This window comes from Acinetobacter sp. ABJ_C1_1, from assembly GCF_044684115.1.
Taxonomy (GTDB): domain Bacteria; phylum Pseudomonadota; class Gammaproteobacteria; order Pseudomonadales; family Moraxellaceae; genus Acinetobacter; species Acinetobacter nosocomialis_A.
Map to the genome: position 1 here is coordinate 230,687 of NZ_JBITPU010000003.1, position 54,490 is coordinate 285,176.

Genomic DNA, 54,490 nt, shown 5'->3' on the forward strand with positions numbered 1-54,490 from the left:
GATTCTTTATTAATTTTTTGCAAATCAAGTAGAAATAACTCTCTTGCCTGCATTGCCTTCTTTTGGTCTATACCACCTATATTCAAGACAACAAGTGAGGTCATAATTGTCATAATCACAATGACCACCATCACTTCTATAAGAGTAAAGCCTTTTTGTGATTGAAATGATTTCGATTTCATATCGACCTATTAAGCATATTGCTCAACTGCTTGTTTCGGTAAGGCCAATGCCTGATCAATATAAGCTACTCTTAAAGTATCTCTTGAACCCAAATAACGTTGGTAAAAACTTGAATTCAGAATTGCAGCAGCCCCATGAGTGAGCGACCAGATTGAAGCTAAGTAATCTCGTGTAGTCATATGACTCTGGATTGACTCTAAATAATGATCAGTCATACGAATAATAATACGTAGGCGCTGCTTTCTCACTTGATAGAGTTCATTAAAAAGATGGTGTACACCTTGAGCAGTAATCGAAAGCTTTTCTTCAATTTGATGAAACAATACTGTTCGTTCCGGATGGTGCAAATGGTGCAACATAAAGAAAGCCAAATGTTCTGGAAAAGCCTTTTCAGTGTCTTGGACCATTTCAAGTAACATGCGCTCATTACGAATAATTAACAGCATGTACAATTCATCTTTGCTTTGAAAATGTTTGTACAAGGTGCCTTTTGCCAAATCAAGCTCAGCAGCCAGCACATCAAGTGTCATTCCGGCTTCGCCATTTTCTAACAACAACTGTTCCGCAACTTGAAATATTAATGCTTCTCTTGCTCGGAACTGAGCTTGACGGTCCATCTTCACGCAATTACTCTCTTTATATAGTTTCTATAAGTTAAATCGCTTTGAGTAAATTTTCGAAATTTTGCGAGGTGATTCTTGCAATTTCCTCAATCGATTTATCATATACATCACTAAGTGCTTTCGCTACATAGGGTACGTATTTTGGTTCATTTGTTTTACCACGATATGGCACTGGAGCCAAATAAGGACTATCTGTTTCAATTAAGAGTCGATCTAAAGGTACTTGCTTGGCAACATCACGTAAATCTTGAGCATTTTTAAATGAAACAATCCCTGAAAAGGAAATATAGTAACCACAGTCCAATACGGCTTTTGCTGTTTCCCAGTCTTCAGTAAAACAATGCAAAATACCATGCGAAGATTGTTCAGCTCGAATAATATCCACCGTATCATGTTTTGCTGAACGTGTATGAACAACTACTGGCTTTTTGACATTTTTAGAGGCTTGAATATGCCGAGCAAAACAAGCCTTTTGCTCATTAATAAAGTCAGTACTGTGGTAATAATCTAAACCTGTTTCGCCTAAAGCCCACACTTTTTCTGATTGAGCTAACTCAGTCAAATACTCAGTCGTTGCTCGAGCCATAGTATCTACATCCTCACAAGGATGCACACCCACCGTATACCCAACATCTTCATGACGCTTTGCGATTTCAGCTAAAGCAACATGATCATCAAGGTCAACTGAAATTGCCATAAACTTAGAGACACCTTCTGCTCGTGCAGCAGCAAGTGCAAGATCTAAATCACCGTTATAAGGCGTTAAATCTAACATTGTTAAATGGCAATGGGTATCAACAAACACTGTACTTTCCTATCTGCTTACATGGTATAACTTGGACGATCTAAAGACATACTACCAGCTAAAATCCGCTCAGCTTCAGCTTTATAGTAAATTCCTTTATCACCACTCAATTGAATTGCGAAACCTTGCGGTTTAAATCCACTTTGCTTATGTGAAATCCACACTACTTTACCAGTTAAAGGAATTTTTTGTGATTGTTCTGGTAACGTAGCTAAAATAAAAATTTCTTGGCCCATCTTCACTTTTTGCTTCGATGGCACAAATAAGCCCCCACCTTGCACATACCCCATATAGCTTGCTTGTAAGGTTGCTCTATCAGGAATATTGACCTGAATAATTCCACCCATTTGTGGTTGCATTATAGTTTCCCCTTAAACGTTCATTAATTTTATAAAAAGTTGATCTGTGATGAGTTGTGTTTGTACATTTTGTTCAACCAATCTTTTAGATTGCTGTAATTCCTCATAAAGACTGAATAAGCTTTCTAAATTATAGTTTTGTGCCAATTGATCAAATTGTAAATCAATATTTTTCTGTGGTTGGTTCAGCTTGACACAAATTAAATCCCCTAACAAGTATTCAAGAAGCATCATAAAATCGCTAAAGTTGAGCTCTTTCTGCCACTTAGCTGAATAAAATAAAGGCATATTTTTTTGGTTAACTACCTTAGTCCAGTCTTCTAAAAATGTTTGTCTTTTCGCAAACCAATCACTAGTAGCAATTTCGACTGCTTGCAAAGGCATATCATTAGAAAGACCTAACAATAATTCAGGTGGTACTGCCGCGTTTTCAGCCAAATGCTCATTTAGATAAGATGTTGCCTGCTCATAAGAAATACGGTCTAAAGCAAAATGCTGTAAGCGACTTCGAATGGTAGCTGGTAATTTCAAATAGTGATCAGCCAACAAAATTAAAACAACGCGCTCACCGGGTTCTTCTAAAGTTTTTAACAGTGCATTTGATGATGCAAGATTTAAAGCTTCAGCTGGTTCAATGACAATAACACGCCATCCTTCACCAGTTTGCTGTACAAATGGCAATAAATCTCGAATTTTTTCTATTTTAATTTTTGCATTCTGTTTTTTATTTTCTTCATCAGTCGTGATATGAACATAGTTCGGGTGCGTGTCTGATTTTAACCATTGACAGCTACTACATTCTCCACAAGCCCCCTGAGGCTGCTTATTTAAACAAAGTACCCATGCTAAAAAATGCTTGGCAAAAGCATGCTTACCACAACCTTGTTTACCATAAAATAATAAGCCATGCCCAATATTAGGAAAACGTGTTGTTAACGTTTCCCACATTGTCTGTTGCCACGGATAAACCTTAGAAGTCACATTCTGATTCATTAAATTAACACTTACTCAAAAGACTCAACAGGCATATTATTTAGACGGTCAAGATCTGCTTGGGTGTCAACACCTGGCGGTAAATTCGCTTCTGCTACAGCAATAGCAATACGATGCCCGTTTTCTAAAACACGTAATTGCTCAAGACTCTCTAGCTTTTCAAGTTTACCCATATCCCATGTAACATATTCTTGTAACAAGTTCACACGATAAGCATATAAACCTAAATGACGAAATGCTTGGGTATGTAAAGTTGGTTCAGCTTGTTTAGCACCATCTCGATCATAAGGAATAGTTGCACGACTAAAGTACAAAGCTTCATTTTGATTAGACATAACCACTTTCACAATGCTATCACGCTGAAACTCATCTAAAGCATGAATAGGCTCACATAATGTAGACATTGAGCAATTTGGTTTTTCAACTAGAAGCTTCGCAACCTGCTGAACAAGTTGAGCTGGCAGTAAAGGCTCATCACCTTGTACATTTACAATAATGTCATCCGCATCCCACCCCTTAATACAAGCAACTTCACTCAAACGGTCAGTTCCCGATGGATGGTCAGCACTTGTTAAAACAACATCAACACCCTCTGCACGGCATATTTCAGCAATACGTTCATCATCGGTTGCTACACACAGATCATCGAAACCTTCAACTTTCTTTGCCTGATCTACTACGCGTAAAATCATAGGTCGGTCATGAATAAGTAACAATGGCTTACCTGGCAAACGCGAACTTGAGAAGCGTGCTGGAATAACGATGTGTTTCATTTTTTCTTCCTAAGATATTTGAATATCAAGCTTTTGCAATTGCTGATTTAAAACCTGATAGCACTCTTCAGACAAAACAGCTTTAACAGGTACGACCCAAATAGGCCGTTTAAATTCTGGACGCTTTTCAAGTAAAGGCAACAACTTAACAGCATCTTTTTCAGTCGTAATGATAGGTTGGTCATCATTAAATAAAAGGTCATCAATAACATAATCATGATGATCACGAAAAGCATGCTCTTGAAATTGGTTTACACCTAAACCTTTAAGTGTTTGGTAAAAGCGCTGAGGAAAACCAATACCAACTACTGCATGGTAATTATTTTGAGTATTGAATGATAATTCAGTTGCTGAAGAAGGATTCAATAAGTAAGGTTGTCCAGCATCCAGATGCATATGCATTGCTGTTGATGGGGCAAATGCATGTTCGATTACTGTACCCGTTTTTAAACGTTCAGCAGGTTCACGCAAATAGCCTTCTGGTAATAACTTTCTATTTCCAAGGCCACGATTTTGATCAAGCACGATCCATTCTATTTGACGACCTAATGCCCAATGTTGCAATCCATCATCACTAATAATTAAATCTAGTTTCATCGATGCTAATAATAATTCGATTGCCGCTTGTCTATTGGGTCCTACTGCCATAGGTACGCCAGTTGACTGTACAATCAAAGCAGGTTCATCTCCTGCTTCAGCTGCCTGACTGGCTGATGTTACCAACATAGGAAAAGGACCAACTCCACCATAGCCCCGACTAATTACACCTACTTTTACGTTATGTTGTTTTAAGTAATTAACCAGCTCTATTAATAATGGGGTTTTGCCACTACCACCCACTGTAATATTTCCAATCACCATAACCGGTACAGGCGCGTCATAGACCTTTTTAAAACCTGAATTATAAAAATGACGATTCAATAAAAACCCAGCACGATACAAACATGATAATGGACGCAAAACAACCAACCAATTTGATTGCTTATTCCATGCATTTTGTATCAGCTGGGCTAAAGACATGCTTAGTTGTCCTCAAAATTACGCTGATGTAATTGATAATAAGCACCATGCTTAGCAAGTAATTCTTGATGAGTACCTTGTTCAACAATTTGTCCACGATCTAATACGACAATACGGTCTGCATTTTCAATTGTAGATAAACGATGAGCAATCACAATCGTTGTACGGTCTTGCATCGCCTCATCAAATGCTTGCTGAATAAAATGTTCAGATTCGTTATCAAGCGCACTTGTAGCTTCATCTAAAACGAGAATAGGCGCATTTTTCAAAATTGCACGAGCGATTGCTATACGTTGACGTTGGCCACCCGACAGATTTAGCCCTTGAGCACCTAGGACAGTATCATAACCATTTGGTAAATTCATAATAAAGTCATGGGCATAAGCAGCCTTTGCCGCTGCGATAACTTCTTCATCGCTCGCATCGTGTAGCTGACCATAAGCAATATTTTCACGTACAGTTCGGTTAAACAAAACAACTTGCTGATTTACCATCGCAATTTGTGTACGTAAACTTGAAAGCTCAATATCACGTATTGGCAAGTCATCTAAATAAATTTGACCACTTGAGACTTCTTGGAAACGTACCAACATGTTCACTAAAGAGGTTTTACCAGCACCAGAGCGCCCTACCAATGCAACAGTTTCACCTGGACGAATATCTAAAGAAAAATCTTTAATCGCCTGAGTGCCATCAGCATAGTTAAGTACAACATGGTCAAAACGAATTGCACCTTGCAACTGAGGTTTAAGCTGACCACTATTTTCTTCTTCAGGTAAATCTAATAATTCAAAAACTGAATGTGCTGCCGCTAAACCACGCTGCAACTTCTCATTAATATCAGTTAAGTTTTTAACAGGTTTAGAAAGAAGACCAGCTGCCGTAATATATGCAACAAACTCACCCGCACTTGTATTACCTAAAATTTGTGGTCTTAAGGCTAACCATACAATAAGAGCCATTGCACAAGCCATGACCACTTGAACCACTGGGCTATTTAGGTTTTGCACAATCACCATTTTTAAACCGCGTTTTAAGTTCTCTTCAGATGACTTATAAAAACGCTCTTGTTCTGACTCTTCACCAGCGAAACTTTTAACAACTGCACTACCACTAATACTTTCTTGAACTACATGGTTAACATCCCCCATAGTGTCCTGAACTTGTAGTGAAAGTTTACGCATTCTTTTTGAAGCTCTACGCACCAAAACACCAATAATAGGTAAGAACACCATAATACAAAGAGTCAGACGCCAATTTGTATAAAACAAATAACCTAACAATCCCAGCGTAATCATGCCATCTCGAACGATGGTTTTTAATGACTCCGATGAAGCAGCTGTCAGTTGCTCGACGTTATACATAATTTTGGCTGTGATATGTCCCGAAGAGTTATCGAGATAATATTGAGCTGGTAGTCTTAAAAGTTTTGCATAAACTTCTTGGCGAATGCTAAAAACTAAACTACGTGAGATAACAGCAGTATAGTAGCCACCCATAAATAGGCCTAGGCCACGGAAAAATACCAATAAAATGATTAATAAAGGGAACCAATCCAGATCCGCTCTACTCGCATTTTGAATTGCATCAATAATAAATTTAATGAGCTTAGCAACAGAAACCTCTGTTGCCGAGTTCATACCGAATCCGATAAGAACTAATAAGGCCACGCCCCAATAAGGTTTTAAATAAGATATGAGACGCAAATAAACCTTAAAATCTTGATTCACTCAGAAAAACCTCTAGAAGGAACTTTGGTACTAATATTGATGTTAACAAAACCGAGTTGTCCTGCTACATCCATAACGCGAATAACATCCTGATGAGACGCTTTTGCATCAGCAGCGATGATAAACATAAAATCACGGCGCTCTTGAGCAATTTGCTTAATTGCAGTGCTCAAATCAGCCACATCTTTGCTAGATAATGCCTGACCGTTGACAGCGTAATGACCGCTAGAGTCTACCACGACTTCAATTTTATGATCGTACTGTTTTGGTGGGACACCTTGGGCATCTGGTAAAGTTAAATTGATGCGACTTGGCTGATTAAAAGTGGTAGATAACAATAAAAACACCAGAATGAACAGCAAACAATCAATCATAGGCGTCAAATTGATATGAATGTCTTCAACTTGAGAACGTTTAAACTTCATATTTGTTCCCTACCCATCAACCAACACGGCGATGTTCTTGCGCAACTGAAGAACGCTTGTAAAACAACGATGCATGGAAGAGTGTAGATTGCTGCTCTAACTCCGCAATGTAATTTTGCACCACTCTTTGAAAATAGCGATATGAAATAAGAGCAGGAATTGCAATGAGCATACCAACCGCTGTCGTGATCAATGCTTTTGAAATACCAGGAATCATTAAGCTTGGGCTACCTGCCGAACCAAAATCAATCACAAGAAAAGACTCAATAATCCCTACAACCGTTCCAAGTAACCCAAGTAAAGGTGCAATAGCACTTAAAGTTCCCAAGAAGTTAATATTTTTTTCTAAATAAGAAATTTCTTGAGAAGCCATTGCTTCCATTTGAGCCCGAGCAAATTGCTCTCCATGCTCCTGATGCTCAAAACCAGCTTTTAGAATATTTCCTAATGCTGTGCTTGGGGCATCAGTATCTTGCTCTAAATTCGTGATGATATGAGAAATATCTGCACTACCATCACTCATCAGTGCTTTAGGCAAAACTTGTGAACGTCTTAAACGTATAAAACGCTCAATACTAATAGCGACTGTTAAAATTGAACACAAAATTAAAGGCAGCATTAACCAGCCGCCCGCTTTCACAAGTTCCCACATATTTTCTTCCCCAAGAATATAAATTAGAAATATATGACCTAACTTAGAATTAATCTGGTAAACAAATATTCAAAATACCATCTAACTCATCGAGTGAATGATAATGAATAACAAGTTTACCTTTACCTTTCTGGTTATGATCAATTTTAACATTGGCACCAAATCGTTCAGAGAGTTTCTGTGTCAATTGCTCGATATCTGGTGCAACAGGAGTTTTTTCCTTTTCCTGTTTAGGTTCGTTCCAATCACGAACCAACTGCTCAGTCTGACGAACAGATAATCCTTTTTCGATAACAATGTTGGCAACTTCAAGTTGCTCTTTACCTTTTAAGGTCAGGATCGCACGAGCATGGCCCATATCAAGCTGACCTTTTTGCATAAATTCTTTAATATCATCAGCCAAACTCAATAGACGCAACAAGTTACTGACTGTTGTTCTCGCCTTACCTACAGTATCGGCAATTTCCTGATGACTTAAACCAAACTCATCATGAAAACGTTGCAATGCCAAGGCTTGATCAATTGGGTTTAAATCTTGACGTTGAATATTCTCAATAAGTGCTAAAGCAATCGCAACTTGGTCATTTAAATCACGAACAATTGCTGGAATTTCAGTTAAACCAGCAATTTGTGCTGCACGCCAACGGCGCTCACCTGCAATGATTTCATAAGGATGAGCTTCATCATCTACAGGACGAATAACGATTGGTTGCATTACCCCATGTTTTTCAATAGAGGATGCCAACTCTTGCAAATCATGCTCATGAATAAAACGACGTGGCTGATATTCACCTCGTTTCAACAAATTCACATCAATTTGCTTTAACTGCCCGTGATCCAGTGCTTGAGCTTCTAGCTGTAATTTTTCTTTTTGAATTGAACCAAGTAATGCATCTAAACCACGCCCTTTCGCCAATCCGCGTTTTTTGATGCTCATACTTTACTTCCTTTCTTTACTTTACTTTTCTTTAACATCTCAGCTGCAAGATTTAAGTATGCAACTGCACCCTTTGAACTCTTTTCAAAATAAATAACTGGCAAACCGTGTGCAGGCGCTTCAGCCAATCGAACGTTACGAGGAATCACGGTGTCATAAAGCTTTTTACCAAAATACTGTTCTAACTCAGCTGATACATCACGAGTTAAAGCATTACGCGCATCATACATTGTGCGTAAAACACCAATAATTTCTAAATCAGGATTTAATGCTTTTTGAATACGATCGATAGTTTGGGTTAAATCAGCCAAACCTTCTAATGCATAGTACTCACATTGCATAGGAATGATTACACTATCTACGGCAGCTAAGGCATTTACCGTAATTAAACTTAAGCTAGGTGCACAGTCAACAATAATGTAGTCAAAAGAATTTCTAACTTCGTTCAGAGCATTCTTTAAAATGAATTCACGGCCTTCTTGTTCGGCAATTGCCAGCTCAACACCAGAAAGCTCACGGTTTGAACCCAAAACTTTATATCCAACCTCTGCCTTTTGAATTGCAGTTTCAATTGGCACTTCACCCAATAAAACATCAGTGATTGAGTAAAGTAGATCATTCTTTTGAATACCAGACCCCATCGTGGCATTACCTTGTGAATCTATATCAACAAGTAACACACGTTTTTTCAATACAGCAAGTGATGCTGCAAGATTTACTGCAGTCGTTGTTTTACCAACACCACCCTTTTGGTTTGCAATCGCAATAATTTGAGCCATGGTAACCCTAATACTTTTTATTTAAATTCGTTGAAGTAAAAGTAAATGACGTTGTTCATCAAGTCTTGGTACATGCAGTTCAATCACTTTACATGAAAATTCCTGCTTAAGCTCTTCCATTTCTTCAACTGGAATCAGTCCTTTCATCGCAGCAATTATACTCTGCTCATGCAAATATGGACGCGCAGCATCAACAAAATCAGTTAACGATGCAAATGCACGACTTGTAATCACATCAAATTGGCCAAGCTCATCAATTGTATCTTGATTTTCAACACGTGTTTGCACAGCTACTACGTTTTTAAGCTTAAGGTCAGCAATAAACTGTTTCAAAAAACGAATTTTCTTACCATTTGAATCAAGCAATACACATGAGCGTTCCGGCTGACATAATGCAATGATCATGCCTGGCATACCGCCACCTGTACCTACGTCGAGTAACCGGCCTGCTGGCAAATCTTTCAAAATACTTAGGCTATCTAACAAATGCTTCACTAACATTTCTTTCGGATCACGAATCGCTGTTAGATTATAAGCTTTATTCCAAAGTACCAAAGCATCTTGATACTTCAACAATAATGTCAAAGCTTCATCGCTAAGCGACAAACCTAATTTTTGACTACCCTGTTGTAACTCTTGAAAAAATGGATGCATAAACAGATAACATCTAAGTAAAATTTAAAACAAAGTATACCCATTTATGCATCGTGGAACACTATTTAACGATTAGCGATTACGCAGTTAATCGTAGAAGCCTTCACGAATTTGCAAATCTAGCTCCATTAAGCGTTCTGGCGTCCCCACATCTACCCATGCACCCTTAAGCTTTTCAGCAGATACCTTTTGATTTTGCATCGCTTGCTTTAATAGTGGAGCTAAAGGACGTTTACCAGGTTCCAATCCATCAAAAAGCTTAGGATGGATAACAGATACACCACTAAAAGTGAGGTTCTCACCCTTCACATCTTGATCGAATGCAAAAGCGCGCCCATCCAATAATGTAAAGTCGCCGTCAGGATGTTGTTTAGGATTATCAACTAACACAAGATGAGCCAAATCATCATTTAGCTTAATATCGCGTAGAGCTTCAAAATCCATTGTGGTCCATACATCTCCATTCACTAGAATAAAAGGGTCTGTTCCAAGCAAAGGCAAAGCATTAATAATTCCGCCAGCTGTTTCTAGCCCTTCTTCTTCTCGTGTCCAACGAATGTCCACACCAAATTGAGAGCCATCTCCCAAGCTACTGATGAGTTTGTCTGCTAACCACGCAGAATTGATGACTATTTCGGTCACACCCATATTCTTAAGTTTTTCAATATGCCACACAATAAGTGGTTTACCGCCGACCTCAAGCAGAGGCTTTGGTGTATATAACGTGAGTGGACGCATACGATTGCCCAAGCCAGCAGCAAGAATCATTGCTTTCATTATGCGGCTACCTCATAGGGACCATATTTCTCGATAAATTTAGGCATTACTATGTTATTTATAAATACCATAAACTCGTCAAGTTCAGCGTAACCACGGCTCTCTTCAAGTAAATACCACATGACTCGCGGCAAGTCTTTTAAATATCCAGACTTACCATCTCGCTCAAACAAACGGACAAAAATACCCAAAATTTTGATATGGCGTTGAATTGCCATTAAATCGGCATCACGCTTAAATTGCTCAAAAGTTCGGTTTTGTTTAGCAGATGCTGGTAAAAGCTCATAGAAAACTTTAAACCATTGATAAACACGCTCAGCGTTCCACTGCACATATGCATCACGTGTAATCGAGATTAAATCATAAGTATCGGCACCAATAACCGCGTCTTGGAAATCGATTACTCCCAATTCCTCTTCATTGGTAATTTTCATTAAATTACGACTATGAAAATCACGATGCACAATAACTTGAGGCTGAGCCAATGCAGCATGAGCTAAGAAATCAAATGCATCATCAATAGTTTTCTTTTGCTCAGCCGTTGGATGAATCCCAAGTGATGGCAACATCCAATCCGTTAATAGCTGCATTTCAGACACAAGCTTTTCATAAGAATAAGCTGGGAAATGATCAGTACCATTAATTGATTGCAAATGAGTGAGCTGCTTAAAGCTTTGCTCGTAGTATTGATCAACTGTTGCATCATTCAATAATGTCGACAACAGTACATCACCAAAGTCTTCTAACAACAGAAAACCTTGAGTTAAATCTTTTGCAACAATCTGAGGTACTCGAACCCCATGACCCGCAAAAAACTCGTCAATCGTTACAAACGGAACACAGTCTTCTTTTTCAGGAGGCGCATCCATAAGCATATACGTTTTATTTTGTAACTGGATGCGAGCATAACGACGAAAGCTGGCATCCCCTGCTAAATAAGCGATCTGAAATTGATCATTTTCAAGAACAGATGTAAGCCATGTATGTATCAATTGTTCACGTTGTGTATTCATTTGCAATAAAATCTAAAACAAGCTGAGATTTTTGAAGGGTTAAGTGTAGCCACTTATAAACTTTTTCTCTATGATGCGACAATAATTAATTGTGAATTAGCATACTTGGTTAATGAGACAATGAAGCATCAGTTTAAATTTAATCCTTTAGCGACCGCTATTTTTACGCTCTTATGTGGCTCCATACAATCAAGTTATGCTGAGTCAGCTGGTGTTGTCTCCAACATAGACAATAATCAACTTAAGGCGAGTATTAAGGAAGCCTATCCAGGGCAGGAATTCTTTCAACAATATTATGTTGATAAATCTGCACCTGAGGCGCAGTTGCGCAATAATAAATATTTGAGTTCGGCATTTTGCCAAGGAACTTGGATTACACCAATCAATCCTGAAACTAAAGCATTAGATGCAGATAAGGCTACATCGGTTGTAACTGCCGATTACGGTCATTACAACCCTGCTGGCGACTCTGAGCTAGAAGGAAACGTAGTAATAGACCAAGAAGGTCGTACTGTTCGTGCCGATAAAGTTACCATCGATAAAACTCAAACATTTGCTCATGCACAAGGTCGAGTTCAGTTAGCCCAAGGCGGCTTACTCTCTCAAAGTGATGAAATTAATTACAATTTAAAGACTCAAACTGGCGATTTAAATAATAGTTTTTATATTTCTGAACAGCAGCATGCACATGGTCACGCTGGAAAAATCGAAAGAACATCTCCAAATGTAATGGTTCTTAATGATGCAAGCTATACCACTTGTCCACCAGGTCAAAAACCTGCTTGGAAAATTCAGGCTAATAAAATTGAGCTGAATCAGGAAACTGGTCGAGGCGTCACTCGCAATGCAAAGATCTATGTTAAAGATGTTCCAGTTATAGCAGTCCCATACTTTAACTTCCCAATTGATGACCGTCGAACTACAGGTATTCTTAACCCTCAGTTTGGTTTCTCGGGTTTCTCAAATAGTGGTGGTGGCGGTGAACTTTCTGTTCCAATTTATTTAAATCTTGCACCTAATTATGATGCAACGATTACTCCACGATATCTATCAGAACGTGGAGCTATGCTCAAAGGTGAATTTCGCTATTTAACGGATGGATTTGGTGCAGGGGTAATATCAGGCGGTATTCTTCCATCTGATAAAGAATATAACGATAAAGACCGTAAAGATTTTAATTTCCTCCACAATTGGAATATTAATGATCAATGGTCTACCAACCTTGAATATCACTATGCATCTGATAAAGATTATTTTGCAGACTTAGACAGCAGTCCGAACTCTAAAACTGATGTAAATCTTCGTAGAGCTTGGGAGCTGAACTACCAGCATGGCATTCCAGGTTTAAAAGCTCAGCTTAAAGTTGAGGACTTCCAGACACTAGACCCTTCAGTTCTGGATGCAAACAAACCTTATGCCCGTTTACCACAGTTCTTATTAAACTATGTCACAGGTAACCCACAAGGTTTACAATACGAATTTAATAACGATACGGCATACTTCAAAAAATCAATTAATGATGGTTCTGCTCAGGAAAGTAGTGGTACGCGTATTTATAACCAGTTCGCAACACGTTATAACTATCGTACACCAGCGGCTTTCGTTATCCCTGAAGTGTCTGTACGTTCTATTCAGACTTTCTATGACAAAGACAGTATTGCCTCACAAGACTTAGATGCTAGTTCAGAATCCAAATCAGTTGTTGTACCCCAGTTTACTTTAGATACAGGTCTGACATTTGAGCGCGATGGTAAATATCTCCAAACCATTACACCTCGTGCTTTTTACGCTTATGCTCCTTATAAAAATCAGAACAGTTATCCAAACTTTGACTCAACTTCAGCATCGGTTAATTACGATCAATTATTTAACCCTTACCGCTTCTATGGACATGACCGCCTTGAAGACAACAATTTCTTATCATTGGGTGTAAGTTATAGTTTATTTGATACGGTGGGCTTAGAACGTTTACGTGCAAGTGTAGGCCAAAGCTATTATTTTGAAGATCGACGTGTAACTCTACAAAATCAACCCGATGCATTTGATACTGAGCGCAATACAGGACCAGTTGTAAGCTTAACAAGCCAACTCAACCAGAACTTTACTATTGGAGCAAATTCAGCATGGATGTCAAACGGTGATAACGCTCAGCGAGACTTCCAAGTTTACTATACAGGTGACAAAGGCAACCTATACAACTTAGGTTACTTCTATCGCAAAAATATTCCTGGTCGTCAAGAAACTTATGATCAAGTTGTTGCATCCTTTATACAACCAATTAAAGACAACTGGCGTATTATGGGTCTTGTTCAATATGACATGGACAATGATGTGGCTCGTGAGCTGTTATTAGGTGTTAACTATGAATCATGTTGCTGGGGTATCTCAGTCTATGGCCGTTCTTACTATAACGACCTTGATGATCCAAAATCTCCTAATGTTAACGAGAAACGCGCGATTATGGCTGAAATTACGCTTAAAGGTTTAGGTGGTTTAAACAATAAACTCGCGTCTATACTTGAAAATCGCGTTTTAGGTTTTAACAAAATTAATCAATCTTGGACACAACGTTAATGAAGGCAAAGCATCTTAAACAGTTTTTTAAAGCAACAACCCTTGCTGTATTAATATCTTCATCAATGCATAGTTTTGCCCAACCCACTGATGAAGTTGTGGCAATTGTGGACAATAGCGTAATTTTAAAAAGTGACCTTGAACAAGGAATGGCTGAAGCTGCTCACGAATTGCAAGCACAAAAAAAAGAAGTACCCCCTCAACAATACCTACAATTTCAGGTTTTAGATCAACTCATCTTACGTCAAGCTCAACTTGAACAAGTAAAACGTTATGGCATTAAACCTGATGAGAAAAGTCTAAACGAGGCAGTACTAAAAGTAGCAAGTCAATCTGGCAGTAAAAGTCTAGAAGCCTTTCAACAAAAGTTAGATGCAATTGCTCCAGGAACATATGAAAACTTACGAGGCCGTATTGCTGAAGATTTAGCAATTAATCGCCTACGTCAGCAACAAGTGATGTCTCGTATTAAAATTAGTGACCAAGATGTCGACAATTTTTTAAAGTCTCCACAAGGACAAGCTGCTCTAGGTAATCAGGCTCACGTGATTCATATGCGAATTGCTGGAGACAACCCTCAAGAAGTTCAGAATGTAGCTAAGGAAGTCCGTTCAAAGCTTGCTCAAAGCAATGACATAAATGCTCTCAAAAAGCTTTCCACTGCGACTGTAAAAGTTGAAGGTGCAGATATGGGATTCCGCCCTCTTTCTGATATTCCAGCAGAGCTTGCTGCTCGTATTACTCCACTGCAAGATGGTCAAACAACTGATTTAATCTCTGTACGTGATGGTGTACATGTTCTAAAACTCTTAGAACGCAAGCAAAATGAACAAAAAGCATTAGTACCGCAATATCAAACTCGCCATATTCTTATTCAGCCATCTGAAGTGGTAAGTCCTGAAAATGCGAAACAAATTATTGACAGCATTTACAAGCGATTAAAGGCGGGACAAGATTTCGCTACGCTTGCTGCAACCTATTCAAATGATACAGGTTCAGCACGTGATGGCGGTAGTTTAGGTTGGGTTACACCAGGTATGATGGTTCCTGAGTTTGACAAAAAAATGCAGGAAATTCCTGTAGGTCAAATTAGTGAGCCTTTCCAAACTCAATTTGGCTGGCATATTCTACAAGTGACAGATAAACGCGAAAAAGATATGACTCATGAATATCAAGAGCGTATGGCACGTCAAATTTTAGGTGAGCGTCAATTCAATACCGAAGTTGATAGCTGGTTACGAGAAGTACGTGCTAATGCATATGTAGAAATTAAAGACCCTAGCCTCGACAAAAAGAACTTACAAAAGTAAGTCTTTTGCTGCTATTAAAACCTGTGTTATCACAGGTTTTTTTATGAATAAAATCTGGCGAATAAAAAACCGGTTATTTACATAACCGGTTTATATAAATCAAACCCTAACGGGAATTATTTATAACGATCAACCATTTTCTCTAAAGAAATTGGACGGATCTTGTCAGCATTTCCAGCTGTACCAAATGCTTCATAACGATCAATACAAATTTGCTTCATTGAATCTACAGTTTTAGCAAAGTATTTACGTGGATCAAATTCAGCTGGGTTTTCAGCCATAAACTGACGAATTGCGCCAGTAGATGCTAAACGTAAGTCTGTATCGATATTGATCTTACGTACACCATGTTTAATTGCCTCTACAAGCTGTTCAACAGGTACACCATAAGTCTCTTTAATATCACCACCGAACTCATTGATTACTTTCAACCATTCTTGTGGTACAGAGCTTGAACCATGCATAACAAGGTGAGTATTTGGTAATGCCGCATGAATTTCTTTAATACGGTCAATTGCCAGGATATCGCCTGTAGGTGGACGAGTGAATTTGTAAGCACCATGTGAAGTACCCACAGCAATCGCTAATGCATCTACATTAGTATCAGCAACAAATTGAGTCGCTTCTTCGACAGAAGTAAGAAGTTGTGAGTGATCAAGTACACCTTCCGCACCAACACCATCTTCTTCGCCAGCCATACCAGTTTCAAGGCTACCTAAACAGCCAATCTCACCTTCAACAGAAACACCACATGCATGTGCCAAAGCAACAACATTACGAGTTACATCAACGTTGTATTCGTAAGATGTAGGTGTTTTACCATCTGTACCTAATGAACCGTCCATCATTACAGAGCTAAAGCCAAGCTGAATTGAACGTTGACAGATATCAGGGCTTGTACCATGGTCTTGGTGCATTACCACTGGAATGTGCGGCCATTCTTCAATTGCAGCCAAAATAAGATGGCGCAAGAATGGAGCGCCTGCATATTTGCGAGCTCCAGCTGATGCCTGAACAATTACAGGTGAATTGGTTGCATCCGCGGCAAGCATAATTGCACGCATTTGTTCTAAGTTATTTACGTTAAATGCTGGTACGCCGTAGTTATGTTCTGCAGCGTGATCCAAGAGCTGGCGCATTGAAATGAGTGCCATAATATCCTCCCAGGTAGTGCGGCTTATTCTACCTTGTCATTTATTTCAATTCAGCAACAAATCACAGTATTTCAAAAAAAATCCCTGCATTTGCAGGGACTTTTTAACAAAATACAACAAATTAATGAGTTTCTGAAGCAGCCGGCTCGCTAGACGCGCCACCTTCAACCACATCGATATTCTTTTCATCTAAAACTGGCTTATCAAGCGAATCAATTGTAGCTTGCTGTTCAGGAGTTACTTTATCAGCAACTGCTGTAGAAGCAGCATCTTGCCCTGCTTTAGAAGACTCTTCTTTTTTAGCACAAGCAGTCAACATCACTGGAACAATTAACAAAGCAGCTAAGGTAAGTTTTAAATTCATCACTATTTTCCACAATTGGTGATTTAGTGCTCATTATTTTATTTCAGAAATATGACAATTTAATGACTTATCCATGAAAAAGGGGTTGAACCCAACCCCTTCTTATTTTTACATATATGTATTATGCACGTTCTAATAAAACTGCAACTGCCGGCAAAGTTTTACCTTCAACAAACTCAAGGAATGCACCACCACCAGTTGAAATATAGCCAATTTGGTCAGCAACATTATATTTATCAATCGCAGCTAGAGTATCGCCACCGCCAGCAATTGAGAATGCGTCAGATTGAGCAACTGCAAGAGAAAGTGCTTTAGTACCTTCACCAAATTGATCAACTTCAAATACGCCAACAGGACCATTCCAAAGAATCGTTTTTGATGTTGTTAAAATATTTGCAAATGCTTTAGCTGTTTCAGGACCCACATCTAAAATCATGTCATTTGCTGTTACATCTTCAACTTTTTTAACAACTGCTTGTGCTGCTGCTAAAGAACCTAAGAAATCTTCAAAATTAATTTGAGATGCATCAGCAACAACAACATCTGTAGGAAGTGGAACACTTACTTTAGCAGCGATTTGTTTTGCCGTTTCAATCAAGTCAGCTTCGTATAAAGATTTACCAACGTTGTAACCTGCAGCTGCGAGGAAAGTATTTGCAATACCACCACCAACAATAAGTTGATCGCAAATAGTAGACAATGAGTTTAAGACATCAAGTTTTGTTGAAACTTTAGAGCCAGCAACAATAGCCACCATTGGTTTTTCAGGTGTTTGCATTGCACGGCCAAGTGCGTCTAATTCAGCAGCTAATAATGGACCAGCAGCTGCAATAGGAGCAAAACGTGCCACGCCTTCTGTAGAAGCTTCTGCACGGTGAGCAGTACCGAATGCATCCATCACAAATACATCACATAAAGCAGCATACTTTTGTGCAAGCTCCGGATTATTTTTCTTTTCACCCGCGTTAAAACGAACATTTTCAAGCAAAACTACTTGGCCAGCTTGAACTTCTACGCCATCCAGATAGTCAGTAAATAATTTAACTTCTTGGCCTAGTGCTTCAGTTAAATATGCTGCAACTGGTGCAAGCGATTGCTCAGGCTTTGGTTCACCTTCAACAGGACGACCTAAATGCGAAAATACCATTACAGCCGCGCCTTTTTCTAAAGCAGCTTTTATTGTTGGAAGTGCTGCACGTAAACGAGCATCGCTGGTAATCACACCATTTTTAACAGGAACGTTTAAATCTTCACGAATAAGTACACGTTTACCTGCTAAGTTAAGGTCAGTCATACGCTGAAAATTCATGTAAAGCTCTCTTTATGATTTTAAAAACGCGCCAATTTTAAATGATTACATCAAAAAAGGTTAGTTTTTTTGCATAAAAGCTGTAGAAAGCCAAAGTTTTGATTATGATAGACGTAGTAATTTAATATTTCATCCATTATGTCTATTCATCCAGATCCACAAATCAATCGTTTAAATGTTTTAGGTGAACCTTTAGCAAGCTGCTGTTTTGACCCTATTACGGGTTATTTTCGAAATGGTTTTTGCCATACAGCTGTAACAGATCTTGGGCAACATACCGTATGTGCTCAAATGACGTCTGAGTTTTTAAATTTTTCGCAAAAAGTTGGCAACGATCTCATTACGCCTCTACCTGAAGCTGGTTTTCCAGGTCTACAACCAGGTGACTTCTGGTGCATTTGCGTAACTCGCTGGGTAGAAGCATATCAAGCTGGTCAAGCACCACCTGTCAAACTTCATGCCTGCCATCAAGCAGTATTAAGCTATGTCCCATTAGATGTATTGATGGAATATGCAGTGTAATGAAATACCCCCAAATTATTTTGGCATCGAGTAGTCAAACACGTAAGGATTTGATGAAACGTTTGGGAATCGAATATATCTGTATTATTCCAGATATTGATGAGAGTCCTCGTGGCGAGACTCATGCTGATGATTTAGCGAAAAGACTAGCATTCACTAAAGCTCAGGTGATTGCTCAGAAAAATCCCCAAGCGATTGTAATTGGATCAGATCAAGTCGCATGGCGAGAACATGCACCTCATGATTTTATTGGCAAACCATTAACGATTGAAAATGCTAAAGCCCAGTTAGCAGCAAACTCAGCCAGAACAGTTTTTTTTAGTACAGCCTTAAGCGTCCAATGTCTTGAAAAAAACTTTGAACATACTCTAGTTGAACATTATCAAGTTAAATTTCGCAATTTAACTCGTCTTGAAATCGAGAGATATGTCGATTTAGACCAACCCCTTCATTGTGCTGGAAGTTTTAAGTGTGAAAGTCTTGGCATTAGTCTATTTGAGAAAATGATAGGCCAAGATCAAACCACCCTAATGGGTTTACCCATGATTCAACTTTGTCAGATTCTAAGACAGCTTGAACTTCAAATTCCTTAATATTTTTTAGCTTACTTATAGGTTATCTCCATGACAGAACCTTTAACCGTTCTAGGCAGCATTACTGCTGAACAGTTTTTAACAGAATATTGGCAGAAAAAACCATTACTTGTGCGTAATGCCATGCCTGAAATCATTGGCATGTTAGAGCCAAATGATGTGAGAGAATTCGCTTTAGAAGATCATGTTAGTGCGCGTCTTATCCGTCAGAAAGACAAAAATCCAAATGAATGGCATGTAAAGTCCTCTCCTCTAACCAAAGGTGACTTTCAAAAATTACCAAAGTTATGGACACTCTTGGTACAAGCGGTTGATCATTACTCATTTGATTTAGCTGGTTTATGGAAAAAATTTCCTTTCATTCCTCAATGGCGTCGTGATGACATCATGGTTTCTTATGCCCCTAAAGGCGGTTCAGTTGGAAAACATTTTGACTTTTATGATGTATTTCTTGTTCAAGGACATGGTCACCGTCGTTGGCAATTAGGCCAAATGTGTGATGCAAGCACTGAACTTGTTCCTAATCAGCCATTAAAGCTATTACCAGAGATCGATGTTCATTTTGATGAAGTTTTAGCACCTGGTGACTTATTATATGTCCCACCAGGATTATCACATTATGGTGTTGCCGAAGATGATTGTTTAACTTTCTCATTTGGTTTCCGTATGCCTAATGTGTCAGGCATGATCGATAGAATTAGCGATCAATTTGCGACTGATGAATTACTACAGAACCCAGTTGTGGACATTGCTCGAAAGAACATTCCTCAAGTTGGTGAAATTAATAAAGAAGAATTGGCTTATTTAAGAGAGTTAGTTTTAGCTCAGTTGCAAAACTCATCAGTACTTGATGCTGCCATCATGGCATATATGACTGAGCCTAAATATCCAGATAACATTCCTGAACCAGACGAAATCGAAATTGAAGATCTCAATGCTATTTTGTCAGAAGGTTATGAACTATTGCTTGAACCAGCTTCTCGTCTACTTTATACAGAACAAAATGGCACTTTAAAGTTTTGGGGTAATGGAGAAGATTTACCAATTGTGGAATCTTTTGCCACTCAACTCAAAGCAATTGCAGATGGAGAAAGCATCCCTTTCAACGACCAGCTGAGCAGTTTAGATATTTTAGAGAATATTGTTCAATTATTGAATGATTCAATTCTTATGTTACTGCCACCTGCAGAATAATATCGCCTAAATACATTAAAAGGAGGAATTTATAAAATTTCTCCTTTTTTCTTTTATAAATACATGCTTAAATATACCATTCTTTAAATCTATTTTATGGCTGTATGTCTATGGTATAAGTTTATTTTTCTACATCAAAAAATTATCTAGTTAATACGTCTGATTAAGACATAGAAATTTTTTCAATAAATATAAAATTCACATCTAGAGCATTATGCTTTGAACTTCTATTGCTTTTAAAAAACCCATTTTTTCCTATCAATAACAATCAATACAATGTAAAATTGTGCATTCGTGCTTTTTATTTATACACTCGACCATTTAGGCTAAGAGCAATTTTTTTTGTGTGAGGCTACTAAAATATGTCAAAAAAAGATGACATCATTACCACTGCTTTAAGACTTTTTAACTCATATAGTTATAACTCTATAGGGGTTGATCGTATCATCAGTGAGTCTGGTGTAGCAAAAATGACATTTTATAAATACTTCCCTTCAAAAGAGAAACTTATTGAAGAGTGTTTATTATTAAGAAACTCACTTTTACAGAATTCTCTGACTGCTGCTATATCTAAAGAAGATGAAAACGACCCGTTGAGTCGTATCAAAGCAATTTTCTTATGGTATTCAGATTGGTTTAATAGCGAAGACTTTAATGGCTGTATGTTTCAAAAAGCTTTAGAAGAAGTATTAAAACAATACCCTTCAACACATCAACCAGCGACTTTATATAAAATATGGTTAACGCAACTCATGCAAGACCTTCTCGTCCAGCATGAAATTGAAGAGTCTCGTCCTCTGGCATTGTTATTAGTCAATATATTAGAAGGCATGACCATTCAAGCTCAGGTCGAACATGGCTCAGTAAAAATTTATGACTATTGGAAGCGTGTAGAGAAACTTATTGAATTTGAAAAAGTTGCACACTAAAAAATAAAGCGTGATATTATTCTTCTTATATTGTTGAATCTTCTTCTTATTCATCACGCTGCGTCTGAAAGTCATTCTAGTCTAGAGTTAGACGTTTTTTTTGGACTATACATCCCAAACTAGAATATACAGACCTGTCTGTACAGGATCGATTATATCCTTAAAAAGTAAAAACTCAATCTTTTTTTATTCCCCTTTTAAACATAAATCAGAATTAACTATTGATGGAGCAAAAAAGAGGATTTATTTTCTTTGACATTGTTTCATTTATACTTAACAATTACGCTTCTCACACAATGCAACACTTTTGACACAAAACAACTACAAATTATTGTTATACCTTAATAATGTTATATATTTATCAATTACACTTATAAACCTTTTCAACAAAAACAATTGGATTGATTAGTTTTGCTACATTCATTTTCATAAGATCAATCTATACTATGCCGGCCATATTGATATAGGTATAAAGTATGAAAGATGGACTCCAAATTGAAGAAATGAAAAATGCGGCTGATTCAGTCGTAGGAACATTAAAGTCTTTAGCTAACACTGACCGTTTATTAATTTTATGTCACTTAGCTCATGAGGAGTTGAATGTCTCTCAAATCGAAGAGAAAACCCAAATCACCCAACCCACCCTTTCACAACAATTGATGATGCTACGTAAAAGTGATGTCGTTTCAACACGTCGTGATGGCAAACAAATTTTCTACTCCATAAAGGATGATAAGATGCACTCCATTTTAAATACGCTTTATCAGTTATACTGTATAGAATAACTGCGCTGAACTTATAAAATTATAATAATATTAATGTATTCCTGAAATATGCGATTTTTCAACTTGGTAGCTGGTAATGATCCAAGCAAAGAGGACTGAAAATTCGCGTAGTTTTTCTAGCATTCAAATCTATTGAAAACAAAAATAATCTCCCTATTTCTTTTTATATCTCCCTTAACTCGACTTAAACCTCAATAATTAAGTCTGTTTATTTCCATTATTGTCTGTAATATAAGCAAAACATCATTTTAATTACTTTGATATTCCTATTTTACTATTTTAAAAACAAATACTTAATATTACCATTTTTTATAAAACTGATTAGTTGGTATAAAAAAGCTTAAGATTCACATCACTTAAGTATAAAATACTCCGCTTGTTCAACCTTTAGCCACGAATAGGTTAATAAGGCCTTTATATGCTTGAATTCTTTTCTCGATTAAGCTTAGTCACCAAAATTATTATTGCCATTATTTTAGGGATAGGCGTTGCACTCTTATTTCCAAACGTTACGCCCTACCTAAGCTTGTTTGGTGAACTGTTCATTAAAGCATTGAAATCGGTTGCTCCTATTTTAGTTTTTGTACTGGTTCTTTCTTCAATTGCTAATTTCCAGATGGGTCATAATGCAAACCTTCGCCCAGTCTTGTTGTTATATGTTGTAGGTATGCTATTGGCGGCTTTTACAGCTGTGGTAGCGAGCTTATCTTTTCCAAGCACTTTATATCTCAACACTGTTTCCCATAACAACTTACAAGCACCAGGTAGCCTCGCTGATATATTAAAAAATTTGCTTTTAAGCTTTATTGCCAATCCAGTACAAGCGATTAGCGAAGCAAACTTTATTGGTATTCTTGCATGGGCGATTGGTCTCGGTTTAGCAATGCGTCACAGTTCGGATACCACTAAACAGGTTATGCATGATGTTTCACATGCAGTGAGCGCGATTATTCATAAAGTGATTGCATTTGCTCCTGTCGGTATTTTTGGTTTGGTTGCAGTGACATTTGCTAGCGCAGGTCTCGCGACACTTGAAAGCTATATACAATTATTAGCTGTACTACTAGGTACAATGTTCTTTGTTGCCCTAGTGATTAACCCAATTCTGGTGGGTTTAACAATTCGTGGTAACCCATACCCACTCGTTTTAAAATGCCTAAAAGAAAGTGGTATTACAGCATTCTTTACTCGCAGCTCGGCAGCTAATATTCCTGTTAACCTTGATTTAGCTGAACGCTTAGGTGTTAATCCATCTACTGCAAGTGTGTCTATTCCTTTAGGCGCAACGATTAATATGGCAGGTGCAGCAGTTACGATTACTGTGCTTACTTTGGCAACTGTGCACACTTTAGGAATTCATGTTGATTTAGCAACTATGATTATTTTATCAGTAGTCGCTACAGTTTCAGCATGTGGAGCATCGGGAGTTGCTGGCGGTTCATTACTTTTAATTCCTGTCGCTTGTAGTTTATTTGGTATTTCATCAGAAATTGCGATGCAAGTTGTTGCAGTTGGTATGATTATTAGTGTATTACAAGATTCAACGGAAACGGCTCTTAACTCATCTACTGATGTTTTATTTACAGCCGCAGTTGATATTCGCTCAAAACAAAACTCTTAGAGAACATGCCATTTCAACGTTTACCAAACTGGTTCCAAGTTGGTGCCTTTTTACTGGCTATAAATGCCGGAATGATTAATGTATTAGGGCTAATCACCCTTTTACATCAGTCAGTTTCGCATATGACAGGTAATGTCAGTATGCTAGCGATGAGTTTGGTAAACTGGCAATTTGAACACATCATATATTTAGTCCTTGTTATACTGTGTTATGTATGTGGATCATTTTATAGTGGCTTTATTTTAGGTAACAGCCATTTTAAATTAGGCCGTCGATATGGCCTTCCTTTAAGCCTAGTTGCCCTCTTTATTTTTCTTTGCTGGTTATTACTGCCTTATTTCCCCAAATATGGATTATTATGGGCCTGCGTCGCTATGGGGTTACAAAATGCGATGGTGAGCCATTATAAAGGAACCATTATCAGAACCACTCATTTATCGGGTGTCTTAACAGACCTTGGTCTTGCGCTTGGTTATATGGCAAGGGGTTTAAAAGTAGAAAACCGTCGTATTATTTTACATCTACTTATTTTTTCAGGTTTTCTTATTGGTGGTATAATTGCTGCTTCAGTTCACCCCTACTTAAAATTGCAATCATTTTTGCTTCCAGCAATTTTAAGCTTAACTCTCAGTATTTCGTATTGGGCTGTTTATTTTCATAGTTCCTCCTCTTCAGATTCGGATTAAGTCATGGTTAAAAATGCCTTACAAGCTCAGTTACTCAAAGCCGGTTTAGTTGACAATAAAAAAGCAAAAAAACTCACCAAGCAAGCTCAGCATGAACAGCGCACTGGTCAAAGTAATGAAACAGAAATCAAAGCAAATATTGAAAAAGCTCAAAAAGAGAAGCAAGCAAAAGACCAAGCTTTGAATCTAGAAAAGCAGCAGCAACTCGAAGAAAAAGCATTAAAGGCTTCAATCATTCAAATGATTAAGCAACATAAAATTGCAGATTTTGCTGGAGATGTTGCATATCAATTTATTGATGAAAATAAAATTAAAAAAGTATACCTATCTCAGCAAGTCTACAACGCACTTGTAACAGGTAGTTTAGTCATTGCAAAAGATCAAGATCAATACGCGTATCTACCAAAGGCTTTGGCTGAAAAAATTGATCAAAAAATGCAAGGCTTTATTTTAATTAATAATGCAGAGAAAAATGAACAAACTACCGACGAAGAAGATCCATATGCAGCATATGTAATTCCAGATGACTTAATGTGGTAATTATTATGAGAGCCTTTATCAATATTGAGATAAAGGCTCATGCTGCTTAGCAGTAAATATCAATATTTTATCATTTATTAAAAAATCTTATAAAAATTACATTCTGGCCAAATTCATTCACCACTTCATCTATTATTATCGATATAATGAATGGAACATTTTTTGTCTTTACCATGCCTTTTAGACTTTTCCCGATTCCAAATTTATGTCTTGTCTAAATCATGTCAGTTTTAGCCAAAGATATACAACATAGACTTTAACGTGTATCCACACACCCAACAGATCAACATCTTTATCGAGTTTGATCTAAATGACTTTATTGCAAATTAAATTGCGAAATTTTAATAAAGTAGCTGATGTATAAAGGTAGTCATTCATGCTGAAGTGGTTTGAAAAACTTGTAGATCCTTATCCAACCAGAGGTCTGGATGAGCCCTTACCAACTCGCTTTTTCCCATTTGTTTGGCAAGCTACTGAGGGTGTACGCCCATACTTATTATTACTGATTATTTGTACAGCTGGTGCGGCTAGCTTTGAAGCCTTACTTTTTTCAAAAATTGGACAATTAGTAGATTGGCTTAGTAATAGCCAACCTGAAAGTTTTTTAAGCCAGCATGCGTCAAATATCCTTATTTTAATTAGTGTTTTATTCGCCAATATTTTATTTGTTAATATTCAATCTGTTATAAAACACCAAATTTTATATAGTACTTTTCCAATGCGCTTACGCTGGCGCTTCCACAACCTTTTATTAAAGCAAAGCCTAGACTTTTTCCATAATGATTTTGCGGGACGCCTTTCAGCAAAGGTGATGCAAACAGCATTAGCTATACGCGAGTTTTGGATAATTTTGGGTGATATGTTGGCTTACGTCAGCATTTACTTTATTACCGTTAGTATTGTTCTGGGTGCGATTTCACCAACTTTACTTATTCCCCTTATGGTTTGGTTGGGACTATTTTTATTAAGTGCTTGGTTCTTTATTCCACGTTTAAGCAAAGTTTCACAGCAACAAGCTGACGCTCGTGCCGTGATGACTGGCCGTGTAACTGATGCTTATACAAATATTCAAACAGTTAAATTATTTGCACATGCTGGTCGTGAAAGCCAGTATGCAAAAGCGTCAATGAAAGAGTTTATGTCAACAGTCTATGCGCAAATGCGTTTAGGTACTCTTTTTGAAGTCAGCATTAATTTACTCTCTGCTGTTTTATTTGTAGGTGTGATTGGTACTGCAGTTTGGCTATGGACACAAGGCTTAGCAGCATTAGGTGTAATTGCGGCAACTACTGCGATGATTTTAAAACTGAATAGCATGGCTGAGTTTATGATGTGGCATATGTCAGCTTTATTTGAGAATGTTGGGACCATTCAAGATGGTATGCAAACTCTTGGTAAGAAAATCAATATTCAAGACAAACCAGATGCAAAACCACTTACAGTAAAGCAAGGTGAAATCGTATTTAAAGATGTTACCTTTGCCTATAACAATAAAAATGTTATCGATCACTTTAACCTACATATTAAAGCGGGTGAAAAGATTGGTATCGTTGGCCGTTCAGGTGCAGGAAAATCTACCCTCATTCAATTACTTTTACACTTTTACCATCTTAAAGAAGGTGCAATTTTAATTGATGGGCAAAATATTGAAGATGTTACACAAGATAGTTTGAGAGCGAATATTGCTTTAGTTACTCAAGATACCTCTCTACTACATCGCTCAGTTGCTGAAAACATTAAATATGGCCGTCCGGATGCAACCGATCTAGACATGCAAAGCGCAGTACATAAAGCAAGGGCAGCCGACTTTATTCCCCAACTTGTCGACTTAAAAGGTCGTTCTGGCTATGACGCACAGGTGGGTGAGCGTGGTGTTAAACTTTCAGGCGGTCAAAGACAACGTATCGCTATTGCACGTGTTTTCTTAAAAGATGCACCAATTTTAATATTAGATGAAGCAACAAGTGCATTAGACTCAGAAGTTGAAGCAGCTATTCAGTCTAGTTTAAATGACCTGATGGTAGATAAAACAGTTATTGCAATTGCTCACCGTTTGTCTACCATTGCTCAAATGGACCGTTTAATTGTTCTTGATGAAGGTAAAATTGCAGAGCAAGGCACTCATGAAGAATTAATTGCCAAAGATGGTATATATGCACAATTATGGAAACGTCAAACTGGCGGTTTTCTTATTGAGCAAAAAGTAGTACAGGGTCAAGATTAATGATTTATTTAGAAGATTTAAAAATTGGTGATCGTTTTATCAGTCGTGAATATGAAATTACACTAGATGAAATCAAACAATTTGCAAGCCACTATGACCCTCAGCCTTTCCATACAGATGAAGAGCTAGCCAAAGAAGATCCCATTTTTAAAGGTATTGCTGCCAGTGGGTGGCATACCTCTGCAATTACGATGCGCTTATGGACTGAATGTATGCCAATTCATGGTGGACTAGTGGGATCGGAGTCTAGTCTACGTTGGCCTCGCCCAACCCGCCCAGGTGACCGCATTCATGTTGAAGCTGAAATTTCCGCGATTACACCATCCAAAACAAAATTGGATCGTGGTATTGTAAGTTACGTTACGCAAGCCTTAAATCAGCATGGGGATGTTTTACTTATTTCAACGACAAAAATCGTTGTCTTTAAAAAGAATGTTTAACGAATCGTTGATATGATTGTCTAACAGTTTTTATAAACTCAAATTATATTTCATGACAAGATGTGTAAGAAATGCACGTAGAAAATTGATGAGAGCAACGGAACGCATATGAAAATTACCTCAGCTCGTCAAGATCAAGGTATTCCAGGAGTCTATGGCTTATTGCTATTAGATGTTGTTTCACGTTGGGGATACAACGATGAAACATTATTTGCCCCTTTTCATCTTACGAGTGAGCAATTAGCCGATCCTGAATATCGTATTTCAACACCTGTAGCAAATGAGCTGGTTAAACATGCCTTAAATCTCACTGGTGAAAGTACATTGGGTTTCCATATTGGCACTCAAATGCGTATTTCAATTCATGGATTTATTGGCTACGCGATAATGACAGCAAAAGATATTACCGAAGCGATTGCTCTTGCTGCTCGTTTTATTCAGTTACGCTTACCCTTTTTACAACTTTATTTTTCTACATTCGGTCCCAAAGCCACATTACAATTACAGTGTGATATTGAGCTAGAACCACTTCGTACCGAAATTGTTTTAGGCTTAACCATTGGCATCATGACAATGGCAAAAGCAATGACAGGTATCGAAGATTTAGCAGGCGATGTCGACCTAGATTTTCCAGAACCAGCAGGTTTTGATAAATATAGAAGCAAACTCAGCAGCACTATTCGCTTTAATCAGCCTCATTTAATTTCTAGTTTTGATAAAAAATATTTAGGCATTAAATTAATTAATTCCGATCCAATCGCTAGTCAAATTGCCATTAACCAATGTGAAGCTGAACTCTCTGCTTTGGGTGAACGCCGCCGTTTGGCAATGCGCGTACGTGATATTTTAAGTAATTCTGAACAACATTACTTAAGCATAGAAAATGTAGCAGAATACCTACATATGTCAGATCGCACCTTAAAGCGACAATTGGCAGCTGAAGGGACTTCATTTTCAACATTAGTAGATGAAGTCCGATATCGTCATGCGACGTCATTACTTTCACGTACAGATTATAGCCTTGAACAAATTGCTGATGAACTTGGTTATTCCGATGTCGCAAATTTCAGCCGTGCATTCAAACGCTGGAGTGGCCGTAGTCCGAGTAACTGGCGCAAAGACCCCTATTTATAATGTTATTAAGATATTGGACACAAGCTTAAGGAGTTGTCATGAACCACCCTTCAGAATTGAAGTATGCGCGTACACATGAGTGGGTAAAAATTGAAGGTGACCTTGTTATTACAGGGATTACTGACCATGCACAAGATGAACTTGGAGACTTGGTCTATGTTGAGACTCCTGAAATTGGCAGCAAAGTAACAGCTGGAGAACAAGCTGGAGTAGTTGAATCAGTTAAGACTGCTTCTGATATCCACGCTCCTGTTTCTGGTACTGTAGTGGAAGTAAATACAGACCTTGAAGATGATCCAGATTTTGTAAATGAAGATCCATACGGGAAAGGCTGGATTTATAAAATCAAGCCAGACAACATGGCAGATGTTGAAAAACTTTTAACAAATGCAGAATATGAAGCAGGATTATAAAAGATAGCATCGCTTTCAGTATTTGATAAAAACCAGTTTACTTTTAAACTGGTTTTTTTATATATGTATAAATCAGCTCTAAAAACTGGATGAATAGGATCACTGACATGACAAGACTTGTTGTATTTTCTGGTGCAGGCATGAGTGCAGAAAGTGGAATTAGTACTTTTCGTGACAGTAATGGCCTATGGGAAAATTATGATATACAACAAGTTGCCACTCCAGAAGCTTGGAACAAAGACGCTGCTTTAGTCCAGCGGTTTTATAACGAACGCCGTAAAAATATTTTAGAAGCTCAGCCAAATGAAGCTCATCAGTACATTGCCAAACTACAAGATCATTTCGATGTACAAGTGATTACGCAAAATATTGATGATTTACATGAGCGCGCTGGTAGCCACAATGTCTTGCATCTACATGGCAATATTCGATTAGCAAAAAGCTCTGGACCAGATGCACAATATACAACTGAATTTTATGAAATTAATGGTTGGAAGTTAGACTTAGAACATGAATTTTGCCCAAATGGCTATCCACTTCGTCCTCATGTAGTTTGGTTTGGTGAAGCAGTTCCCGCATTTGAAGAAGCCATAAAGCAAGTACAGGAAGCCGATATTTTCATTGTTATTGGTTCAACCTTAAGTGTGTATCCTGTTGCTGCTTTAGTTCATGAAATTCCAAATTACGCTGAAGCCTACTATATAGATCCTCAAGCAGATCATTCTCGTGTTCCATCTCAATATAAACTATTAAATATGACAGCCACAGAAGGTATGAAAGAGCTATTCCATCAGTTGACGAGCTAATATTTCTTTCATTTTTATTGCAGATTTCACTTCTAAAATTGTCTTTTCACATGAAATTGATGCGAAAACACTCAACTCATATCAAATTTTTTCTTGAGTGATATATTGTCATTGCTAATTTTGTAACCAAACAAGCTGATCTATTTTCTAAATTTACTATTCCTATAATTTTTTAAAGAATAAATGAATTATTTAACTTATATAAATCATTGATTAAAATAAATTTAATTTAAAGTGTAACTGCAATTACACTTGTTTACATAAAAATACATAAAACACATCACAAAGATAACAGAGCAAAAAAATTCTTTTGTGGTTGAATCTCAACCTCTTGAAATGCCGTACAAGAAAACAGCGACCTGGATTAGGTTACAATCACGGATTATGGATATAAGGACACACATCCATTATGAGTTATTTTGATCCCACCCTCATCATGTTTATGGTGTACATCGTAGCAATGGTACTTATTGGCTTATTTGCCTACCGTGCTACAAGCGACTTCTCTGATTATATTCTTGGTGGTCGTAGTTTAGGCAGTTTCGTTACTGCATTATCCGCAGGCGCATCAGACATGAGTGGTTGGTTACTCATGGGCTTACCAGGAGCGATTTATCTTTCTGGTTTATCTGAAGCGTGGATTGCAATTGGTCTAATTATCGGTGCTTGGCTTAACTGGTTACTGGTTGCTGGTCGATTACGCGTTCATACTGAAATCCAAAATAATGCACTCACTCTGCCCGACTATTTTACAAGTCGATTTGATGACCAGAAAAAGATTCTTCGTATTTTCTCTGCCGTTATTATCTTGGTTTTCTTCGCAATTTACTGTGCCTCAGGTATGGTAGCTGGCGCTCGTTTATTTGAAAATTTATTCGGTATGTCATATACCACCGCAATCTGGTTAAGTGCTATTGCAACAATCAGTTATGTTTGTATTGGTGGATTCTTGGCAATTAGCTGGACTGATACTTTCCAAGCTGGCTTAATGATTTTTGCCCTTTTGCTCACCCCAATCGTGACTTACCTTGCAATTGGCGACACAACTCAGTTTGTAACGCTTATTGAAACTGCTCGCCCACATGCATTTAACATCGTTTCAGATTTAAGTGTGGTGGCCGTTTTATCTTCAATGGCTTGGGGGTTAGGCTATTTTGGCCAACCGCACATTCTTGTACGTTTCATGGCTGCTGACTCTGTAAAATCAATTCCTGCTGCTCGCCGTATTGGTATGACTTGGATGATTTTATGTTTAGTTGGTGCAGTCGGTGCTGGTTTCTTTGGTATCGCTTACTTCCAGCAACACCCTGAACTTGCAACAGTTGTAAGTAAGAACCCTGAAACTGTATTTATGGAATTGACTAAAATTTTATTCAATCCATGGCTTGTCGGTATCATTCTAGCTGCGATCTTGGCTGCTGTTATGAGTACATTAAGCTGTCAGCTTTTAGTATGTTCAAGTGCGCTAACTGAAGATTTGTACAAAGGTTTCATCCGTAAAAACGCATCTCAAAAAGAACTTGTATGGGTTGGCCGTATCATGGTTCTTGCAATTGCAGTTCTTGCAATTGTGCTTGCAGGTAATCCTGACAGTAAAGTTCTTGGTCTTGTTGCTTACGCATGGGCTGGCTTTGGCGCTGCATTTGGTCCACTCATCATCTTGTCATTGTTCTGGAAACGTATGACTTTAGAAGGTGCTTTAGCGGGCATGATCGTAGGTGCTGTTGTTGTGATCGGTTGGAAAAATCTTTTCGCAGGCACTGGGGTTTACGAGATTATTCCTGGCTTTATCTGTGCGTTTATCAGCATCATTGTAGTGAGCTTAATTTCAAAAGCACCAAACTCTGATGTGACTGATCGTTTTGAACAAGGCGACAAACTCTACAAAGAAAGTGTATAAAAATGAATAAAATAAAAAGGGGCTTCGGCCCCTTTTTATTTATTTTTCGTTTTGATTTTAATTTTTGAAGTATCTTTTACAACTTGCATCACAGGATAGCTACGGGTTTCTTTCACACCAGGTAATTGCCATAGTACCTGTCCAGCAATACGTCTAAACTCCTCCATACTGCCACTTCGTAATTTAATTAAAAAATCAAATCCGCCACTGACCATATGACATTCAACGATTTCTGGATAATGCACAACTGCATCAATAAACTCATCTAAAACATTAGGTGTTGTTTTATCAAGTAAGACCTCTACAAACACCAAAAAGTTTGCATTGAGTTTGATTGGATTTAATTTAGCTTCATACCCCAAGATAAATTCATCTTTTGTTAGCTTCTGCACTCGAGCCATAACAGCGGTTGGAGATAAGTTCACCATTTCGGCTAATTTACTATTAGAAATTCGCCCATCTGTTTGAAGAATATCCAAAATTTTTAAATCAGTGCGATCAAGGCTTAGTAATGGGCCATTCATCTGAATTTTCCTCTAAAAAATAGGCGAAATATAGTGAGTTATTCGGTGTTTCTTCTGTAATCATAAATTATCTAAACCTCTCTACTCAAGATGAGTTTATGAGAGTTGGTTGTCGGAAATAGATATGAACACAATGGATACTTTTCATCAAATGGATAAATCTCACCAAGGCTATATCACCGAATTCAACGATAAAAGTGAGTTTGAACAGCGCATTAATACAGCTTGGCGACGTGCCGAACCTGAAGCTGTAGAAGAGTTATTACAAGCTGCTGCGGTATCTGATGATTTAGATCATAAAATTTATGACCTTGCATTTAACCTTGCACATAATTTACGTGAACGTAAGACCTCTTCTGGAAAAGCAGGTATTGTTCAAGGATTATTACAAGAGTTCTCTCTGTCTTCACAAGAAGGTGTGGCTTTAATGTGTCTTGCCGAAGCTTTGCTTCGTATTCCAGACACAGCAACACGTGACTTACTGATTCGAGATAAAATCAACCAAGGTAACTGGAAAGAACACGTTGGCCAAAGTAGCTTGATGTTTGTCAATGCTGCTGCATGGGGCCTCATGTTAACCGGTAAGCTTATGGAAACACCAAAGCAAACCAGTCTTTCAAGTGTACTTACTGGCCTTTTAGCACGTAGTGGACGTGGCATTATTCGTAAAGCAGTTGATGTTGCAATGCGTATGATGGGTGAACAGTTTGTGACTGGGGAAACCATTGAAGAAGCTGTCGACCACGCAAAAGTACTTGAGGATAAAGGTTTCCGCTATTCTTATGACATGCTAGGTGAAGCAGCTTTAACTGACCATGACGCTGAACGCTACTTTAACGATTATACGCAAGCTATTCATGCAATTGGTAAAGCGTCGAATGGTAAAGGCGTTTATGATGGCCCAGGTATCTCAATTAAGCTTTCTGCTTTACATCCTCGTTACCAACGTGCGCAGATTGAACGTGTTCATCACGAACTTTATGGCAAAGTATTTGAACTCGCTCGTTTAGCCAAACACTACAACATTGGTTTAAATATCGATGCTGAAGAATCAGAGCGTTTAGAAATTTCGCTTGAGTTACTCGAACGTCTTTGTTTCGAGCCGGAACTAGCGAACTGGAAAGGCATTGGATTCGTTATTCAAGCTTATCAAAAACGCTGTTTCTTTGTAGTTGATTATATTATTGATCTTGCTAAACGCAGCCAAAAACGCCTCATGATTCGTCTTGTGAAAGGTGCATATTGGGATAGCGAAATCAAGAAAGCACAAATCGAAGGTATGGATGACTACCCTGTCTTCACACGTAAAGTACATACAGATTTATCTTATATTGCTTGTGCTAAAAAATTACTTGCAGCGCCAGAATATATCTATCCGCAATTTGCGACTCATAACGCTCAAACATTGGCAACAATTTATCATTTAGCTGATCCTAGCAAATATTATGCTGGTCAATATGAGTTCCAATGCTTACACGGTATGGGTGAACCGCTTTATGAACAAGTTGTTGGTCCACGTGAGCAAAATAAATTAGGCGTGCCATGCCGTATTTATGCTCCAGTTGGGAACCATGAAACGTTGTTAGCTTATCTGGTTCGTCGTTTACTTGAAAATGGTGCAAATACTTCATTTGTTAACCGTATTGCCGATAAAACACTTAAAGTTGAAGACCTCATTCAGTCTCCAATTTACGATATACGCAATGCAGCTAAGCTTGAAGGCTCAATTGGTTTAAAACACCCATCAATTCCTCTTCCTTTAGATATGTACGGCACACTCCGTAAAAACTCTAAAGGATATGACTTAGCAAACGACACTCCGCTTGAAGCTTTAGATAGCACAGCTCAACAACTTCGTAACCGTGTTTGGCAAAGCTATCCATTACTAGGAAATAACGCTTCAACAGAACAACGCCATTCTGTTGCAATTACAGATCCAGCACAAAATGATGAAATTGTTGGGTATGTACAAGAAGCTGATCTTAATGATGTAGAAATTGCATTGAATGCAGCTGAACAGATACAAATTGAATGGGCAAATACACCCAAAGATCAACGCGCACAATATTTAAAACGTGCAGCTGACCTTATGGAAAGCCGTATTCAAGAGTTAATGGTATTACTTTGCCGTGAAAGTGGTAAAACTTATGCCAATGCCATTGCAGAAGTTCGTGAAGCTGTAGATTTTTTACGTTACTACGCAACTCAAGTTGAGAATCTTCCTGCAAATACAACGATTCAACCGCTTGGTACTGTACTTTGTATTAGTCCATGGAACTTCCCTCTTGCAATTTTCTCTGGTCAAATTGCAGCAGCATTAGTCAGTGGTAACTGTGTTATTGCAAAACCTGCTGAACAAACACCATTAATCGCGGCTCAAGCAGTGCAAATTTTATGGGAAGCTGGTATTCCACATGGCGCTGTACAGTTACTACCTGGCCGTGGTGAAACAATAGGTGCTCAGCTTAGCCAAGATCGACGCATTGATGGCATCATGTTTACTGGCTCAACTGAAGTTGCAAAAATTTTGCAGAAAACAGTTGCAAAACGTTTGGCTGCTAATGGCCAATCTATTCCTCTCATTGCAGAAACTGGTGGTCAGAATGCAATGATTGTGGACTCATCTGCATTAACTGAACAAGTTGTACTTGATGTTGTAAGTTCTGCATTTGATAGCGCAGGTCAACGCTGCTCTGCTTTACGTATTTTATGTGTACAAGAAGATAGTGCGGCAAGCGTTATTAAAATGCTTAAAGGTGCAATGCAGCAGTTAATCGTAGGTAATCCTGCTATTTTAAAAACGGATATTGGTCCTGTTATTGATGAAGAAGCAAAACAGACAATTGATCAGCATATCCAAAAAATGAAGTCTAAAGGCTATCCAGTACATCAATTGATGTTTAGTGGAACTAATCAAAATGAATTGAGCAAAGGAACTTTTGTTGTACCAACAGCAATTGAGTTACCTAACCTCGACGACTTACAACGCGAAGTTTTTGGTCCTGTTTTACACATCATTACCTATAAGTACGGCGAGCTTGAACAACTCATTTCACGCATTAATGCCAAAGGTTATGGTTTAACAATGGGTCTGCATACCCGTATTGATGAAACCATCCAAACCGTTATTCAATATGCTGAAGTGGGTAACCTTTATATCAACCGTAATATTGTTGGTGCTGTTGTTGGTGTTCAACCATTTGGTGGTGAAGGTTTATCGGGTACAGGTCCGAAAGCTGGTGGTCCGCTTTACATGTATCGCTTAATGCAAAATTGTTCAAATAAAGTATTGGCAACACCATTTGCTATGAAAAATGAACAAACTGCATATGAAGGCTTTAACCGAGAGGTTTATCAGAGCTTACAAAACTGGGCGAAACAGCATTTACCACAAGCAAATCGTGATATTGAACCATTTGGTGTAGGCAAGTTTTATGAGTTACAAGGCCCTACTGGGGAAAGTAACCAATATATTATTTTGCCGCGTCACCGTGTGCTTTCAATTGCAGACACTGAACAAAATCAATTACATCAATTGCTCGCAATTTTTGCAGTGGGTAGCCAAGCTGCGGTAATGCCAAATAGTCCATTGTTGGCAAAACATAAACTAACGTTACCAAAAAATGTTCTTGATGCGATTACTACAGTTAAAAACATCACATCAGATAATTTTGATGCTGTTTTACATCATGGTAGTCGTGAAGAGGTTCTTTCATTACAGCAAGAAATTGCTAGCCGCTCAGGTGCGATTGTTGGCATTACACATGTTGAATCAAACGAATCGATCCCACTTGAACGTTTAGTGATTGAACGTGCAATTAGTGTGAATACAGCTGCTGCTGGTGGCAATGCAAGCTTAATGACTATGTCTGACTAACACATAAATTTATCTAAAAAGCCCAAATCTCAGTATTTGGGCTTTTTTCTTTAATCGAGTAATCTATTTTTAAATATATAAATGTTATCGATTAGAGAATTTCATAATGATCTTTTTAGAACCTGAACAATATCAAAAAAATTGTGTTCAGCTTTTTAACTCATATCAAAAGGATATTTCCACCCTTCTCCCATTTGCCAAAATTGAGCATATTGGTTCATCTGCAATACCGAATGCAATTTCAAAAGGTGATCTAGATATTTATATCGAAGTTATGCCTGAGCAATTTGAATTTGCAATAGAGCAATTAAAAACACTTAATTTTATAGAGAAGCAAAATACTTTAAGAACAGATGAGCTTTGCATGCTCGAATCACTCAACAACGATGATGTTGCATTTCAAGTTGTAGTAACCGATTCAGTATTCACATTTTTCTTAACATTTAGAAATAAGCTTATGAGCTCACCACTATTGGTGAAGGAATATAATCAATTAAAATTAGCGTGTAACTATTTAGACCATGATCAATATAGAAAAATAAAATCAGATTTTATTAACCGCGTCTTAAATCATCTCTAATTTAAGTGCCCTATTTCTTTATGAATATCTGACTAAAATTGGCTCCTGCAAGCGCGATTTTTTTGATACCATTCACTATTTGATTCTGTCTAAATTTTCTTTGTCTATGACCTCTTCTTATCGTCAACAACTTCAAGCTAAAATTGATCGCATTACTACTCAATTTTCTGAATTTACACCGCCTACATTAGAAGTGTTTGAATCACCTGAACAACATTTCCGTATGCGTGCTGAGTTTCGGATCTGGCATACAGAAAATGATATGTTCTATGCCATGTTTGAACGTAACGATGAAGACAAGCAAAAAACAGTTGTTCGCATAGATGAGTTTCCTATTGCAGACAAAAGCATTAATGATTTAATGCCTCGCCTTTTAGCAGAGCTCAAAGCAGAACCTTTACTTTCACAGCGTTTATTTGAAGTTGATTTTCTCGCAACACTTAGTGGCGAAATGCTAGTTACCCTGATTTATCACCGCAAACTTAATCAAGAGTGGGAACAAACAGCTAAAGCACTTGCTGAAAAATTAAATATTAAAATTATGGGCCGTAGCCGAGGTCAGAAAGTTGTTATTGGTGATGACTTTGTTGTAGAAGAGTTTGAACTTTTAAACCGTACATTCAAATACAAACAAATTGAAAGCAGCTTTACCCAACCGAATGCACAAGTTTGCAAAAAAATGCTGCAATGGGCATGCGATGCAGCTGAGGGTTCTAAAAAACACTTACTAGAACTTTATTGTGGTAATGGTAACTTTACCCTTCCATTATCGCTAAAATTCGAACGCGTACTTGCTACCGAACTTGCTAAATCATCAGTTTATGCTGCTCAATGGAATATTGAACAAAACCAAATCGATAATATTCAAGTAGCTCGTCTTTCTGCTGAAGAGTTTACTCAAGCCTATCAGGGTGAGCGCGAATTCCGCCGTCTGCAAGAAGCAAATATTGATATTCAGAGCTACGACTTTGATACTGTATTTGTAGACCCTCCACGTGCAGGAATTGATGATGAAACTTTAAAACTTTTACAAGGTTTTGAGCGTATCATCTACATTTCATGTAATCCTGACACTTTATATGAAAATTTAAAAACGCTGACAAAAACTCATCGAGTGACTAAGTTTGCTTTATTTGATCAGTTCCCTTATACGCATCATGTTGAGTCAGGTGTATTACTTGAGAAGATTTAAACAAAATTTTTCAATGTAACACTATTTTATAAGGAGATTAAATATCTCCTTATTTTTCAACATTTTTTCATTAAGTATTTAAATTTAAAAAAAATATCAAGTCATCTATTCGTCATAATTTCGTTTAACTCAACCATTACTATCGAAAATTCTCTAGTTCAACTGGTGGATTTATCACTTATAGAGACTTGTATTTTAATTTAAATTGGCTATATTTCGATCTATGTTAGGTTGTATATGAAGGCTCTATGAGTTTTTGGCAAAAGCTGTTCTTAGCAGATCAACAGCATAACGAGCATAAGAATCAAACTGCTTGTGTTGAAAATGACTGCTCATGTAAAACTAATGAACAACTTCTAAGTGCGCTCGCACAAGCAACAGATGAAGATGTCATTATGGGAATAAAAAAAGTTCTTATTTCCCGTGGGTATAGCCGAAAAGAGTTAAATGAACTCATTCAAAAACCATCTATTCATTAATTATAAAGCCAGTCCTGTACTGGCTTTTTTGCATTTTATTTGAATGCACAATTTGTATGACTGACTAAACCAATAATAGGTCCCATATAAAATTTTCTATCATTACGGTTATTCTTTTGCAAATAGAGACTAGAGATAGAACCATCAAGATAAAGAGCTTGTTCTACTTTTAAATTCTTTTGGAAAAATTCAGCGAAATTATAAAAATTCACTCTATTTTTAGATATTACAAAATATAGCTTATTATTTTTTATACCTACTCCATTACGTATTTTCTTTGAATCGCTATTTGCTAGAAATAAGGGATTTATTTTCCCATTCATTACTAACATAGGCCCGGATTGTGTCGCATAATCCGGTTGAAAAGCCTTTGCTTTATATTGTTCAGTTGTCCATATAACAGCTTGTCTTTTATTCCATGCTAAAACCCCATTAGGCGGCAAAAAGAAGTTTCCCCATCCTTTGTCTTCATTTAATGCTTGAATAACCTTCCCTTGTTCAATGTACAACCCTACTGGAGAAAATTCGGAATGAAACATTCCTGCATTCATTCCAAAAGTAAGCTGTTCACATGATTTGAGTTGGTGCTGAATATTGTCAAAGCTTTTATAATATTGATTAGTCTGTGGATTCTTCAAAAACAGACGTAATTGATTTAAATTAGAAATTTCAATGACTTCAAATTGATCATCTACAGCATTTTCAATTTGTCGATACTCTACTGCTAAAGCAAATTGCACAAAAACTATAAAGTTCATAATACATAGTATTAATATTTTCATTAATGACAAACCTCATATGTCATTTTCTGTTCATAAGAACACTTTATTAAGTAAAAATGCTTTTATGTGATGTATACCCGAAAGTCGCTTATTCCACCTAATCAATACACTAGAACACAACTATATTCGTTATAATAGTGAACAGCTTTTAATAAAAGTGATCAAAACTTTATTGGATCAGCGTGAATATGCAACAAACAAATAAACGCTACCCTTTAGGGGCTCATCTTATTGTAAAACATCTCGGCTATAGCCATCATGGTATCTACGCTGGGAGAGGTCGAGTTATTCATTATTCGGGCCTAGCACATTTCATCAAAAAACGTCCCATTGAAATCACATCAATAGATGCCTTTTCCCATGGCAAAAAAATACATGTACGTTCTTATGATGCTCCACGTTACAAAGGAAAAGTTGTTGTACGGCGTATGCGCTCACGCATGCACGAAAACCATTATCATCTGATCATTAATAATTGTGAACATTTATGTAGTTGGGCAATTACGGGTATAGAAAGCAGTACCCAAGTTGAACGTATGATGCATCGTCTAACCACAATAGGCTATGTAAGTTCAATTATGAGTTATATGAATGGCATGATGTTGACCGTAGCAACGACCTGCTTTGCTCTTGTTCTTTATATTAAAAAGAAATTACGTGATCAGGCAAAAATGAAAGTACCAACTTATCAATTTTTAAGAGAAAAAGCCGAAAAAAGAAATGTAGATCCTTCTCAACCTTTAGTTTTTATAGAACCAGATAAAAAAGAACCAATCTAATTAAAAAAGTCCTCATCATTGAGGACTTTTTTAGAAAACTTACAACTTATTTTTTAGCTGCACTAGCTGCCGTTGCTTCAGTCGTAATGTTTACAGTGATTTTATCGCCTACATTCGGTACATAGCTACCTAGACCGAACTCCGAACGATTGAATGAAGTTGTCGCGTTGAAACCAATCGCTGGAACTTTTGCCATTGGGTGTTCACCCTGTTTGTTTAAAACAGCGTCAAGTACAACTGGCTTAGTCACACCTTTAACAGTTAAGTCACCAGTAATTTTGAAGTGCTTTTTGTCTTTAGTTTCTACTTTCGTACTTTTGAAAGTGATATTTGGGTATTTAGCGGCATTAAACCAAGCTTCTTGTTGGAATTCTTTATCTAAAGCAGGTACATTTGTATTAACGCTGCTTAAAGGAATTGTCACATTTACAGAAGAATTTGCTGGTTTAGCATTATCAACTTTAATTACACCTTGGATGTCCGAGAAGTTAGCGCTTGGTGTTGAAAAACCAAAGTGATTCCATGAGAAAACAGTCGCCGTATGCGTTGGATCAATTTTATAGTCCACTGGTGCAGCTAATGTAACTGTACTTGCCAATGCCACTGCCAAACCGAAGCTTAATGTCTTAAGATGCATTTTTCGTATCCTTTATTGATATAGTCGTTAGTGTATACATCAAGTAATTAAATTCACTATTCTTTATAAAACGATATGTTTCATCCATGCAACAATAAAAGCGTTACAGTTGTTATTCAAAACCCATATTATAAAGTATAGATATTTTTCTATTCGAAACCTTCAGATTTATTGGTTTTTACTTCGATTTTATTGATAAATAACAAGGTAAAACATGGTTAACACTGTTCAAGCACAAAGCACTTCTACTCCTTACCGAGTAACACTTACCGATCCATCTGGTCATCAATGGTTTGGAGATGAACCAACTGATAAAGGTGGACAAGATACAGCTCCGAACCCTGTTCAGCTTTTACTATCAGCTTTAGGTGCTTGCACTACAATTACATTAGAAATGTATGCAAGTCACAAAGGGATTAAGCTTGAGCATGTACAAGTCGATTTAGCCTTAAATCCAAATGGTGATCCGGAAGCAGGTCAAAATAACATTGAACGTAAAATTACTTTAAAGGGTGAATTTACCGAAGATCAACATAAACGTCTTTTAAAAGTTGCTGAAAGCTGCCCAATTCATAAGCTTTTAACTTCTAATATTTCGATTCAAACTGAGCTTAATATTTAAGATTTATAAAAAAAAGCGCCCTAGTTAGGACGCTTTTTTCTTCTGCTCAGTTAAATCATTAAGCAGTTAATTCTTTTACCGCAGCTACTACAGCTTCAGTTGTAATACCAAAGAATTGGAACAAATCTTTTGCTGGTGCAGATTCACCATAAGTTGTCATACCAATTACTTTGCCATCAAGACCAACAAACTTCCACCAGTAGTCAACGTGAGCAGCTTCTACAGCTACACGTGCACGGATATGAGCTGGCAATACAGCTTCACGGTATGCAGCATCTTGTTTCATGAACTCTTCAGCACATGGCATAGAAACAACACGAACACCTTCAAGTTGAGCATAAGCTTCCATTGCTAAAGAAATTTCAGAACCAGTAGCAATAATAATTGCTTTCAACTCACCTTTCTCTTGAGCAAGAACATAACCACCTTTTGCTGCATTCTGAATTTGTTCTTCAGTACGCGTTTGGAAAGGCAAGTTTTGACGAGAGAAAATAAGTGCTGTAGGACCGTCTTTACGCTCTAAAGCAGATTTCCATGCAATTGCTGTTTCTACAGTATCAGCAGGACGCCAAGTATTTAAGTTTGGTGTACCACGTAAAGAAGCAATTTGTTCAATTGGTTGATGTGTTGGACCATCTTCACCTAAACCGATTGAGTCATGTGTATAAACATGAATCACGCGTTGTTTCATCAATGCAGACATACGCACTGCGTTACGTGCATATTCCATAAACATTAAGAATGTTGCAACGTAAGGAATAAAGCCGCCATGTAATGCAACACCATTCGCAATTGCAGTCATACCGAACTCACGTACACCATAGTACACGTAGTTACCAGCTGGGTTTTCTTGAACACCTTGGCAACCTTTCCAAAGTGTTAAGTTAGAACCAGCTAAGTCCGCAGAACCACCTAATAATTCAGGTAATAAAGGACCAAATGCTTGTAATGTGTTTTGGCTTGCTTTACGAGTTGCTACAGTCTCAGCTTTAGCATTTGTTTCGCGAATAAATGCATCTGCTTGAGCTGAAAACTCTGCTGGTAAATCACCGCTAATACGACGAAGTAACTCAGCTGCTTCTGTTGGATATTTTGCTTGGTATTGAGCGAATACTTCATTCCAAGCTGCTTCAGCTTCGTTACCTTTTGCTTTAGCATCCCATGCAGCATATACATCAGCAGGAATAACAAATGCTTCTTCAGTCCAACCTAAAGCTTCACGAGTCAAGATAATTTCATCTTTACCTAATGGCGCACCGTGACAGTCTTCTTTACCTTGTTTGTTTGGAGAACCTAAACCAATAATTGTTTTACAAATAATGATCGTTGGTTTTTGAGTTTCTGCTTTAGCTTCAACTGTTGCTTGACGAATAGCATCAGCATCATGGCCATCTACACGAAGAACTTGCCAACCATAAGCTTTGAAACGCTCTTCAGTGTCATCACTGAACCAACCTTCTACTTCACCATCAATTGAAATGCCGTTGTCATCATAATAAGCAATCAATTTACCAAGCTGTAAAGTACCTGCCAATGAACATACTTCGTGAGAAATACCTTCCATTAGACAGCCATCACCCAAGAAACAATAAGTGAAGTGATCAACTACTTTTAAGTCATCTTTATTGAACTGAGCAGCTAAAGTCTTTTCTGCCAACGCAAAACCAACAGCGTTTGCAATACCTTGACCTAAAGGACCAGTCGTTGTTTCAATGCCTGGTGCATAACCATATTCAGGGTGACCAGGAGTTTTTGAGTGCAATTGACGGAATTGTTTTAAATCTTCAATTGAAAGATCATAACCTGTTAAATGAAGCAAAGCATATTGCAACATTGAGCCATGGCCATTTGACAAAACAAAACGGTCACGGTTTGCCCATTGTGGATTAGTTGGGTTGTGATTTAAAAACTCGCGCCAGACGACATCAGCAATATCTGCCATCCCCATTGGAGCACCTGGATGCCCTGAGTTTGCCTGTTGCACAGCATCCATTGCCAATACACGAATTGCGTTTGCAATACGACGTTCGTTTAAAGGGGTCGTCATAGATCAGAATCCAATTTTAATAGATTGATGAAAAGAAGAAGATGAATAACCATTCAATGCCGCTATATTGTCTTAAAAAAACGCCTAGGGGTAAACCCCAACACTGTATATTTCTTTATTTTTAACCATTTCTTGGTTACTCAAAAAACATTTAGATTCTTAAGTTGCATAAAACAATGCGTTTTATCGCTATTCTTTAATGAACTGTTGTAGGCATTTGATGTTTATAAAAAGCATATAAATATGAATTTATCTTTCTTATTTGTACTATTTCACTTCACAGTCTAAATTTTGTTGATTAATTTTTCGCAAAATCAAATGCTTAAAATTTATGCGTTATGAGCATCGTCTTTTATAAAAATAATTAATTATCAGATGACTATATCAATTTCACTGATACACTTATCAATTAAAACATAGTAGAAATGAAATAAATTCATGCTTTTTAGTCAGTATGAACTGGTCCTCAAGCTCAAGTCGATGTAACATATTATGTCTTTTTGAAATAACCAAGATAGGACTTTCATGCGCGAGTACGCTGTTTTTACCTCGGAATCTGTAAGCGAAGGTCATCCCGATAAAATGGCCGACCAAATTAGCGACGCTATTTTGGATGCAATCTTAAAAGAAGACCCATACGCACGTGTTGCTTGTGAAACACTGGTAAAAACAGGCGCTGTTGTACTTGCAGGTGAAATCACAACAACTGCGAATATTGATGTAGAAGCTGTAGTTCGCCAAACTGTTAACGGTATCGGTTATCACCATTCAGATCTAGGCTTTGATGGTTCAACTTGTGCAGTCATCAATATGATTGGTAAACAATCACCAGAAATTGCACAAGGTGTAGATCGCCAAAAACCTGAAGATCAAGGTGCCGGTGACCAAGGTTTAATGTTTGGTTACGCAAGTCGTGAAACTGACGTGCTTATGCCAGCTCCTATTTCTTACGCTCACCGTTTAATGGAGCGTCAAGCTGAACTTCGTCGTTCAGGTGCATTACCATGGTTACGTCCAGATGCAAAAAGTCAGGTAACTTTTGCTTATGAAAATGGCAAACCTGTCCGTTTAGACGCTGTAGTACTTTCTACTCAACATGATCCTGAAATTAGTCAAACTCAGCTTAAAGAAGCTGTAATTGAAGAAATTATCAAACCGATCATTCCTGCTGAAATGTTCCATGCTGCTACTAAATTCCACATTAACCCGACTGGTATGTTTGTTATCGGTGGTCCAGTAGGTGACTGTGGTTTAACAGGACGTAAAATCATCGTTGATACTTACGGTGGTATGGCTCGTCACGGCGGCGGTGCATTCTCTGGTAAAGATCCATCTAAAGTAGACCGTTCAGCTGCATATGCTGGTCGTTATGTTGCTAAAAATATTGTTGCGGCTGGTCTTGCTGACAAATGTGAAATTCAGGTGAGTTATGCAATTGGTGTTGCAGAACCAACTTCTATTTCAATCAATACTTTCGGTACTGCAAAAGTTTCTGATGAGTTAATTATCCAATTAGTACGTGAACATTTTGATTTACGTCCATTTGGTATTACTCGTATGCTTAACTTAATTCAACCAATGTATAAGCAAACAGCTGCTTATGGTCACTTTGGTCGTGAAGGTTCAGATTCTGCATTTACGTGGGAAAAAACTGACAAAGTTGAAGTACTTAAAGATGCTGCAGGCCTCTAAGTCCCATATATTAAAAGCCCGCTTAATGCGGGCTTTTTTATTATTTTTATATGTTGTTAAAACTAAGCAATAAGCTAACCAACACACATTATTGAATAAGTATGTAGCAAATTAAGCACTACTACTGTTTCGTAGTTTTATCACCTTCATTTAGTACATCCAACAAAGTCGATTGCGTAGGCGTATCTTGATGATTCTGGATATAAACATGGACAACTTTGAATACAACAACCACAGCCAGACAAGCCATCACACAAAACATCCATAACCCATACGGGCTTCGAATATGGTGTGAACCACAATATGGACATGATTTATCTGTTGATGCCACGACTTTGTCACAACATGCACAATGATATTGATATAGCATAGGTAACCCTCCTTCCCTCACTTCAACCGTTGTTGTTTTAATAGGTTTGCTACAATTTTTAATTTATACATCCTTTATATTTATCCTATGTGAAATGAAAAGAGAATTCAATCTGAATGAACAATGCGTTCATTTTTAAAAAATTTAAATTATACAAAGAGATAAATTAAATATTTTTTTTCTGTACTATTTTTCTTATTTTGATATTTTGCTGAATTTGCTAAAATACATGAATAGTTTATTTTCTAGGCCAATCTATGTCACACACACAGCTCATTAATAAAGGTGGCTTTCGTGAAAGAGCCAATAGAAGCCGGAAATATCAACAGTCTGAAAACAAGCAAGCAAGTCTGCCTTCAAACAAGTATCAACCCCAAACCAAGTCAGAAGAAAATCAAACTGTAGCAGCTCCAGCTGACATGGATACTCCTAAAACTTCAGATGAATAACGCATATAACATTAAAAAAGGCCTAAACATTTAAGATTTAGGCCTTTTATCTTTTATATAAGGAAATAATTAATCCTTATTTTTATGTTCAATTTTCTTGTGGTCTGGGGTGACTTCTCGTGCTTCACCATCAATAATGCTTGAATCGCCACGGTATTGACCGCCACCTTGTTGACCTTGCATGTCCTGCATTTGACGCATTAAATCAGCAAATGGATTTTGACCAGCGCCAGCACCGCCCATGCCACCCATCATTTTTTCCATCATAGCTTGCTGACGCTTTGCAAGTGTTCTCATTGCGATATTACGGAACGCAGTTTGTACGCCCGGAATTAGAATTAAGAGCGCTAAAACATCCGATACCAATCCAGGCACCATCAATAAAAAACCTGCAAAAGCATATGCTAGTTTTTTAGTCACAGCTGGATCACTGCCTAATTGCCCAGTCATCTGCATTTGTTGTAATTGCGGCATAATACCAGCCGTACTTTTACGAATAAGCGTTAGACCAATAAAGAAAGCAAGAATGAACCAGAAAAACACATACCATCCACTGATGAACTGTGCTACGCCAATCCATACGGCAATTTCAACAATCGCGCCCAGAACCACAATAAGAAGTAAATTCATGTAAAACTTTATCTATCTCAAAAAGAAAATTCATTGCAGGTGTCACCATCTAACCCATAAACCATTTTCAGTTGCAAATAGGATTAAAAAGGCTGTAAAGCTTAGACAATGTTTTCTAGTAACTTCAAATCACCGCTAAACCAACATTCTGCAATACTATCAATAAGACTGATTCTAAATTAATAAAATAGCCATACTTTATTATTAATGAGTGCTATAACGACTTTATCAAGTGTTTTTTCTACAAGATTGCATTTTTTTCAAAAATTAGTCGTTTTTTTTAACTATTATCGACATTTTTCTAAAATCTAACTTACATTTTTGATATCTAATATTTGATCCACTCAAGTTACATTAATTAGCTAAACTTTAAATTTAATTTTATGAATCGCATGAATATTAAAGCTATCTTATTGGTAACAAGCGCTCTTCTTATTTCTGCCTGCTCGCCTTATATAGTGACAGCAAATCCAAATAATAGTGCTTTAAAAGCAGATGAAAAAGCGCAGAAAATTAAAGACATCTTTGAAGAAGCACATACAACTGGTGTTTTAGTTATTCAACAAGGTCAAACACAACAAAGCTATGGTAACGATCTTACTCGAGCTTCAACAGAGTACGTACCGGCTTCAACCTTTAAAATGCTTAATGCTTTAATCGGCCTTGAGCACCACAAGGTAACCACAACAGAAATATTCAAATGGGATGGAAAAAAGCGACTCTTTTCTGAATGGGAAAAGGATATGACACTAGGCGATGCTATGAAGGCTTCTGCTATTCCAGTTTATCAAGATTTAGCTCGTCGTATTGGACTTGAGCTCATGTCTGCTGAGGTAAAACGTGTAGATTATGGTAATACTAATATTGGCACCCAAGTCGATAATTTTTGGCTTGTCGGCCCTTTAAAAATTACGCCTCAACAAGAAGCTCAATTTGCCTATAGATTAGCTAACAAAACCCTTCCATTTAGTCAAAATGTACAAGAACAAGTTCAATCCATGCTTTTCATAGAAGAAAAAAATGGAAATAAAATATACGCAAAAAGTGGTTGGGGATGGGATGTAGACCCACAAGTGGGTTGGTTAACTGGCTGGGTGGTCCAACCTAAGGGAAATATTGTAGCGTTCTCGCTCAATTTAGAAATGAAAAAAGGAATACCTAGCTCTGTTCGAAAAGAGATTACTTATAAGAGTTTAGAACAATTAGGTATTTTATAAACCTGCGCTAGGACCCAGTTCAGTTTTTCCTATATTAAACTGGGTCATTGTCTAATAAAAAATTTGATAATTTACCCATCAACAGGTTCAAATGGTGTATTTAAAATTAACTGATAAAAAGCAGCATCTAACCATTGTCCAAACTTAAAACCTACCTGTTTAAAAGTACCAGCATGTGTGAATCCCATTTTTTCATGGAGGCCTATACTGGCTTGATTTGTCGCATCGATACAACCAATGAGTACATGAAGCTGGGCTTCTTGAGCTCGCTCAATTAACGCTTGCATTAAAACTTTACTCAAACCACAGCCACGATGTTCATGATGAATATAGATACTATGCTCAACTGTATACTTATAAGCTGGAAAAGCCCTGAAAGTTCCCCAACTGGCAAATCCTAATAATTTACCCGATTCATTTATAACCCCAATGATAGGAAAATCATTTTCTCTTTTTATAGAAAACCAGGTTTGCATTGAAGCAAGCGAACGCGGTACATAGTCATATAGAGCAGTAGAGTTAATAATTGCCTCATTGAGAATCTCTAATATAGCTGCCGCATGTTCTGCCTCATTACAGTCAATTAAGCGAAAATTAGAATCGAGGGAATAGTTCATAAAAATTCCTTAAGAGCAGACACGAGTTGATTAGAGACGACTAAAATATAGCGAGCGACTTGTGATGAATTATTGCTGTATATAACAGGTTGATCTAATTGCATAGCCAAGCAATCCCCTTGACCTAATGCGTAAGAATTTTCACCTAATTGAATATCAATTTGCCCTTCAACTACCCAAAGTTGCTGTTGTACTACTTTAGAGCTTTCACTCATTTCATACGTAATTCGAGAATGAGGCGGAAATTCAATTTCAACAATTTGAAATGGTAGTTTTAAATTCGGTGGTGATACGGTACGGCGAACATACCCAGTTTCCGGATCTCGCCACTCAGCTTGTTCATTTCGGTGAATAAATGGTTGAGGAGATGGACTAGTTGCTTCGTTCGTGAAAATTTGAGTTAAGGGTACTTCAAGTCCATTGGCTAGTTTTTCAAGCACGACTGCTGTTGGACTCGTTTCCCCTCTTTCAATTAAAGAAATAGCTGAACGACTGACTTGGCATCGGGCTGCAAGTACGTCTAAAGTATACCCACGTGCTAAACGTAACTCTCGTATACGATGTGCAATTCGTATATTGATATCGTCCATTCATCAGGCTCAATTCCACAATTATAGATTAGTATTCCACTAAAATAGAATTACATCAAATGATTTTAAAATATAAATTGGTCCCATAAAAACCGAAAAATAACCGTTCATCACAGCATTCTTTAAATTACGCATGCAGAACTGTTTTGGCTATGTAACAATACTCTCTCAACTATTTATACAAGTCTTCATATGGCATTGATTATTGGAATTGACCCAGGTTCACGCTTAACAGGTTATGGAATCATTGAAAAAGATGGTAGTAAACTGCGTTTTGTTGATGCTGGTACAATCCGAACAGAAACTCAAGAAATGCCAGAGCGCTTAAAGCGTATTTTCGCTGGCGTTGAGCGAATTGTGAAATTTCATGGTCCAACTGAAGCTGCGGTTGAACAAGTTTTTATGGCACAAAACCCAGACTCAGCCTTAAAACTAGGACAAGCCCGTGGTGCTGCCATCGCCGCATTAGTTAATTTAGATTTACAAGTTGCAGAATATACTGCCCGTCAAATTAAACAATCTGTAGTGGGTTATGGCGCAGCAGATAAAGAACAAGTACAAATGATGGTTATGCGATTACTTAATCTGACCATTAAACCTCAATCCGATGCAGCCGATGCCCTTGCGGCTGCCATTTGCCATGCTCATGCATCGGGAAGTATGAGTAAACTTTCGGTCTTAAATGCTTTAGGTGGTATGGCACGTGGACGAAGCCGCTCGAGTAGCCGTAGACGTTAAAGTTTTATTGATTCACGACTTGAATAATTACCTGATTCATTTCATAAGCTTGTAAACCACGCATGCCGTGTTTTGCAAGTTCATCACCTGCTTGGGCATGCAGAGTAACTATCTCATGTAATGCAATACCTTTGTGGAACTGGGCTTTTAAGCTCGCGATCATACCTGCTAATACATCGCCCATTCCACCAGTTCCCATACCAGCATTACCTTGAGTACAAATGTACAAATTATTCTCTAAAATTAAGCTACCAGCCCCTTTAAGCACCCATTGACCCATATATTTTTGTTGTAAGGCATAAATTGCAGCAATTCGGTCATTTTCAATTTCCGCTGTAGAAAAACCCAGTAAGGTAGCAGCTTCTCCTGGATGAGGCGTCGCATAAACATGTGCACCCAATTTTTCAGGCTGCTTGGCAAGAAACCATAAAGCATCTGCATCCAAAACAGTTTCTAGGTGTGTACTCTGATTTAATAAATTAAACCATTGCTGATAAATTTGCTGTGCCCATTCATCACGGCCTAATCCCATTCCAAAACATACTGCATCGACTTGAGACAAAATATCTTTGATGTCCTTTTCTTCGAGCTCATTAATATCACGGAGCATAATATTAGGAGCTCGTGACAAAATGGCCTGATGGTGGTTGCGATGACAAATCACAGTCACTTTACCTGCCCCCGCATGAAAAGCAGCTTCAGCAGCCATAATGACAGCGCCACCCATTTGTTCATGCCCACCAATCACCAAGACATGTCCATAACTTCCTTTATGCCCAAAAGCCATACGTTTAGGAAGTTTAATACTTATAGGAGTTAAATAAGCTAAAGGTTTTAGCTCTTGATCTACCGGAATCAAATTAATTAAATGAACTTGCCCTGCGTACTCTTTACCTTGCCCAGTAAATAATCCTGCCTTAAGACCTAAAACAGTAAAAGTATGGTCAGCTTTTATTGCTGAAGGTAAGACGCGTCCTGTATTTGCGTGCAAACCACTGGGTATATCAATAGAGATTTTTAGTCCAACTTGTTCATTAAATTGTTGAATAGCATGTTGCCAATAATCATTTAACTCTCGGTTTAAACCAATCCCAAATAGTGCGTCAATATGGCAATCAAAGGTTTTACTCACCTCAAAATCTTGGTGAACCTGAACATTATTTTCTTTCGCAAAATCGACAGCATATTGTAAATCAGTTGAGTCGCCCAACTCAGCCGCAAATATCTCTACATGAAATCCAGTTTGTTTTAAATAACTTGCTATAAAATAGCCATCACCTGCGTTATTCCCCTGTCCGCACCAGACCGCAATATTCTTAGTAGCATGATTTTCAAAAAGTACGATGAGCTGTTGAGTGATTGACCAAGCTGCCTGCTGCATTAAGCCTAATGATGAGTTTTGCGCAGCAAACCAGCGCTGCTCCCATGCTCGAATATCATCGCTATGGTAAACTACGGCCTGCATATTATTATCCTCTTGCATTTTGGTTTATGACATCTTCCGACACATCACGCATTGCAGTACAACAAATTGATCCTTATGAACTAAAAGCATGGATCAAAGCTCAAGCATTAGACTTGGGTTTTGCTGATTGTGTCATTGCAAAACCAGATGCTCAAGAGCAAATGCCACGTTTTTTAGAGTATCTTGAACGTGGTTATCATGCAGATATGACCTATTTAGAAGAAAACCTAGAAAAGCGAGCTGATCCGACCTTATTAGTTCCGGGCACAAAAAGTATTATTTGCGTACGCATGAACTATTTGGTGGAATCTCCAAAACCACGATATGTCCCATTTGAACCGAACTCAGCGATTATCGCCCGTTATGCACGTGGCCGTGATTACCATAAGGTGATGCGTGGTAGATTAAAAACTTTAGCAACACGAATTCGTGAAAAAGTCGGAGATTTTGAATCACGCCCTTTTGCAGATTCGGCACCTATATTTGAAAAATCACTGGCTGAAAGTGCTGGAATGGGCTGGACAGGTAAACATACTTTGCTCATTCATAAAAAGTCAGGTTCATTTTTCGTTCTAGGTGAGCTATTTACATCACTCGAGCTACCTTTCGACGAGCCTGCAACAGCACATTGTGGTTCTTGTAGCGCTTGTATTGATATTTGCCCGACGCAAGCAATTGTCGAGCCTTATATGTTAGATGCAAGACGTTGTATTGCCTATTTAACTATCGAATATAAAGGAATTATTGCTGAAGAATTACGTGCAGGTATTGGAAACCGAATATTTGGTTGTGATGACTGCCAGTTAATTTGTCCTTGGAATAGCTTTGCCAAAACAGCATCTATTTCTGATTTTAATCCTAGACATGGGTTAGATAATATTAGTCTGCTGGATATCTGGCAGTGGGACGAAGCCACTTTTTTAGCCAATACAGAAGGCAGTCCAATACGCCGTACCGGTTACCAATCATTTAAACGCAATATCGCCATTGGTTTAGGTAATGCACCGTACTCCAAAGAGATTGTAGATCAGCTACACAAAGGCAAAAATTTACATGACGAAATCGTCAATGTGCATATTGATTGGGCAATTGAGCAGCAACTTAATCAACTTCAGCTATCAAATTAAAAAAATGATGTTTTTTGCCCTATAGCTTTAATACGAATTCTGTATGATTATGTACAGTGAATTAATGCCATCATCATGGATATGACAATGACTCTACGTAATGATTGGACTCGTGAAGAAATCCAAGCTCTATATGAACAACCTTTTTTGGATTTAGTTTTTAAGGCTCAACAGGTACACCGTGAGCACTTCACTGCCAATACAATTCAGGTCAGCACCCTTTTATCGATTAAAACGGGTAAATGTCCTGAAGATTGCAAATATTGCTCTCAATCTGCACATTACGATTCAAAATTAGAAGCAGAAAAACGTATTGCTGTTGAAAAAGTAATTAGCGAAGCAAAAGCTGCAAAAGATTCAGGTTCTTCTCGTTTTTGTATGGGCGCTGCTTGGCGTAACCCACATGAACGCGATATGCCGTATGTTTTAGAAATGGTACGTGAAGTTAAAGCATTAGGTATGGAAACCTGTATGACTTTAGGTATGCTTAACCAATCACAAGCAGAACGCCTAAAAGATGCTGGTTTAGATTATTACAACCACAATCTTGATACTTCTCGTGAGTACTATTCTCATATTATTAGTACTCGTACTTTTGATGACCGTTTAAATACTTTGGACTATGTACGTCAAGCAGGTATGAAAGTATGTAGTGGTGGTATTGTTGGTTTAGGTGAAAGCCGTGAAGATCGTATCGGCTTATTACATGAACTAGCGACTTTACCTATTCATCCAGAATCTGTGCCAATTAACATGCTAGTTCCAATTGAAGGTACACCACTCGCTGATGTTGAAAAACTAGATGTCATTGAGTGGATTCGTACAATTGCTGTAGCACGTATTGTTATGCCACATAGCTATATCCGTTTATCAGCAGGTCGTGAATCCTTAAGTGATTCAGATCAAGCTTTAGCATTTATGGCTGGTGCGAACTCTCTGTTCTCGGGTGATAAATTGCTTACCACTCCAAATGCAGGTGAAGGTAAAGACCAAGCATTATTTAACAAACTTGGTTTAACTGCTGAAAAGCCAAAACCAACTGTTTCTGATTTATCAGTAGATGCAATGAGTGCTTAACAGCATCAAGAATAGAAAAGCCCTGATCATTCAGGGCTTTTTCATTTATACAGATGTGACTAATATTCCATAAGTAGCATTCAGAAAGGTTCCAACTCGAATAATATCCCTACCTGCCGCATGTGTAACCGATAATTCTTGGCTCAATACATCAAAATGAAAAGATTCAAAAACATCTTGATGGTTTAAAAGCCATAGAATGGTATCTGAAATATTTTCATCCGCGATATAAGTCAAAGCTTTATAGTCTTTGCTCATGAATAACTCTAATAAAAAAACCAAGTAAATTTTATCCGAGATATTCAGAGCTTAAAAGAAATTTCCTTAGGCAGCTTTAGGGTTTACCAATGAGTGACCTGACAACAAACTAGTTAATGCCTTAGGTGAAAACTCTAAAGAAAGTACATGACTCTTTAAGTTGATCGAATGTCTGCTAATCAATGGTAACAGCCCTTCTTCAGTTTCTAAAACATACTCATCAACAATATTTAAAATGCCTTCTAAATTCGTTGTACTAGATGCCAAGTCATGGCTAAAGACATCATAAATTGTCTGTAAGTTAAACGTCGTATTCTGTTCTGTAGGATGTTTAAGTAAATAGTCTTTTAAAAATAAGACTAATTTATGAGCAAAGAAAAAATAATTTGGTTTATAACTGTATTTCATGCTGTTCATGGAAACAAACTCCAGACGATCTTTTATTGAATTACAACTAAAACACTAGGAATTAAACCTTAAAAAATTCTTAAAAAAATAAATATCTTTAAGCAATATAAAC

General features: G+C 37.6%; 57 protein-coding genes (1 of these 57 only partly in view). 28 read left to right on the plus strand and 29 right to left on the minus strand.

Going from position 1 to position 54,490, the window contains the following annotated elements:
• From ACG59Z_RS06850 to ACG59Z_RS06920, 15 genes are all read right to left on the minus strand, one after another.
• On the minus strand, positions 1 to 182 hold the 5' end (the start) of the coding sequence (locus ACG59Z_RS06850; RefSeq protein WP_263613592.1) for a type II secretion system protein. The gene continues 370 nt to the left of window position 1, outside the view; 182 of the gene's 552 nt are visible here — the first part of the coding sequence; the start codon lies at positions 180 to 182; the stop codon falls past the left edge of the window.
• Positions 183 to 191: 9 nt separating this feature from the next.
• A complete protein-coding gene (locus ACG59Z_RS06855) occupies positions 192 to 800 on the minus strand; it encodes a TetR/AcrR family transcriptional regulator (RefSeq protein WP_000375838.1) in 609 nt (202 codons plus the stop codon).
• A 37-nt stretch (positions 801 to 837) separates the two neighbouring features.
• On the minus strand, positions 838 to 1,611 hold the full coding sequence (locus tag ACG59Z_RS06860) for a TatD family hydrolase (RefSeq protein ID WP_311087771.1): 774 nt from the start codon (positions 1,609 to 1,611) through the stop codon (positions 838 to 840).
• 17 nt (positions 1,612 to 1,628) lie between these two features.
• Positions 1,629 to 1,970, minus strand: coding sequence for a PilZ domain-containing protein (locus tag ACG59Z_RS06865; RefSeq protein WP_001183024.1), 342 nt, complete (start codon positions 1,968 to 1,970; stop codon positions 1,629 to 1,631).
• A 12-nt stretch (positions 1,971 to 1,982) separates the two neighbouring features.
• Positions 1,983 to 2,963, minus strand: a complete 981-nt coding sequence (locus tag ACG59Z_RS06870; protein WP_396520671.1) for a DNA polymerase III subunit delta' — start codon at positions 2,961 to 2,963, stop codon at positions 1,983 to 1,985.
• Positions 2,964 to 2,974: 11 nt separating this feature from the next.
• Positions 2,975 to 3,736: a 3-deoxy-manno-octulosonate cytidylyltransferase gene (gene kdsB / locus ACG59Z_RS06875; protein WP_263613589.1), complete on the minus strand. Its 762-nt coding sequence runs from the start codon at positions 3,734 to 3,736 to the stop codon at positions 2,975 to 2,977.
• A 9-nt stretch (positions 3,737 to 3,745) separates the two neighbouring features.
• Complete coding sequence (lpxK, locus tag ACG59Z_RS06880; protein WP_263613588.1) at positions 3,746 to 4,756, minus strand: tetraacyldisaccharide 4'-kinase; 1,011 nt, start codon at positions 4,754 to 4,756, stop codon at positions 3,746 to 3,748.
• 2 nt (positions 4,757 to 4,758) lie between these two features.
• Complete coding sequence (gene msbA / locus ACG59Z_RS06885) at positions 4,759 to 6,486, minus strand: lipid A export permease/ATP-binding protein MsbA (protein ID WP_263613587.1); 1,728 nt, start codon at positions 6,484 to 6,486, stop codon at positions 4,759 to 4,761.
• Entirely contained in the window at positions 6,483 to 6,911 is a 429-nt protein-coding gene (locus ACG59Z_RS06890; protein WP_000669682.1) for a biopolymer transporter ExbD, read from the minus strand. Before ACG59Z_RS06890 ends, msbA begins: the two co-directional genes overlap by 4 nt.
• A 16-nt stretch (positions 6,912 to 6,927) precedes the next feature.
• Positions 6,928 to 7,563 carry a MotA/TolQ/ExbB proton channel family protein gene (locus ACG59Z_RS06895; RefSeq protein ID WP_396462986.1) on the minus strand — a complete coding sequence of 212 codons (636 nt, stop codon included), beginning with the start codon at positions 7,561 to 7,563 and terminating at the stop codon, positions 6,928 to 6,930.
• Between the two features lie 49 nt (positions 7,564 to 7,612).
• Positions 7,613 to 8,500 (minus strand): ParB/RepB/Spo0J family partition protein, encoded by an 888-nt coding sequence (locus tag ACG59Z_RS06900; protein ID WP_396520663.1) that lies wholly within the window; start codon positions 8,498 to 8,500, stop codon positions 7,613 to 7,615.
• Positions 8,497 to 9,279: a ParA family protein gene (locus tag ACG59Z_RS06905; protein WP_263613584.1), complete on the minus strand. Its 783-nt coding sequence runs from the start codon at positions 9,277 to 9,279 to the stop codon at positions 8,497 to 8,499. Before ACG59Z_RS06905 ends, ACG59Z_RS06900 begins: the two co-directional genes overlap by 4 nt.
• A 21-nt stretch (positions 9,280 to 9,300) precedes the next feature.
• On the minus strand, positions 9,301 to 9,933 hold the full coding sequence (gene rsmG / locus ACG59Z_RS06910) for a 16S rRNA (guanine(527)-N(7))-methyltransferase RsmG (protein WP_032007248.1): 633 nt from the start codon (positions 9,931 to 9,933) through the stop codon (positions 9,301 to 9,303).
• Between the two features lie 87 nt (positions 9,934 to 10,020).
• Positions 10,021 to 10,710: an N-acetylmuramate alpha-1-phosphate uridylyltransferase MurU gene (murU, locus tag ACG59Z_RS06915; RefSeq protein ID WP_396462984.1), complete on the minus strand. Its 690-nt coding sequence runs from the start codon at positions 10,708 to 10,710 to the stop codon at positions 10,021 to 10,023.
• Positions 10,710 to 11,723 carry an aminoglycoside phosphotransferase family protein gene (locus tag ACG59Z_RS06920; RefSeq protein ID WP_400198586.1) on the minus strand — a complete coding sequence of 338 codons (1,014 nt, stop codon included), beginning with the start codon at positions 11,721 to 11,723 and terminating at the stop codon, positions 10,710 to 10,712. Before ACG59Z_RS06920 ends, murU begins: the two co-directional genes overlap by 1 nt.
• Positions 11,724 to 11,843: 120 nt before the next feature.
• On the opposite strand from ACG59Z_RS06920, the gene ACG59Z_RS06925 reads away from it, so the two are divergent.
• Together ACG59Z_RS06925 and ACG59Z_RS06930 are read left to right on the plus strand one after the other, a co-directional pair.
• A complete protein-coding gene (locus ACG59Z_RS06925) occupies positions 11,844 to 14,297 on the plus strand; it encodes an LPS-assembly protein LptD (RefSeq protein ID WP_263613581.1) in 2,454 nt (817 codons plus the stop codon).
• Complete coding sequence (locus ACG59Z_RS06930) at positions 14,297 to 15,607, plus strand: peptidylprolyl isomerase (RefSeq protein WP_396462982.1); 1,311 nt, start codon at positions 14,297 to 14,299, stop codon at positions 15,605 to 15,607. Before ACG59Z_RS06925 ends, ACG59Z_RS06930 begins: the two co-directional genes overlap by 1 nt.
• Positions 15,608 to 15,723: 116 nt before the next feature.
• On the opposite strand, the gene fba is transcribed toward ACG59Z_RS06930, so the two are convergent.
• From fba to ACG59Z_RS06945, 3 genes are all read right to left on the minus strand, one after another.
• Complete coding sequence (fba, locus tag ACG59Z_RS06935) at positions 15,724 to 16,761, minus strand: class II fructose-bisphosphate aldolase (protein ID WP_002121428.1); 1,038 nt, start codon at positions 16,759 to 16,761, stop codon at positions 15,724 to 15,726.
• Positions 16,762 to 16,882: 121 nt separating this feature from the next.
• Positions 16,883 to 17,125 (minus strand): hypothetical protein, encoded by a 243-nt coding sequence (locus ACG59Z_RS06940; RefSeq protein WP_400198589.1) that lies wholly within the window; start codon positions 17,123 to 17,125, stop codon positions 16,883 to 16,885.
• Positions 17,126 to 17,246: 121 nt separating this feature from the next.
• Positions 17,247 to 18,434 (minus strand): phosphoglycerate kinase, encoded by a 1,188-nt coding sequence (locus tag ACG59Z_RS06945; RefSeq protein WP_396479300.1) that lies wholly within the window; start codon positions 18,432 to 18,434, stop codon positions 17,247 to 17,249.
• A 138-nt stretch (positions 18,435 to 18,572) separates the two neighbouring features.
• Between ACG59Z_RS06945 and ACG59Z_RS06950 the strand changes: the two genes are divergently transcribed.
• The 14 genes from ACG59Z_RS06950 to putP all read left to right on the plus strand — a co-directional run bounded on the left by ACG59Z_RS06950 (position 18,573) and on the right by putP (position 32,221).
• Positions 18,573 to 18,956: a DUF2237 family protein gene (locus ACG59Z_RS06950; protein WP_209833207.1), complete on the plus strand. Its 384-nt coding sequence runs from the start codon at positions 18,573 to 18,575 to the stop codon at positions 18,954 to 18,956.
• Complete coding sequence (locus ACG59Z_RS06955; protein ID WP_400198592.1) at positions 18,956 to 19,549, plus strand: Maf family protein; 594 nt, start codon at positions 18,956 to 18,958, stop codon at positions 19,547 to 19,549. The genes ACG59Z_RS06950 and ACG59Z_RS06955 overlap by 1 nt, the downstream gene beginning before the upstream one ends.
• Before the next feature lie 30 nt (positions 19,550 to 19,579).
• Complete coding sequence (locus ACG59Z_RS06960) at positions 19,580 to 20,743, plus strand: JmjC domain-containing protein (RefSeq protein ID WP_400198593.1); 1,164 nt, start codon at positions 19,580 to 19,582, stop codon at positions 20,741 to 20,743.
• 362 nt (positions 20,744 to 21,105) lie between these two features.
• Positions 21,106 to 21,672 (plus strand): TetR/AcrR family transcriptional regulator, encoded by a 567-nt coding sequence (locus ACG59Z_RS06965; RefSeq protein ID WP_263613575.1) that lies wholly within the window; start codon positions 21,106 to 21,108, stop codon positions 21,670 to 21,672.
• A 476-nt stretch (positions 21,673 to 22,148) separates the two neighbouring features.
• Entirely contained in the window at positions 22,149 to 22,457 is a 309-nt protein-coding gene (locus ACG59Z_RS06970; protein WP_263613574.1) for a metalloregulator ArsR/SmtB family transcription factor, read from the plus strand.
• Positions 22,458 to 22,875: 418 nt separating this feature from the next.
• Positions 22,876 to 24,078 carry a serine/threonine transporter SstT gene (sstT, locus tag ACG59Z_RS06975; RefSeq protein ID WP_396479308.1) on the plus strand — a complete coding sequence of 401 codons (1,203 nt, stop codon included), beginning with the start codon at positions 22,876 to 22,878 and terminating at the stop codon, positions 24,076 to 24,078.
• Positions 24,079 to 24,083: 5 nt separating this feature from the next.
• Positions 24,084 to 24,764: a YoaK family protein gene (locus ACG59Z_RS06980; protein WP_200001960.1), complete on the plus strand. Its 681-nt coding sequence runs from the start codon at positions 24,084 to 24,086 to the stop codon at positions 24,762 to 24,764.
• Between the two features lie 3 nt (positions 24,765 to 24,767).
• On the plus strand, positions 24,768 to 25,304 hold the full coding sequence (locus tag ACG59Z_RS06985) for a DUF2058 domain-containing protein (protein WP_400198596.1): 537 nt from the start codon (positions 24,768 to 24,770) through the stop codon (positions 25,302 to 25,304).
• 376 nt (positions 25,305 to 25,680) lie between these two features.
• A complete protein-coding gene (locus tag ACG59Z_RS06990) occupies positions 25,681 to 27,528 on the plus strand; it encodes an ABC transporter ATP-binding protein (protein WP_400198598.1) in 1,848 nt (615 codons plus the stop codon).
• Positions 27,528 to 27,968: a MaoC family dehydratase gene (locus ACG59Z_RS06995; protein WP_400198600.1), complete on the plus strand. Its 441-nt coding sequence runs from the start codon at positions 27,528 to 27,530 to the stop codon at positions 27,966 to 27,968. Before ACG59Z_RS06990 ends, ACG59Z_RS06995 begins: the two co-directional genes overlap by 1 nt.
• 108 nt (positions 27,969 to 28,076) lie before the next feature.
• Positions 28,077 to 29,102, plus strand: coding sequence for an AraC family transcriptional regulator ligand-binding domain-containing protein (locus ACG59Z_RS07000; protein WP_400198602.1), 1,026 nt, complete (start codon positions 28,077 to 28,079; stop codon positions 29,100 to 29,102).
• Between the two features lie 38 nt (positions 29,103 to 29,140).
• Complete coding sequence (gene gcvH, locus ACG59Z_RS07005) at positions 29,141 to 29,515, plus strand: glycine cleavage system protein GcvH (protein ID WP_019458970.1); 375 nt, start codon at positions 29,141 to 29,143, stop codon at positions 29,513 to 29,515.
• Positions 29,516 to 29,613: 98 nt separating this feature from the next.
• Positions 29,614 to 30,321 (plus strand): SIR2 family NAD-dependent protein deacylase, encoded by a 708-nt coding sequence (locus tag ACG59Z_RS07010; RefSeq protein WP_400198636.1) that lies wholly within the window; start codon positions 29,614 to 29,616, stop codon positions 30,319 to 30,321.
• A 409-nt stretch (positions 30,322 to 30,730) separates the two neighbouring features.
• A complete protein-coding gene (putP, locus tag ACG59Z_RS07015; RefSeq protein ID WP_134261611.1) occupies positions 30,731 to 32,221 on the plus strand; it encodes a sodium/proline symporter PutP in 1,491 nt (496 codons plus the stop codon).
• A gap of 35 nt (positions 32,222 to 32,256) precedes the next feature.
• Here putP and ACG59Z_RS07020 read toward each other — a convergent pair whose 3' ends face one another.
• Positions 32,257 to 32,745, minus strand: a complete 489-nt coding sequence (locus tag ACG59Z_RS07020; protein WP_019458967.1) for an Lrp/AsnC ligand binding domain-containing protein — start codon at positions 32,743 to 32,745, stop codon at positions 32,257 to 32,259.
• Positions 32,746 to 32,869: 124 nt separating this feature from the next.
• Here ACG59Z_RS07020 and putA point away from each other — a divergent pair, with 124 nt between their 5' ends.
• The 4 genes from putA to ACG59Z_RS07040 all read left to right on the plus strand — a co-directional run bounded on the left by putA (position 32,870) and on the right by ACG59Z_RS07040 (position 38,873).
• Positions 32,870 to 36,622 (plus strand): trifunctional transcriptional regulator/proline dehydrogenase/L-glutamate gamma-semialdehyde dehydrogenase, encoded by a 3,753-nt coding sequence (gene putA, locus ACG59Z_RS07025; RefSeq protein ID WP_400198603.1) that lies wholly within the window; start codon positions 32,870 to 32,872, stop codon positions 36,620 to 36,622.
• A gap of 106 nt (positions 36,623 to 36,728) precedes the next feature.
• Positions 36,729 to 37,202 (plus strand): GrpB family protein, encoded by a 474-nt coding sequence (locus tag ACG59Z_RS07030; RefSeq protein WP_400198605.1) that lies wholly within the window; start codon positions 36,729 to 36,731, stop codon positions 37,200 to 37,202.
• Positions 37,203 to 37,308: 106 nt separating this feature from the next.
• Positions 37,309 to 38,394: a tRNA (uridine(54)-C5)-methyltransferase TrmA gene (gene trmA, locus ACG59Z_RS07035; protein WP_263613567.1), complete on the plus strand. Its 1,086-nt coding sequence runs from the start codon at positions 37,309 to 37,311 to the stop codon at positions 38,392 to 38,394.
• A 248-nt stretch (positions 38,395 to 38,642) separates the two neighbouring features.
• Complete coding sequence (locus tag ACG59Z_RS07040) at positions 38,643 to 38,873, plus strand: hypothetical protein (protein WP_002050077.1); 231 nt, start codon at positions 38,643 to 38,645, stop codon at positions 38,871 to 38,873.
• A 35-nt stretch (positions 38,874 to 38,908) separates the two neighbouring features.
• On the opposite strand, the gene ACG59Z_RS07045 is transcribed toward ACG59Z_RS07040, so the two are convergent.
• The gene (locus ACG59Z_RS07045) at positions 38,909 to 39,655 is read right to left on the minus strand and encodes a phosphodiester glycosidase family protein (RefSeq protein ID WP_400198607.1); all 747 of its coding nucleotides are present in this window, start codon (positions 39,653 to 39,655) and stop codon (positions 38,909 to 38,911) included.
• A 188-nt stretch (positions 39,656 to 39,843) separates the two neighbouring features.
• Here ACG59Z_RS07045 and ACG59Z_RS07050 point away from each other — a divergent pair, with 188 nt between their 5' ends.
• Positions 39,844 to 40,434, plus strand: coding sequence for a lecithin retinol acyltransferase family protein (locus tag ACG59Z_RS07050; protein WP_087605546.1), 591 nt, complete (start codon positions 39,844 to 39,846; stop codon positions 40,432 to 40,434).
• A 46-nt stretch (positions 40,435 to 40,480) separates the two neighbouring features.
• Here ACG59Z_RS07050 and ACG59Z_RS07055 read toward each other — a convergent pair whose 3' ends face one another.
• Positions 40,481 to 41,071 carry a YceI family protein gene (locus tag ACG59Z_RS07055; protein WP_087605545.1) on the minus strand — a complete coding sequence of 197 codons (591 nt, stop codon included), beginning with the start codon at positions 41,069 to 41,071 and terminating at the stop codon, positions 40,481 to 40,483.
• 214 nt (positions 41,072 to 41,285) lie between these two features.
• Between ACG59Z_RS07055 and ACG59Z_RS07060 the strand changes: the two genes are divergently transcribed.
• Positions 41,286 to 41,693 (plus strand): OsmC family protein, encoded by a 408-nt coding sequence (locus ACG59Z_RS07060; RefSeq protein ID WP_396520629.1) that lies wholly within the window; start codon positions 41,286 to 41,288, stop codon positions 41,691 to 41,693.
• Positions 41,694 to 41,751: 58 nt separating this feature from the next.
• Here ACG59Z_RS07060 and tkt read toward each other — a convergent pair whose 3' ends face one another.
• Complete coding sequence (tkt, locus tag ACG59Z_RS07065; protein ID WP_400198609.1) at positions 41,752 to 43,740, minus strand: transketolase; 1,989 nt, start codon at positions 43,738 to 43,740, stop codon at positions 41,752 to 41,754.
• Between the two features lie 525 nt (positions 43,741 to 44,265).
• Here tkt and metK point away from each other — a divergent pair.
• Positions 44,266 to 45,432, plus strand: coding sequence for a methionine adenosyltransferase (gene metK / locus ACG59Z_RS07070; RefSeq protein ID WP_151739665.1), 1,167 nt, complete (start codon positions 44,266 to 44,268; stop codon positions 45,430 to 45,432).
• Between the two features lie 121 nt (positions 45,433 to 45,553).
• On the opposite strand, the gene ACG59Z_RS07075 is transcribed toward metK, so the two are convergent.
• Entirely contained in the window at positions 45,554 to 45,802 is a 249-nt protein-coding gene (locus tag ACG59Z_RS07075) for a hypothetical protein (protein WP_263613561.1), read from the minus strand.
• Positions 45,803 to 46,059: 257 nt separating this feature from the next.
• On the opposite strand from ACG59Z_RS07075, the gene ACG59Z_RS07080 reads away from it, so the two are divergent.
• Positions 46,060 to 46,251: a hypothetical protein gene (locus ACG59Z_RS07080; protein WP_311071381.1), complete on the plus strand. Its 192-nt coding sequence runs from the start codon at positions 46,060 to 46,062 to the stop codon at positions 46,249 to 46,251.
• 69 nt (positions 46,252 to 46,320) lie between these two features.
• Here ACG59Z_RS07080 and ACG59Z_RS07085 read toward each other — a convergent pair whose 3' ends face one another.
• On the minus strand, positions 46,321 to 46,881 hold the full coding sequence (locus ACG59Z_RS07085; protein WP_396479331.1) for an FxsA family protein: 561 nt from the start codon (positions 46,879 to 46,881) through the stop codon (positions 46,321 to 46,323).
• Positions 46,882 to 47,273: 392 nt separating this feature from the next.
• On the opposite strand from ACG59Z_RS07085, the gene blaOXA reads away from it, so the two are divergent.
• The gene (gene blaOXA, locus ACG59Z_RS07090; RefSeq protein ID WP_400198613.1) at positions 47,274 to 48,098 is read left to right on the plus strand and encodes an OXA-51 family carbapenem-hydrolyzing class D beta-lactamase; all 825 of its coding nucleotides are present in this window, start codon (positions 47,274 to 47,276) and stop codon (positions 48,096 to 48,098) included.
• A gap of 71 nt (positions 48,099 to 48,169) precedes the next feature.
• On the opposite strand, the gene ACG59Z_RS07095 is transcribed toward blaOXA, so the two are convergent.
• Positions 48,170 to 48,715, minus strand: a complete 546-nt coding sequence (locus ACG59Z_RS07095; protein WP_400198614.1) for a GNAT family N-acetyltransferase — start codon at positions 48,713 to 48,715, stop codon at positions 48,170 to 48,172.
• On the minus strand, positions 48,712 to 49,305 hold the full coding sequence (locus ACG59Z_RS07100; protein WP_400198615.1) for a helix-turn-helix domain-containing protein: 594 nt from the start codon (positions 49,303 to 49,305) through the stop codon (positions 48,712 to 48,714). The genes ACG59Z_RS07095 and ACG59Z_RS07100 overlap by 4 nt, the downstream gene beginning before the upstream one ends.
• 192 nt (positions 49,306 to 49,497) lie before the next feature.
• On the opposite strand from ACG59Z_RS07100, the gene ruvC reads away from it, so the two are divergent.
• Positions 49,498 to 50,043 (plus strand): crossover junction endodeoxyribonuclease RuvC, encoded by a 546-nt coding sequence (ruvC, locus tag ACG59Z_RS07105; RefSeq protein ID WP_002121356.1) that lies wholly within the window; start codon positions 49,498 to 49,500, stop codon positions 50,041 to 50,043.
• Between the two features lie 4 nt (positions 50,044 to 50,047).
• On the opposite strand, the gene ACG59Z_RS07110 is transcribed toward ruvC, so the two are convergent.
• Positions 50,048 to 51,508, minus strand: coding sequence for an NAD(P)H-hydrate dehydratase (locus tag ACG59Z_RS07110; RefSeq protein WP_400198617.1), 1,461 nt, complete (start codon positions 51,506 to 51,508; stop codon positions 50,048 to 50,050).
• A 26-nt stretch (positions 51,509 to 51,534) separates the two neighbouring features.
• On the opposite strand from ACG59Z_RS07110, the gene queG reads away from it, so the two are divergent.
• Positions 51,535 to 52,635, plus strand: coding sequence for a tRNA epoxyqueuosine(34) reductase QueG (gene queG / locus ACG59Z_RS07115; protein WP_400198619.1), 1,101 nt, complete (start codon positions 51,535 to 51,537; stop codon positions 52,633 to 52,635).
• 87 nt (positions 52,636 to 52,722) lie between these two features.
• Positions 52,723 to 53,712, plus strand: a complete 990-nt coding sequence (bioB, locus tag ACG59Z_RS07120) for a biotin synthase BioB (RefSeq protein ID WP_002049782.1) — start codon at positions 52,723 to 52,725, stop codon at positions 53,710 to 53,712.
• A 45-nt stretch (positions 53,713 to 53,757) separates the two neighbouring features.
• Here the strand turns inward: bioB and ACG59Z_RS07125 are convergent, their stop codons facing one another.
• On the minus strand, positions 53,758 to 53,970 hold the full coding sequence (locus ACG59Z_RS07125; protein ID WP_400198621.1) for a hypothetical protein: 213 nt from the start codon (positions 53,968 to 53,970) through the stop codon (positions 53,758 to 53,760).
• A gap of 66 nt (positions 53,971 to 54,036) precedes the next feature.
• The gene (locus ACG59Z_RS07130) at positions 54,037 to 54,387 is read right to left on the minus strand and encodes a hypothetical protein (RefSeq protein ID WP_263613554.1); all 351 of its coding nucleotides are present in this window, start codon (positions 54,385 to 54,387) and stop codon (positions 54,037 to 54,039) included.
• Positions 54,388 to 54,490 lie beyond the last annotated feature (103 nt).

Bases quoted from the DNA above. Each gene is read 5' to 3' on its own strand.
- ACG59Z_RS06855 (WP_000375838.1), bottom strand. From the start codon at position 800: ATGGACCGTCAAGCTCAGTTCCGAGCAAGAGAAGCATTAATATTTCAA.
- ACG59Z_RS06865 (WP_001183024.1), bottom strand. From the start codon at position 1,970: ATGCAACCACAAATGGGTGGAATTATTCAGGTCAATATTCCTGATAGA.
- ACG59Z_RS06870 (WP_396520671.1), bottom strand. From the start codon at position 2,963: ATGAATCAGAATGTGACTTCTAAGGTTTATCCGTGGCAACAGACAATG.
- kdsB (WP_263613589.1), bottom strand. From the start codon at position 3,736: ATGAAACACATCGTTATTCCAGCACGCTTCTCAAGTTCGCGTTTGCCA.
- lpxK (WP_263613588.1), bottom strand. From the start codon at position 4,756: ATGTCTTTAGCCCAGCTGATACAAAATGCATGGAATAAGCAATCAAAT.
- ACG59Z_RS06890 (WP_000669682.1), bottom strand. From the start codon at position 6,911: ATGAAGTTTAAACGTTCTCAAGTTGAAGACATTCATATCAATTTGACG.
- ACG59Z_RS06895 (WP_396462986.1), bottom strand. From the start codon at position 7,563: ATGTGGGAACTTGTGAAAGCGGGCGGCTGGTTAATGCTGCCTTTAATT.
- ACG59Z_RS06900 (WP_396520663.1), bottom strand. From the start codon at position 8,500: ATGAGCATCAAAAAACGCGGATTGGCGAAAGGGCGTGGTTTAGATGCA.
- ACG59Z_RS06905 (WP_263613584.1), bottom strand. From the start codon at position 9,279: ATGGCTCAAATTATTGCGATTGCAAACCAAAAGGGTGGTGTTGGTAAA.
- rsmG (WP_032007248.1), bottom strand. From the start codon at position 9,933: ATGCATCCATTTTTTCAAGAGTTACAACAGGGTAGTCAAAAATTAGGT.
- murU (WP_396462984.1), bottom strand. From the start codon at position 10,710: ATGAAAGCAATGATTCTTGCTGCTGGCTTGGGCAATCGTATGCGTCCA.
- ACG59Z_RS06920 (WP_400198586.1), bottom strand. From the start codon at position 11,723: ATGAATACACAACGTGAACAATTGATACATACATGGCTTACATCTGTT.
- ACG59Z_RS06925 (WP_263613581.1), top strand. From the start codon at position 11,844: ATGAAGCATCAGTTTAAATTTAATCCTTTAGCGACCGCTATTTTTACG.
- ACG59Z_RS06930 (WP_396462982.1), top strand. From the start codon at position 14,297: ATGAAGGCAAAGCATCTTAAACAGTTTTTTAAAGCAACAACCCTTGCT.
- fba (WP_002121428.1), bottom strand. From the start codon at position 16,761: ATGGCACTCATTTCAATGCGCCAGCTCTTGGATCACGCTGCAGAACAT.
- ACG59Z_RS06940 (WP_400198589.1), bottom strand. From the start codon at position 17,125: ATGAATTTAAAACTTACCTTAGCTGCTTTGTTAATTGTTCCAGTGATG.
- ACG59Z_RS06945 (WP_396479300.1), bottom strand. From the start codon at position 18,434: ATGAATTTTCAGCGTATGACTGACCTTAACTTAGCAGGTAAACGTGTA.
- ACG59Z_RS06950 (WP_209833207.1), top strand. From the start codon at position 18,573: ATGTCTATTCATCCAGATCCACAAATCAATCGTTTAAATGTTTTAGGT.
- ACG59Z_RS06955 (WP_400198592.1), top strand. From the start codon at position 18,956: ATGAAATACCCCCAAATTATTTTGGCATCGAGTAGTCAAACACGTAAG.
- ACG59Z_RS06960 (WP_400198593.1), top strand. From the start codon at position 19,580: ATGACAGAACCTTTAACCGTTCTAGGCAGCATTACTGCTGAACAGTTT.
- ACG59Z_RS06965 (WP_263613575.1), top strand. From the start codon at position 21,106: ATGTCAAAAAAAGATGACATCATTACCACTGCTTTAAGACTTTTTAAC.
- ACG59Z_RS06970 (WP_263613574.1), top strand. From the start codon at position 22,149: ATGAAAGATGGACTCCAAATTGAAGAAATGAAAAATGCGGCTGATTCA.
- sstT (WP_396479308.1), top strand. From the start codon at position 22,876: ATGCTTGAATTCTTTTCTCGATTAAGCTTAGTCACCAAAATTATTATT.
- ACG59Z_RS06980 (WP_200001960.1), top strand. From the start codon at position 24,084: ATGCCATTTCAACGTTTACCAAACTGGTTCCAAGTTGGTGCCTTTTTA.
- ACG59Z_RS06985 (WP_400198596.1), top strand. From the start codon at position 24,768: ATGGTTAAAAATGCCTTACAAGCTCAGTTACTCAAAGCCGGTTTAGTT.
- ACG59Z_RS06990 (WP_400198598.1), top strand. From the start codon at position 25,681: ATGCTGAAGTGGTTTGAAAAACTTGTAGATCCTTATCCAACCAGAGGT.
- ACG59Z_RS06995 (WP_400198600.1), top strand. From the start codon at position 27,528: ATGATTTATTTAGAAGATTTAAAAATTGGTGATCGTTTTATCAGTCGT.
- ACG59Z_RS07000 (WP_400198602.1), top strand. From the start codon at position 28,077: ATGAAAATTACCTCAGCTCGTCAAGATCAAGGTATTCCAGGAGTCTAT.
- gcvH (WP_019458970.1), top strand. From the start codon at position 29,141: ATGAACCACCCTTCAGAATTGAAGTATGCGCGTACACATGAGTGGGTA.
- putP (WP_134261611.1), top strand. From the start codon at position 30,731: ATGAGTTATTTTGATCCCACCCTCATCATGTTTATGGTGTACATCGTA.
- ACG59Z_RS07020 (WP_019458967.1), bottom strand. From the start codon at position 32,745: ATGAATGGCCCATTACTAAGCCTTGATCGCACTGATTTAAAAATTTTG.
- putA (WP_400198603.1), top strand. From the start codon at position 32,870: ATGAACACAATGGATACTTTTCATCAAATGGATAAATCTCACCAAGGC.
- ACG59Z_RS07030 (WP_400198605.1), top strand. From the start codon at position 36,729: ATGATCTTTTTAGAACCTGAACAATATCAAAAAAATTGTGTTCAGCTT.
- trmA (WP_263613567.1), top strand. From the start codon at position 37,309: ATGACCTCTTCTTATCGTCAACAACTTCAAGCTAAAATTGATCGCATT.
- ACG59Z_RS07040 (WP_002050077.1), top strand. From the start codon at position 38,643: ATGAGTTTTTGGCAAAAGCTGTTCTTAGCAGATCAACAGCATAACGAG.
- ACG59Z_RS07045 (WP_400198607.1), bottom strand. From the start codon at position 39,655: ATGAAAATATTAATACTATGTATTATGAACTTTATAGTTTTTGTGCAA.
- ACG59Z_RS07050 (WP_087605546.1), top strand. From the start codon at position 39,844: ATGCAACAAACAAATAAACGCTACCCTTTAGGGGCTCATCTTATTGTA.
- ACG59Z_RS07055 (WP_087605545.1), bottom strand. From the start codon at position 41,071: ATGCATCTTAAGACATTAAGCTTCGGTTTGGCAGTGGCATTGGCAAGT.
- ACG59Z_RS07060 (WP_396520629.1), top strand. From the start codon at position 41,286: ATGGTTAACACTGTTCAAGCACAAAGCACTTCTACTCCTTACCGAGTA.
- tkt (WP_400198609.1), bottom strand. From the start codon at position 43,740: ATGACGACCCCTTTAAACGAACGTCGTATTGCAAACGCAATTCGTGTA.
- metK (WP_151739665.1), top strand. From the start codon at position 44,266: ATGCGCGAGTACGCTGTTTTTACCTCGGAATCTGTAAGCGAAGGTCAT.
- ACG59Z_RS07075 (WP_263613561.1), bottom strand. From the start codon at position 45,802: ATGCTATATCAATATCATTGTGCATGTTGTGACAAAGTCGTGGCATCA.
- ACG59Z_RS07080 (WP_311071381.1), top strand. From the start codon at position 46,060: ATGTCACACACACAGCTCATTAATAAAGGTGGCTTTCGTGAAAGAGCC.
- ACG59Z_RS07085 (WP_396479331.1), bottom strand. From the start codon at position 46,881: ATGAATTTACTTCTTATTGTGGTTCTGGGCGCGATTGTTGAAATTGCC.
- blaOXA (WP_400198613.1), top strand. From the start codon at position 47,274: ATGAATATTAAAGCTATCTTATTGGTAACAAGCGCTCTTCTTATTTCT.
- ACG59Z_RS07095 (WP_400198614.1), bottom strand. From the start codon at position 48,715: ATGAACTATTCCCTCGATTCTAATTTTCGCTTAATTGACTGTAATGAG.
- ACG59Z_RS07100 (WP_400198615.1), bottom strand. From the start codon at position 49,305: ATGGACGATATCAATATACGAATTGCACATCGTATACGAGAGTTACGT.
- ruvC (WP_002121356.1), top strand. From the start codon at position 49,498: ATGGCATTGATTATTGGAATTGACCCAGGTTCACGCTTAACAGGTTAT.
- ACG59Z_RS07110 (WP_400198617.1), bottom strand. From the start codon at position 51,508: ATGCAGGCCGTAGTTTACCATAGCGATGATATTCGAGCATGGGAGCAG.
- queG (WP_400198619.1), top strand. From the start codon at position 51,535: ATGACATCTTCCGACACATCACGCATTGCAGTACAACAAATTGATCCT.
- bioB (WP_002049782.1), top strand. From the start codon at position 52,723: ATGACTCTACGTAATGATTGGACTCGTGAAGAAATCCAAGCTCTATAT.
- ACG59Z_RS07125 (WP_400198621.1), bottom strand. From the start codon at position 53,970: ATGAGCAAAGACTATAAAGCTTTGACTTATATCGCGGATGAAAATATT.
- ACG59Z_RS07130 (WP_263613554.1), bottom strand. From the start codon at position 54,387: ATGAACAGCATGAAATACAGTTATAAACCAAATTATTTTTTCTTTGCT.